52 protein-coding genes (2 of these 52 cut by a window edge) are annotated in these 57671 nt (G+C 62.9%); 18 read left to right on the forward strand and 34 right to left on the reverse strand.

Annotation, left to right across the window (positions count from 1 at the left end):
• On the reverse strand, positions 1-438 hold the 5' portion of the coding sequence (locus tag BMW89_RS00245) for a maltotransferase domain-containing protein (protein ID WP_092021479.1). It extends 1521 nt beyond the left edge of the window; 438 of the gene's 1959 nt are visible here — the first part of the coding sequence; its start codon is at positions 436-438; its stop codon lies beyond the left edge, outside the window.
• Positions 439-642: 204 nt separating this feature from the next.
• Between BMW89_RS00245 and malQ the strand changes: the two genes are divergently transcribed.
• Positions 643-2604, forward strand: a complete 1962-nt coding sequence (gene malQ, locus BMW89_RS00250) for a 4-alpha-glucanotransferase (RefSeq protein WP_092021481.1) — start codon at positions 643-645, stop codon at positions 2602-2604.
• Between the two features lie 30 nt (positions 2605-2634).
• The gene (locus BMW89_RS00255; protein ID WP_092021484.1) at positions 2635-4434 is read left to right on the forward strand and encodes a glycoside hydrolase family 15 protein; all 1800 of its coding nucleotides are present in this window, start codon (positions 2635-2637) and stop codon (positions 4432-4434) included.
• Between the two features lie 13 nt (positions 4435-4447).
• Here BMW89_RS00255 and BMW89_RS00260 read toward each other — a convergent pair whose 3' ends face one another.
• From BMW89_RS00260 to BMW89_RS00290, 7 genes are all read right to left on the reverse strand, one after another.
• A complete protein-coding gene (locus BMW89_RS00260) occupies positions 4448-4927 on the reverse strand; it encodes a phytanoyl-CoA dioxygenase family protein (RefSeq protein ID WP_244547472.1) in 480 nt (159 codons plus the stop codon).
• 219 nt (positions 4928-5146) lie between these two features.
• Positions 5147-5959 (reverse strand): HAD family hydrolase, encoded by an 813-nt coding sequence (locus BMW89_RS00265; RefSeq protein WP_092021488.1) that lies wholly within the window; start codon positions 5957-5959, stop codon positions 5147-5149.
• A gap of 24 nt (positions 5960-5983) precedes the next feature.
• Positions 5984-6514, reverse strand: a complete 531-nt coding sequence (locus tag BMW89_RS00270; RefSeq protein WP_092021490.1) for a gluconokinase — start codon at positions 6512-6514, stop codon at positions 5984-5986.
• On the reverse strand, positions 6501-7250 hold the full coding sequence (gene pgl / locus BMW89_RS00275) for a 6-phosphogluconolactonase (RefSeq protein ID WP_177195743.1): 750 nt from the start codon (positions 7248-7250) through the stop codon (positions 6501-6503). Before pgl ends, BMW89_RS00270 begins: the two co-directional genes overlap by 14 nt.
• A complete protein-coding gene (zwf, locus tag BMW89_RS00280; RefSeq protein WP_092021494.1) occupies positions 7250-8761 on the reverse strand; it encodes a glucose-6-phosphate dehydrogenase in 1512 nt (503 codons plus the stop codon). Before zwf ends, pgl begins: the two co-directional genes overlap by 1 nt.
• Positions 8762-8790: 29 nt before the next feature.
• On the reverse strand, positions 8791-9789 hold the full coding sequence (gene gnd / locus BMW89_RS00285; RefSeq protein WP_092021496.1) for a phosphogluconate dehydrogenase (NAD(+)-dependent, decarboxylating): 999 nt from the start codon (positions 9787-9789) through the stop codon (positions 8791-8793).
• Between the two features lie 13 nt (positions 9790-9802).
• The gene (locus tag BMW89_RS00290; protein WP_092021498.1) at positions 9803-12652 is read right to left on the reverse strand and encodes a bifunctional transaldolase/phosoglucose isomerase; all 2850 of its coding nucleotides are present in this window, start codon (positions 12650-12652) and stop codon (positions 9803-9805) included.
• Positions 12653-12889: 237 nt separating this feature from the next.
• Between BMW89_RS00290 and BMW89_RS00295 the strand changes: the two genes are divergently transcribed.
• The 4 genes from BMW89_RS00295 (at position 12890) to BMW89_RS00310 (ending at position 18667) form a co-directional block, all read left to right on the forward strand.
• Entirely contained in the window at positions 12890-13594 is a 705-nt protein-coding gene (locus tag BMW89_RS00295; protein ID WP_092021500.1) for an STM3941 family protein, read from the forward strand.
• A 300-nt stretch (positions 13595-13894) separates the two neighbouring features.
• Positions 13895-15838, forward strand: coding sequence for a PrkA family serine protein kinase (locus tag BMW89_RS00300; RefSeq protein WP_092021502.1), 1944 nt, complete (start codon positions 13895-13897; stop codon positions 15836-15838).
• Between the two features lie 19 nt (positions 15839-15857).
• The gene (locus BMW89_RS00305; protein WP_177195828.1) at positions 15858-17135 is read left to right on the forward strand and encodes a YeaH/YhbH family protein; all 1278 of its coding nucleotides are present in this window, start codon (positions 15858-15860) and stop codon (positions 17133-17135) included.
• On the forward strand, positions 17132-18667 hold the full coding sequence (locus BMW89_RS00310) for a SpoVR family protein (RefSeq protein ID WP_092021506.1): 1536 nt from the start codon (positions 17132-17134) through the stop codon (positions 18665-18667). Before BMW89_RS00305 ends, BMW89_RS00310 begins: the two co-directional genes overlap by 4 nt.
• A 9-nt stretch (positions 18668-18676) precedes the next feature.
• On the opposite strand, the gene BMW89_RS00315 is transcribed toward BMW89_RS00310, so the two are convergent.
• From BMW89_RS00315 to BMW89_RS00340, 6 genes are all read right to left on the reverse strand, one after another.
• Complete coding sequence (locus tag BMW89_RS00315; RefSeq protein ID WP_092021508.1) at positions 18677-19120, reverse strand: DUF1801 domain-containing protein; 444 nt, start codon at positions 19118-19120, stop codon at positions 18677-18679.
• Positions 19117-19329, reverse strand: a complete 213-nt coding sequence (locus BMW89_RS00320) for a hypothetical protein (RefSeq protein ID WP_092021510.1) — start codon at positions 19327-19329, stop codon at positions 19117-19119. Before BMW89_RS00320 ends, BMW89_RS00315 begins: the two co-directional genes overlap by 4 nt.
• 56 nt (positions 19330-19385) lie before the next feature.
• Positions 19386-19817 (reverse strand): SRPBCC family protein, encoded by a 432-nt coding sequence (locus tag BMW89_RS00325; protein WP_092021513.1) that lies wholly within the window; start codon positions 19815-19817, stop codon positions 19386-19388.
• Positions 19814-20137: an ArsR/SmtB family transcription factor gene (locus BMW89_RS00330; protein ID WP_092021516.1), complete on the reverse strand. Its 324-nt coding sequence runs from the start codon at positions 20135-20137 to the stop codon at positions 19814-19816. The genes BMW89_RS00325 and BMW89_RS00330 overlap by 4 nt, the downstream gene beginning before the upstream one ends.
• Positions 20138-20354: 217 nt before the next feature.
• Positions 20355-20804, reverse strand: a complete 450-nt coding sequence (locus BMW89_RS00335) for a DsrE family protein (protein ID WP_177195744.1) — start codon at positions 20802-20804, stop codon at positions 20355-20357.
• 35 nt (positions 20805-20839) lie between these two features.
• The gene (locus BMW89_RS00340) at positions 20840-21460 is read right to left on the reverse strand and encodes a hypothetical protein (RefSeq protein WP_092021521.1); all 621 of its coding nucleotides are present in this window, start codon (positions 21458-21460) and stop codon (positions 20840-20842) included.
• A gap of 227 nt (positions 21461-21687) precedes the next feature.
• On the opposite strand from BMW89_RS00340, the gene BMW89_RS00345 reads away from it, so the two are divergent.
• Complete coding sequence (locus BMW89_RS00345) at positions 21688-22242, forward strand: STM3941 family protein (RefSeq protein ID WP_244547473.1); 555 nt, start codon at positions 21688-21690, stop codon at positions 22240-22242.
• Positions 22243-22263: 21 nt separating this feature from the next.
• Here BMW89_RS00345 and BMW89_RS00350 read toward each other — a convergent pair whose 3' ends face one another.
• The 10 genes from BMW89_RS00350 to pqqA all read right to left on the reverse strand — a co-directional run bounded on the left by BMW89_RS00350 (position 22264) and on the right by pqqA (position 32503).
• A complete protein-coding gene (locus tag BMW89_RS00350; protein ID WP_092021526.1) occupies positions 22264-23319 on the reverse strand; it encodes a 2-oxoacid:ferredoxin oxidoreductase subunit beta in 1056 nt (351 codons plus the stop codon).
• Positions 23316-25163, reverse strand: a complete 1848-nt coding sequence (locus BMW89_RS00355; protein WP_177195746.1) for a 2-oxoacid:acceptor oxidoreductase subunit alpha — start codon at positions 25161-25163, stop codon at positions 23316-23318. The genes BMW89_RS00350 and BMW89_RS00355 overlap by 4 nt, the downstream gene beginning before the upstream one ends.
• Positions 25133-26932: an FAD-dependent oxidoreductase gene (locus tag BMW89_RS00360; RefSeq protein ID WP_092021530.1), complete on the reverse strand. Its 1800-nt coding sequence runs from the start codon at positions 26930-26932 to the stop codon at positions 25133-25135. The genes BMW89_RS00355 and BMW89_RS00360 overlap by 31 nt, the downstream gene beginning before the upstream one ends.
• 344 nt (positions 26933-27276) lie before the next feature.
• Positions 27277-27954, reverse strand: coding sequence for a DUF4286 family protein (locus BMW89_RS00365; RefSeq protein WP_092021532.1), 678 nt, complete (start codon positions 27952-27954; stop codon positions 27277-27279).
• 155 nt (positions 27955-28109) lie between these two features.
• A complete protein-coding gene (gene pip / locus BMW89_RS00370; RefSeq protein WP_092021534.1) occupies positions 28110-29096 on the reverse strand; it encodes a prolyl aminopeptidase in 987 nt (328 codons plus the stop codon).
• Positions 29086-30279 (reverse strand): pyrroloquinoline quinone biosynthesis protein PqqE, encoded by a 1194-nt coding sequence (gene pqqE / locus BMW89_RS00375; RefSeq protein WP_092021537.1) that lies wholly within the window; start codon positions 30277-30279, stop codon positions 29086-29088. Before pqqE ends, pip begins: the two co-directional genes overlap by 11 nt.
• Positions 30276-30587, reverse strand: coding sequence for a pyrroloquinoline quinone biosynthesis peptide chaperone PqqD (gene pqqD, locus BMW89_RS00380; protein WP_092021539.1), 312 nt, complete (start codon positions 30585-30587; stop codon positions 30276-30278). The genes pqqE and pqqD overlap by 4 nt, the downstream gene beginning before the upstream one ends.
• Before the next feature lie 11 nt (positions 30588-30598).
• The gene (gene pqqC, locus BMW89_RS00385; protein ID WP_092021541.1) at positions 30599-31378 is read right to left on the reverse strand and encodes a pyrroloquinoline-quinone synthase PqqC; all 780 of its coding nucleotides are present in this window, start codon (positions 31376-31378) and stop codon (positions 30599-30601) included.
• Complete coding sequence (gene pqqB, locus BMW89_RS00390; protein WP_092021544.1) at positions 31375-32304, reverse strand: pyrroloquinoline quinone biosynthesis protein PqqB; 930 nt, start codon at positions 32302-32304, stop codon at positions 31375-31377. The genes pqqC and pqqB overlap by 4 nt, the downstream gene beginning before the upstream one ends.
• A gap of 118 nt (positions 32305-32422) precedes the next feature.
• Positions 32423-32503 (reverse strand): pyrroloquinoline quinone precursor peptide PqqA, encoded by an 81-nt coding sequence (pqqA, locus tag BMW89_RS00395; protein ID WP_045002119.1) that lies wholly within the window; start codon positions 32501-32503, stop codon positions 32423-32425.
• Between the two features lie 248 nt (positions 32504-32751).
• Between pqqA and BMW89_RS00400 the strand changes: the two genes are divergently transcribed.
• The 5 genes from BMW89_RS00400 to tarD all read left to right on the forward strand — a co-directional run bounded on the left by BMW89_RS00400 (position 32752) and on the right by tarD (position 36585).
• On the forward strand, positions 32752-33009 hold the full coding sequence (locus BMW89_RS00400; RefSeq protein ID WP_177195747.1) for a DUF6894 family protein: 258 nt from the start codon (positions 32752-32754) through the stop codon (positions 33007-33009).
• Positions 33010-33121: 112 nt separating this feature from the next.
• Positions 33122-34522, forward strand: coding sequence for an amidase family protein (locus tag BMW89_RS00405; protein ID WP_092021548.1), 1401 nt, complete (start codon positions 33122-33124; stop codon positions 34520-34522).
• Between the two features lie 2 nt (positions 34523-34524).
• Positions 34525-35001 carry a glutathione peroxidase gene (locus BMW89_RS00410; RefSeq protein ID WP_092021550.1) on the forward strand — a complete coding sequence of 159 codons (477 nt, stop codon included), beginning with the start codon at positions 34525-34527 and terminating at the stop codon, positions 34999-35001.
• Complete coding sequence (locus tag BMW89_RS00415; RefSeq protein WP_092021552.1) at positions 34998-35255, forward strand: DUF3297 family protein; 258 nt, start codon at positions 34998-35000, stop codon at positions 35253-35255. The genes BMW89_RS00410 and BMW89_RS00415 overlap by 4 nt, the downstream gene beginning before the upstream one ends.
• 160 nt (positions 35256-35415) lie before the next feature.
• Entirely contained in the window at positions 35416-36585 is a 1170-nt protein-coding gene (gene tarD, locus BMW89_RS00420) for a D(-)-tartrate dehydratase (protein ID WP_092023270.1), read from the forward strand.
• Between the two features lies 1 nt (position 36586).
• On the opposite strand, the gene BMW89_RS00425 is transcribed toward tarD, so the two are convergent.
• From BMW89_RS00425 to BMW89_RS00435, 3 genes are all read right to left on the reverse strand, one after another.
• Positions 36587-37729, reverse strand: coding sequence for a DUF418 domain-containing protein (locus tag BMW89_RS00425; RefSeq protein ID WP_092021554.1), 1143 nt, complete (start codon positions 37727-37729; stop codon positions 36587-36589).
• 8 nt (positions 37730-37737) lie between these two features.
• Positions 37738-39186 carry an MmgE/PrpD family protein gene (locus tag BMW89_RS00430; RefSeq protein WP_092021556.1) on the reverse strand — a complete coding sequence of 483 codons (1449 nt, stop codon included), beginning with the start codon at positions 39184-39186 and terminating at the stop codon, positions 37738-37740.
• 152 nt (positions 39187-39338) lie between these two features.
• Positions 39339-40691, reverse strand: a complete 1353-nt coding sequence (locus BMW89_RS00435; protein ID WP_092023273.1) for a malonyl-CoA decarboxylase — start codon at positions 40689-40691, stop codon at positions 39339-39341.
• Between the two features lie 706 nt (positions 40692-41397).
• Here BMW89_RS00435 and BMW89_RS00445 point away from each other — a divergent pair.
• A complete protein-coding gene (locus BMW89_RS00445; protein ID WP_092021560.1) occupies positions 41398-42564 on the forward strand; it encodes a sensor histidine kinase in 1167 nt (388 codons plus the stop codon).
• A 239-nt stretch (positions 42565-42803) separates the two neighbouring features.
• Here BMW89_RS00445 and BMW89_RS00450 read toward each other — a convergent pair whose 3' ends face one another.
• The 5 genes from BMW89_RS00450 to BMW89_RS00475 all read right to left on the reverse strand — a co-directional run bounded on the left by BMW89_RS00450 (position 42804) and on the right by BMW89_RS00475 (position 49793).
• Positions 42804-44105: a glycoside hydrolase family 130 protein gene (locus BMW89_RS00450; RefSeq protein WP_092021562.1), complete on the reverse strand. Its 1302-nt coding sequence runs from the start codon at positions 44103-44105 to the stop codon at positions 42804-42806.
• A 47-nt stretch (positions 44106-44152) separates the two neighbouring features.
• Entirely contained in the window at positions 44153-46474 is a 2322-nt protein-coding gene (locus tag BMW89_RS00455) for a glycosyltransferase family 4 protein (protein ID WP_092021564.1), read from the reverse strand.
• Positions 46462-47379 carry a class I mannose-6-phosphate isomerase gene (locus BMW89_RS00460; protein WP_092021566.1) on the reverse strand — a complete coding sequence of 306 codons (918 nt, stop codon included), beginning with the start codon at positions 47377-47379 and terminating at the stop codon, positions 46462-46464. The genes BMW89_RS00455 and BMW89_RS00460 overlap by 13 nt, the downstream gene beginning before the upstream one ends.
• 275 nt (positions 47380-47654) lie before the next feature.
• A complete protein-coding gene (locus BMW89_RS00465; RefSeq protein WP_092023275.1) occupies positions 47655-48548 on the reverse strand; it encodes a transglutaminase family protein in 894 nt (297 codons plus the stop codon).
• A gap of 363 nt (positions 48549-48911) precedes the next feature.
• Positions 48912-49793 (reverse strand): adenylate/guanylate cyclase domain-containing protein, encoded by an 882-nt coding sequence (locus BMW89_RS00475; RefSeq protein ID WP_092021570.1) that lies wholly within the window; start codon positions 49791-49793, stop codon positions 48912-48914.
• A gap of 366 nt (positions 49794-50159) precedes the next feature.
• Between BMW89_RS00475 and BMW89_RS00480 the strand changes: the two genes are divergently transcribed.
• From BMW89_RS00480 to BMW89_RS00490, 3 genes are read left to right on the forward strand one after another with little or no spacing between them, the layout of a single operon-like run.
• Positions 50160-50885, forward strand: coding sequence for an HXXEE domain-containing protein (locus tag BMW89_RS00480; RefSeq protein WP_092021572.1), 726 nt, complete (start codon positions 50160-50162; stop codon positions 50883-50885).
• Positions 50886-50916: 31 nt separating this feature from the next.
• Entirely contained in the window at positions 50917-51858 is a 942-nt protein-coding gene (locus BMW89_RS00485; protein ID WP_092021574.1) for an SDR family NAD(P)-dependent oxidoreductase, read from the forward strand.
• 31 nt (positions 51859-51889) lie between these two features.
• On the forward strand, positions 51890-52498 hold the full coding sequence (locus BMW89_RS00490; protein ID WP_092021576.1) for an HXXEE domain-containing protein: 609 nt from the start codon (positions 51890-51892) through the stop codon (positions 52496-52498).
• A 137-nt stretch (positions 52499-52635) separates the two neighbouring features.
• Here BMW89_RS00490 and BMW89_RS00495 read toward each other — a convergent pair whose 3' ends face one another.
• Complete coding sequence (locus BMW89_RS00495) at positions 52636-53436, reverse strand: AraC family transcriptional regulator (protein ID WP_177195749.1); 801 nt, start codon at positions 53434-53436, stop codon at positions 52636-52638.
• A gap of 59 nt (positions 53437-53495) precedes the next feature.
• Between BMW89_RS00495 and BMW89_RS00500 the strand changes: the two genes are divergently transcribed.
• Entirely contained in the window at positions 53496-54668 is a 1173-nt protein-coding gene (locus BMW89_RS00500; RefSeq protein WP_092021580.1) for an MFS transporter, read from the forward strand.
• 510 nt (positions 54669-55178) lie between these two features.
• On the forward strand, positions 55179-57446 hold the full coding sequence (locus BMW89_RS00510) for a cation:proton antiporter domain-containing protein (RefSeq protein WP_092021584.1): 2268 nt from the start codon (positions 55179-55181) through the stop codon (positions 57444-57446).
• On the opposite strand, the gene BMW89_RS00515 is transcribed toward BMW89_RS00510, so the two are convergent.
• Positions 57443-57671, reverse strand: the 3' end of a protein-coding gene (locus tag BMW89_RS00515) for an efflux RND transporter permease subunit (protein WP_092021586.1). The gene runs 2930 nt beyond the window's last position; the window shows 229 of its 3159 coding nt (coding positions 2931-3159); its start codon lies off the right edge, out of view — the gene reads right to left on this strand; it ends in the stop codon at positions 57443-57445. The two genes, BMW89_RS00510 and BMW89_RS00515, sit on opposite strands and share 4 nt — an antisense overlap.

The raw sequence follows: 57671 nt of genomic DNA on the forward strand, positions 1-57671 counted from the left end.
GAGGGCTGCGGCGTCCTGCCGCGCGCCATGCGCCTTGGTCAGAAGGCCGGCACCCTCAATCGCATCGATCGTGACATCGGCGCCTGTCAGCTGCTTTCGCTCCATTCCATGACGCCAAGTGGCGAATTCGTCGGTCCAGGCTTCGATGGCGTAGACATATTGGCCGGGCTCGACCGGCGTGAACGCGCCGGACCAGCGGTCATTGCCGTGATGGATCATCGGCTCGCTCCGCCATTCCCGGTCCTGCTCGCGGCGCCAGATCAGCGCTGCACTGACCACGGCGTCGCCATCACGATAGATGTCGGCCCAGACTTCGACGCGCTCGCCCGCGATCCGCTTCACGGCGAAGCGGCCGCCGTCGACCAAGGGATAGACGTCCTCGATGATGAAAGTGCTGCCGGCTGCGGCACTCTCGACAGTTTGAATTGTCTTGTTCACGGTGATGCCATTGACAAGAGTGCAGGGGCCCGTTTCCCTTGTCGGGAACCTACGCTTGGTACCTATATAGAAAGCCGCTTGTATGTCATTGGTTCCCCAGGGAACAGCAGGCGCGGTTTGCGAGTTACCCCTGACTAACCTCTTCCGCGACCTCGTTAAAATCGATGCCCCCGGCCAGATATTGGCTTGCAAGCTGCGTGCCGAATGGATCTTTTAGCTCAAGCCCAGATCAAGGGCGTTCAGTCCGAATTCGTCGATGCCCTCGGAAAGTTGCGGGTCACCGCGCCCGAGGCGCTCAAATCCATCCTCGACGCCCTCCCGGAGAAGCGGGTCTATCGTTTCGTCAACGGGCCCGTCGTGGTGCGCGCCTTGCGACATGCGCGCACCGAATTGGCGGCCATCGGCGCGCCGCCGCTGAAATGGACAATCGCCGGCAACGCAAAGGTGATCGCGGAAGGCGAGACGCGCGAGCCCGTGATCGCTTGGCCCGCCGACCTGCCGCTCGGTTATCACCGGTTGACACTCACCGATGCCGAAGGTGCGACGGAAGATGTGCCCATGATCGTGGCACCCGAGCGCGCCTTTGGCGGCGATTTCGACCGTGGCTGGCTGCTCGCCGTGCAGCTCTACAGCATCCGCTCGGACCGCAATTGGGGCATCGGCGATTTCACCGATCTCGCCGGCCTCGTTCGGCTCGCCAAGCAGTTGGGCGCCGACGGCGTCGGGCTCAATCCGCTGCACGTGTTGTTCGATAATCACCCGGCCGATTGCAGCCCTTATTCGCCGAACAGCCGGCTGTTTCTCAATCCGCTCTATATCGATGTCGAGGCAATCCCGGAATATTCCACCGATCTCGTGCCTGATGCCACCGCGACCGCCGCACGGTTGCGCGAAGGCGACCGCGTCCCCTATGCCGACATGGCGGCGTTGAAATGGCTGGGCCTGCGTGCCGCCTTTGACAGCTTTGTGAAAAGCGCGAGCGGTGTCCGCCGCAACGAGTTCGACGCCTTCCGCGCCGACCGCGCACCGTTGTTGTCCCGGTTCGCCTGCTTCGAGGTGCTGCGCCATCGCTTCACGGTGCCGTGGTGGGAATGGCCGCAGGAATGGCAGCAGCCGGATGAGGCCAAATGCGCGGAATTGCGCAACGGTCCCGACAAGCACGAGGTCGAGTTCGTCGAATTCGTGCAATGGACGGCCGATAGCCAATTGCAGGCCGCCAAGGAGTTGGCCGGCCAGCTCGGCATGCGCGTCGGGCTCTATCTCGACGTCGCGGTCGGCGTGCAGTCCAACGGCTTCGATGCCTGGAACGAGCAGACGGCGATTTCCCGCCATCTCGCCGTCGGCGCGCCGCCAGACGTGCTCAACACCGCGGGCCAGGACTGGGGGCTCGCCGGCTTCAATGCCGGCGGCCTCGAAGCGCAGTCCTTCGTTCCGTTTGCGGACATGCTGGCGTCCTCGATGCGCCATGCCGGAGCGATCCGGATCGATCACGTCCTCGGGCTGAAGCGACTTTATCTCGTGCCGCGCGGCTTCAAGCCTGATAACGGCGCCTATGTGCAAATGCCATTCGAGGCACTGCTCGGCGCGATCGCGCGCGAGAGCACGGCGCATAAGTGCATCGTGATCGGCGAGGACCTCGGCACCGTGCCGGAAGGTTTCCGCGAGACCATGCAGGATTTCGGCATCTGGTCCTACCTCGTCATGATGTTCGAGCGCGATGATGCCGGCCGTTTCCGCAACAGCGACTTCTACCGGCCCAACGCGCTGGTCACGCTGAACACGCATGATCTCTGCACTTATGCGGGCTGGCGCTCCTTCAGCGATCTCAGGGTCAAGCGTTCGCTCGGGCTCGATCCCGGCGAGAACGAACAGGATCGATGGGATGCGCTGGGACAGCTCGACGAAGTCCTGCGCGAGAACGGTATCACCGCCAACGACCTCTATTCGGTCCTCGCCTTCCTCTCGCGCACGCCGTCGCGCCTGCTGGCAGTGTCGCTGGAGGATCTGCTGGGCGTGCTCGACCAGCCCAACATCCCCGGCACGATCGACGAGCATCCGAACTGGCGCCAGCGCCTGCCTGTTTCGCTCGACAAGATCGCTTCGAAGGTCGATCTCGCGGCTTTGAAGGCCGCGACGCGGGAACGTTCCTTGATCGGCGGGCGTTGATACGCGGGGATTTTTCAGGCTCGCAAAACATTGTCCCAGAAGATCGAAGATTATGCGCTGATCGGCGACTGCGAGACCGCGGCGCTGGTCGGACGCAACGGCTCGATCGACTGGCTGTGCTGGCCGGCTTTCGATTCCGACGCCTGCTTTGCCGCCATCCTCGGCACGCCCAAGAACGGCCGCTGGCTGATCGCGCCGGCCGACGACGTCAGCGGCATCTCGCGCCGCTATCTCGGCGACACCCTCATCCTCGAGACGCGCTTCGAGACTGAGAATGGCACGGTCGCACTGATCGACTTCATGCCGCCGCGTGGCAAAGCCTCCGACATCGTGCGGCTTGTGCGCGGCCTCACGGGCACGGTGAAGATGCGGATGGAGCTCGTCATCCGCTTCGGCTTCGGCGTCGATATTCCCTGGGTGCGCCGGATCGACCATTCCCTGCTGGCGATCGCCGGTCAGGACATGACGGTGCTGCGCACGCCGGCCACGACTCGCGGCGAGGACATGACCACGGTCTCCGATTTCGAGGTGAAGGCCGGCGAGACCGTGCCCTTCGTGCTGACCTACGGCCCCTCGCATCTCGATCCGCCTGAAGCGATCGATCCGGAGATCGCACTTCAGGAGACCGAAAAATACTGGCAGGAGTGGAGCGGCCGCTCGACACATGACGGCGAGTATCGCGATCTCGTCATGCGCTCGCTGATCACGCTGAAGGCGCTGACCTTCGCTCCCACCGGCGGCATTGTCGCCGCGCCGACCACGTCGCTGCCGGAAAAGCTCGGCGGCGCGAGGAATTGGGACTATCGCTTTTGCTGGCTGCGCGATGCCACCTTCACGCTGCTGGCCCTGATGAACTCGGGTTACACCGAGGAAGCCCTGGCCTGGCACAATTGGTTGCTGCGTGCAGCCGCCGGATCGCCGGCCAACATGCAGATCATGTACGGCATCTGGGGCCAGCGGCGATTGCTGGAATGGGAGGCGGGCTGGCTCGACGGCTATGAGGGCTCTCAGCCGGTGCGCGTCGGCAATGCCGCGCATGCGCAGCTCCAGCTCGACGTCTATGGCGAGTTGATCGACGCCTTCCATCAGTCGCGCATGGCCAAGCTCCAACTCGATGATGAGACCTGGTCGCTGGAATGCGCGGTACTCCAGCATCTCGCCGAGGTCTGGGACCAGCCCGATCACGGCATCTGGGAGCGGCGGGGACAGCCCAGGCACTATGTCTTCTCAAAAGTGATGACCTGGGTCGCGTTCGACCGCGGCATCAAGAGCGCTGAGACCTTTGGCTTCAAGGCGCCATTGTTGCATTGGCGCGCGCTGCGCGAGGCCATTCATCGCGATGTCTGCAACAAGGGCTTTGACGCCGAGGAAAACGCCTTCGTCGAGTCCTATGGCTCAAAGCTGCTCGACGCCAGCGTGCTGCTGCTCCCGGCCGTCGGCTTCCTGCCGGCGGGCGACCCGCGCATCCGCGGCACCATCGCGGCCGTCGAGAAGCACATGATGCGCGACGGTTTTGTCCTGCGGCACGATCCGCGCGAGGTGTCCGAGGAGACGCAGCCGATCGAGGGCGCTTTCCTGGCCTGCACGCTGTGGCTGGCCGATGCGCATGTCTTGGCGGGCGATCTCGAAAAGGCGCAAATCCTGCTCGACCGCGTCGTCGGCATCGCCAACGACGTCGGTCTCCTAGCCGAGGAATATGATTCAGGCGCCCGGCGCCAGACCGGAAACTTCCCGCAGGCGCTGACGCATATCGCACTGATCAACACCGCGCATAATCTGTCGGCTGCACGGCAGGAGTGCGACAAGCCGGCGGTGCAGCGGTCGAAGTAGTGACGGCCCTTTTCTAGACCCCAAGCCACTCCAGGCCGCCGGGGAGCTCGCCGACGGCAAAGTCCACCTGCAGGACGCGGCGATGCATCGGAACGGTCGCGGCATCCGATGCATGGAGAATTGGCGTGGCGTAGAGCCAGATGTCGCCGGGATCGGCCAGACACGCGATCGTGCCGCAACGGCGGACAACGTCCTTCAAATTCTCCTCGGCAATTCGGCCAAGTTCGTGCGATCCGGGCGCGATCAACAGCGGCGCATTGCCGGCCGGAACAGGATCGATATGGACCCGCAACGTCACCATGCCCGACAACAGCGCAAAGGGCGGCTCGACATGCTGCATGCCGCTCTTGACGCTCCAGGTCTCGAAACCATCGACGGAGATGCGTTCCTTCACGGCGATGGTGCGATCCTGGTGCCAGCCCAGCGCCCAGTTCGTCGCGGCGGTTTTGTCGAACAGGATGGCCCTGACCGGACGACAAGCCTCGCCAAGCACCGACGCGGCGCAGCTTCCGATATGTCCGCTCGCGGCTAGGAAGGGTACGAGCCCCTGGACGCCTCGTAGCCTCAGTCCAGCATGATCCGGCGGCAGATGGGACAGGATTGCCCTGAGCTGGTGCAATTGATCGGATGGCAGCGCCTGCCTGAATAGCTGCGCGCCATCGCCCAGAAAAGTTAGCTGCTCAATTCCCAAGGTCGCGCACTGATGGGCGGTCTATCCCACCCCATTCCGCTTCAAAATCATCTCCATTGCCTCCGCAAAGCCATCCTGCTCGTTGGTCGCGGTGACGTGCGTCGCCTGGTCCTTGACGCTGTCGGTGGCGTTGCCCATCGCGATCGAGGTGCCGCTGACGCGGAACATCGCGAGGTCGTTCTGCATGTCACCGATGGTGGCGACGGCGTCGGTGGCAATGCCGAGGCGTTTGGCCATCGCCTGCACGAAGGTGCCCTTGTCGAAGCCGGGCGGGGTGATATCGAGGTAGTAGGTCTGCGACCGTACCGCGGTCGCGTCGCCACCGAGCGCCTCCTGCATCGCCTTCTCGCAACGCTCGAGCCCGGCCGCATCGGCGCTGGCGCCGACGATCTTGCAGGCGCTGGCGAGGTAGGGCGTAAAATCCGTCACGATGGTCGGCTCGGAGCGGATCGTATGCTGCTCGTGGGGCACGTATTTGCCGTTCGAATTGTCGATCAGCCATTTGTCGGTGGTGAACAGCCAGATGTCGGCGCCGAATTCGCGGAGGATCTGCAGGGACCGTTCGGCCGCGCTCGCCGGGATCAGATGCTGCTCGACCGGGTTCATCTCGGGATCGACGATCGAGGAGCCGTTGAACGGGCCGACCGGCAGCCACAGCGCCAGCGGCTCGATCAGGAAGCGCATGCCGATGGCGGGGCGGCTGGAGGTAATGGTGAAGCCGATGCCGGCCTGGTGCAGCCGTTGCACCGCGGACCTCGCGCGCTCGGTCAGCGTCTTGTCCTTGGTCAGCAGCGTGCCGTCGACGTCGGAGACGACCAGTGATATTTTCGTCATGGCAGGACCTTAGGTTTCTTGGTCTCAGCGTTTGTCGCCGCCCAGTTTCAATTGCCTGATGACGCCGTCCACGATCGCCTCGACGGATTCGTCGATCGAGACGGTGATGACGTGCTCGCTTGCCTCGGGCGGCTCCAGCGTCGTGAACTGGCTCGTCAGCAGCCCGGTCGGCATGAAGTGTCCCTTGCGCTGCGCGAGCCGTTCGGCGATCAGCTCCTTGGTGCCTTTCAGGAAGACGAAGCGAACGTCGTCGCGTCCACGCAACAGCACGTCACGATAGGTGTGCTTCAGCGCCGAGCAGGCGATGATGATATGCCCGCCCTTGTCGCAAACCCCGGCGATCTCGTCGGCGATGGCGTTGAGCCAGGGCCAGCGGTCCTCGTCGGTGAGGGGATGGCCGGCCCGCATCTTCTCGACATTGCTGGCGGGGTGGAAGCTGTCGCCGTCCTCGAACCGCCAGCCGAGACGTTTGCCGAGCAATTCCGCAACCGTGCTCTTGCCCGAGCCCGACACGCCCATCACGATCAATGCACAAGGTGCTTCAACGCCCGCCACGTATTTCCTCCGGAAGCGCGGCCTGGTCGACCAGCCAGACGGTCTCACCATTCGAGCGCGCGCGTACAGCCGGCAGAGTCTCGCCATTGAGCAGGCGCGTCAAGATCGGCTGCTTGTCATGCCCTGCAATCTCGAACAGCATTTCGTGGCAGGACGCCAGCGCGGGCAGGGTGAGCGAGACCCGCGGCACGAACGGCGCGACATTGGCCTTGGCGACGCCCACGACCCAGCGCTGGGTCTCCTCGACCGCGGGATAGCCCGGAAAGAGCGAGGCGGTGTGGCCGTCCGGTCCCGCGCCCATCAGGACGAGATCGAACAGCGGACGGCCCGGATCAAGGCTTTCGGCACCGTAGAAGGCCTGCAGCTCGCGCGCATAGGCCTCAGCGCTGCGATCGGGATTTTCGGCCGTCGTCGGGATCGAATGGATATGGCCGGACGGCGCATTGCGGTCGAGAAAGGTCGCGCGAGCGACCGCCATGTTGTTGAGCGGATCGCTCTCGGGCACAAAGCGTTCATCGCCGATGAACCAGTGCACGCGGTCCCACGGAATCCTGCCGCGCCAGGCATCGCTGCCGAGCAATTGATAGAGCTTCTGCGGACTCGAGCCGCCGGTGAGGCAGATCGCGATCCGCCCGGGATTGGCGCCAATGCGCGCCATCACTCGCTCGGCCGCAGCCTGCGCCAGCGCCTCGGCGTCGGCGACGACGATCAGCTTCGGCTGGTCGGCCGCCGCCATCACGAAAATTTCCGCCAGCTTCGTCCGTCGCGCCGCAGCAGTTCGTCGGCGCAGGCCGGGCCGTCGCTGCCGGCTTCATAGGTCTCGATGCCATTGGCGCCCTCGCTCTTCCAGGCGTCGAGGAACGGCTGCACCGCCTGCCAACCGGCCTCGATGCCGTCGGCGCGCTGGAACAGGATGTTGTCGCCGATCATGCAGTCGTAGATCAGCGTCTCGTAGCCGGTCGAGGGATCGACACGGAAATAGTCGCCGTAGCGGAATTTCATCTCGACGCCGTCGATGGTGATGCTCGGCCCCGGAATCTTGGCGTTGAACTGCAGCTCGATGGTCTCGGTCGGCGCAATGCCGATGGTGAGGAAGTTCTGCGACAGGCGGTCGATGTCCGTGCCCGAGAACATCGACAGCGGCGCCTGCTTGAACTTGATCGCCACTTCCGTCCGCTTGTGGCCGAGCGCCTTGCCGGTGCGCAAGTAGAACGGCACGCCGGCCCAGCGCCAATTGTCGATCATCAGCTTGAGCGCGACGAAGGTTTCCGTGGTGCTGCCGGGCTTGACCTCCTCGGTCTTGCGATAGTCCGTGATTTCGTCCTCGCCGATCTGGCCTGCCAGATATTGTGCGCGCACCGAGTTTCTCAGCGCCTCGTCCCGGCTTGGCTGCTGGATCGAGGTGAGCACCTCGGCCTTCTCGGAGCGCACGGAATGCGCGTCGAACCGTGCCGGGGGCTCCATCGCGACCAGCGACATCAACTGGAACAGATGGTTCGGCACCATGTCGCGCAGTGCGCCGGTGGCATCGTAGAAGCCACCGCGATGGCCGACGCCGAGCTTCTCCGCCACCGTGATCTGGACGTGGTCGATGTGGTTGCGATTCCAGATCGGCTCGAACATGCCGTTTGCGAAGCGTAGCACCAGGATGTTCTGCACCGTCTCCTTGCCGAGATAGTGATCGATCCGGTAGATCTGGTGCTCGGTCATGATGTTCAGGAGTTCGGCGTTCAGCGCTTTGGCCGACGCGAGGTCGGTGCCGAACGGCTTCTCGATCACGAGGCGCCGCCAGGCGCCGTTCTCCTTCATCATGCCGGTGCGTCCGAGCTCGCGCGCGGTGGGCGCGAACGCGGCGGGCGGCGTTGCCAGATAGAACAGCCGGTTGCCGCCGGTGTCCTGCGCGCATTCGAGCGTATCGAGGTGCTCGCGCAGGCGGTCGAACGAGGGAGGATCCTTCGGATCAGCCTCAACGAAGGTCACACATTGCAGCAGCCTCGTGGCGATGTCGTCGTCTACTGGACGTGTCGCGAACTCGCGCAGGCCTTTCATCAGACTGCTGCGCAGCTCTTCGTCCGACTGGCTCTTGCGTGCCACGCCGACGACGCAGAACTTTTCCGGCAGCAGGTGCTCGGCGGCGAGATTGTAGAGCGACGGCATCACGAGGCGGTGAGTGAGATCGCCGGTGACGCCAAAGATGACGAAGGCGCAATTTTCCGGCTTGCGCTTGGCTTGCGGGTCTTTTGTCACGAATTATTTGGCCTTCGCTTTGTTGTATACTACTTGGGCTTCGAAGCGTCCGGCTGCTTCGGCTCCTTGTGGCCGCCGAACCCCGCACGCATCGCGGAGAGAATTTTTTCGGCGAAGGTGTGTTCCTTGCGGGAACGGAAACGTGTGTAGAGCGCCGCGGTCAAGACTTCGGCCGGCACAGCCTCGTCGATTGCCGCATTCACGGTCCAGCGTCCTTCGCCGGAATCCTCCACGAAGCCGGAATATTCTTCCAGGGCAGGGCTGTCGGCGAGCGCGGTCGAGGTGAGGTCGAGCAACCAGGACGGGATCACACTGCCGCGCCGCCAGACTTCGGCGATGTCGGCGAGATCGAAATCGTAGCGGTGATCCGAAGGCAGCGCATCGATGTTGGCGTTCTTGAGAATGTCAAAGCCTTCCGCATAGGCCTGCATCAGGCCGTATTCGATGCCGTTATGGATCATCTTGACGAAGTGGCCGGCGCCGACGGGACCGGCATGGATGTAGCCCTGCTCGATGCGGGGATCGCGGCCGTCACGTCCGCCCGTGCGCGGAATGTCGCCGGCGCCGGGTGCGAGCGCGGCGAAGATCGGATCGAGACGGTCGACCACCTGCTTCTCGCCGCCGATCATCATGCAATAGCCGCGGTCGAGACCCCAGACGCCGCCGGAAGTGCCGACGTCGACATAGTGGATGCCGCGCGCCTTCAGCGCCTTGCCACGGCGGACGTCGTCCTGCCAAAACGTGTTGCCGCCGTCGATGATGACGTCGCCGTCCTGCATCACGCCCGCGATCGTCTCGATCGTTTGCTCGGTGATGCGGCCCGCAGGCAGCATCACCCAGGCCGTGCGCGGCCGCTCCAGTTTCGAGATGAACTCTTCCAGCGTCGCCGAGCCCACGGCGCCGTCGGCGGCAAGGCCCGCGACGGCCTTGGCGTCCTTGTCATAGACCACGGTCGTATGGCCGTGGCGCATCAGGCGGCGAACGATGTTGCCGCCCATCCGGCCGAGGCCGATCATGCCGAGTTGCATTTGAGAGATTCCCTTAGTTCAAAGCGTCGTTAAGCGCGGCGTTGAGCGCCGCAAGACCCTTCTTGAGCGGTCCCTTGAGGTGCACGCGCAACGCGCGACGGCCGCGCTCGGTGAGCACGTCGAAATCGCCGCGCGCCTGCGCCGCCTTGATCACGCCAAAGCTCGCCTTCTGACCCGGCACCTGAAGATCCCGGGCATCATCGGCGGTGATCTGGAGGAACACGCCACTGTCGGGCCCGCCCTTGTAGGCCTGCCCCGTGGAGTGCAGGAAGCGCGGTCCGAACTCGGCGCAGGTCGCGACGTGACGTTTTTCGCGCACCTCCAGCCGCATCGCCTGGAGTGCGTCGATCGTGGCCTTGTCGCGCGCGATGTAGCCGAGCAGGGCGACATAGTCGCCATGGCCCGAGCGCGACAGATGTGCCTTCAGCCAGGAGGTCAGATCGCCGTTGGCGCCGGCGGCGCGCAGCGCCGTGGCGTTGGCATCGTCGGTGTAGAGATCGGCTTCATCGGTGCTGACCACCGGCTGCTCGGCCGGCAGTGCGCCGGTCTTCTCGAACGACGCGGTGAGCTCGCGGGTCTTGATCTTGGCCGCCTCCACGTCCGGCTGGTCGAACGGGTTGATGCCGAGGATTGAGCCTGCCACCGCCGTTGCCATCTCGAAGCGGAAGAACTCCTGGCCGAGATGATCGACCGACTTCATCACGATGCGCACGATGGGATGGCCGGCCGCCTCGATCGCAGCAAGCTTGGAGTCATGCGCGGCGTCCGCTTCGCCCTCGGTGCGGATGTCGATGAAGAAGCGGTCGTTGCCGTAGAGCGAGGATTCGCCCAGCGGTTCGCCGGCAATCGGGATCAGGCCCTTGCCCTCCTTGCCGGTCGATTCCGCGATCAGCTGTTCGGCCCAGGCGCCGAAATCGGCGATCTTCTTCGACGACAGGATCGTCACCTTGTCGCGGCCTTCGAGACCGGCGAGGCCCATGGCGAGCCCAAGCTGCACGCCCGGGTTCTCACTCGGCGGCACGTCCGGTCCGCAGGAGCGGGCCATTGCCAGCGCATGCTTGAGGAAGGTCTTGACGTCGACGCCCGCGGTTGCCGCCGGCACCAGGCCGAAGGGCGAGAGCACCGAATAGCGCCCACCGATCGACGGCTCGCCATGGAAGATGCGGGCGTAGTTCAGCTTCTTGGCGGCCTTTTCCAGCGACGAGCCGGGATCGGTCACCGCGATGAAGCGGAAGCCGGTCTTGGCCTTGGGGCCGAGGGCTTGCGCGACGCGTTCATGGAAGTAATCCTTCATCGCGTTCGGCTCGGTGGTGCCACCGGATTTGCTGGAGACGATGAACACGGTGTTGGCGATGTCGATCTTCGCCTCCATCGCCCGCACCTGCGCCGGATCGGTGGAATCCAGCACGTGCAGTTTCGGGAAGCCCGGCTTCCGCGCAAAGGTCTCGGCCAGCACCTCCGGTCCGAGGCTCGATCCGCCCATGCCGAGCACGACGGCGTCGGAGAACTTTTGGCCCTTCACGCGATTGGCGTAGTCCTCGTAATCGGCAATGTCGGCCTTGGCCGCGCTGTCGAGCCAGCCAAGCCATTTGTTCTCGTCCGCGCCGGTCCAGACTGATTTGTCGCGCTGCCACAGCCTGCGGATCTTTGCCGACGCGCGCCATTCCTCGGTGCTTTTCGCCACAGCCTTGCCGAGCCCGTCGCCGAGCGAGAACTGCTGGCGGTCGATCGCGGGCCCGAGCACGGTCGCGCGCTTGTGGGCGACCGCGCCGTAGAGCTTGTCGGCGGCATCCGCGAACTGCTTGACGCCGTCCTTGACGAGCTCCTCGGTGATCGCGTCGAGCGAAACGCCGGAGCGCTCCAGATCTTCCAGCACGCGGGTGGCGTCCTCGACGTTCTCCTCGAGGCTGTCGCGCGGCGTGCCGTGGTCTCGGAATGCGTCGAGCGTTGCCGGCGGCACGGTGTTGATGGTGTTGGGGCCGATCAGCTCCTCGACATAGAGGACGTCGCTGTAATCCTTGTTCTTGGTGCCGGTCGAGGCCCACAACATGCGCTGCGGCCTGGCGCCCTTGGCGGCGAGCTTGTCCCAGCGCGGACCTGAGAACAGCCGCTTGTAATCCTGATAGGCGATCTTGGCGTTGGCGATCGCGACCTTGCCCTTCAGCGCGGCGAGCCGCTCCTTCTCTGATGGATCGTTGGCGCGTGCGATCTTCTCGTCGAGCTGCTTGTCGACCACCGCGTCGATGCGGCTGACGAAGAAGCTCGCCACGCTTGCGACATGCGAGGGATCACCGCCGCCCGCGACGTATTTCTCGAGGCCGGCGAGATAGGCTTCGGCGACCTGGAGATAGACCGCCTTCGAGAACAGCAGCGTGATGTTGATGCTGATGCCGTCGCCGATCAGCGTCTCGATCGCCGGCAGGCCCTCCGGCGTCGCCGGCACCTTCACCATCAGGTTCTTGCGATTGACGTCCTTCCAGAGCCGGCGCGCCTCGGCGACCGTGCCGGCGGTGTCCATGGCCAGATAGGGCGAGACCTCCAGGCTGACATAGCCGTCGCCGCCTTTGAGGCGGTCATAGACCGGGCGCAGCACGTCGGCGGCGTTCTGGATGTCCTCGACCGCGACCGCCTCGAACAGATCGGCCACGGTCCGGTCGCCGCGCTTCAGCGCCTTGCCGATCGGGGCGTCGTATTCATCGGAGCTGCCGATCGCCTTCTCGAAGATCGAGGGGTTGGAGGTGACGCCCTTGACGCCGTCGGTGTCGATCAGCCGCTTCAGATCGCCTTTGGCGATGAAGCCACGGGCCAGGAAGTCCAGCCAGACGGCTTGTCCGTGCTTTTCCAGTTCTTTGACGGGATTCATGATGCTTATTTATCTCCAAGCCTGCGGGCGAGGGGTTTCCGCGCCGGTCCTGACGCGCTATCCTCTAGCCTACATGCTCCCGCGAGGGAACCAATCAAGGGTACGAGCGTCATACTCTCAGTCTAACTCTACCGCGGTCATGTCGATCCAGGTGGAAGTGGCGGTGTTGCGTAAAATAGTCGTTGGCCGGGAGTGGCCAAGGTCTCGTTGCGTAACGTCATCGTGGCTCGGTCGCGAATGGCCATGCTGGGGGAAAGCATGCACGCACATCCTGACGGCCCGATGCGGGCCGTGCCTGACAGTCCGCAATCGGTCGCGCCGGCCGTGTGCATCGATGCGGCCCACGATCTCGAAATCAATCAATGCGCGACGCACCTGCGGCTGCTGGTCGCGGTGGGCTTCGCCATGACCCTGCTCAGCGCGAGCCTTGCGTTTAACTGGTGGAATGGCCTCAGCGACTACGACACGACGGTCGGCTATGCCGGCGTCGCGGTGTTCGGCCTGATCACCGGCCGGCTGATCTGGATGCTCCCTGCCGAACGGGGCCCGGTGGTGATCGTGACGCCCTATGGCATCCGCGACCTCCGTATCGGCAATGAATTTCTGCTGTGGGAGTCGATTGCGGAGGTTTCGACCGAGCAGCTCCGCGGTCGCAGGATGATCGTGCTGACGCCGACGCCGGGCTTGCAGCGGCAGCTCCGCTGTATCCGAGCCAAAATCGGCTACATGAGCGGTGACAAGTCCCTCGGCGTGCAGGACGATCGCATCGTCATTCGCCCGGATGGGTTGGCGACCGATTTTGAGACATTGCTGTGCGCGTGCCGTGATTGCCATGCCGCCAGCGATTCACGTACTGCATTGCGGCGAGACAGCGATCAAGGCAGCCAGGACTTGGTCGCGCTGGGCTCCGGCGCACAAGGCTTGGCCGTACAAGCGTCATAAAGCCGCCTCCGGCGAACGCCTATGCTGCACCGCCGGATAGGCCGATACCCCGGTAACGCCCGGATGTTGCGGCCGAGTGACATTTTCTGGAAATGAGCGAAGATACACATAGATTCGCATAAATAACAGGCAGGTGCCTGTTCGTAACTCAACGAGTGCCTACGTTGTGCGTTGCGTCGAGTTGGCAGCCGGGTGTCCAATGATTGTCATGTGCTCACGCTGATTCGAGAAGCGGCCTGAGGAACGGTCCAGTAACTGCTTTCGTTTCAGCTTGTAGCGGAAATCACGCGGAGAGGGATCATGTACAACGATTCTCTATTCAACGCTTTCGCTCGGTCGTTCGAGGCGAGAAGCCAGCACGACATGTCGATGGCGGAATATCTGGAATCGTGTCGAAGCGATCCCATGAAATACGCCAACGCGGCCGAACGACTGCTAGCAGCGATCGGTGAGCCCCAGATGATTGACACGGCCAAGGACCCACGCCTTGGCCGTATTTTTTTGAACCGCACCATCCGTACCTATCCGGCCTTCGCCGGCTTCTACGGCATGGAAGAAACCATCGAGCGCATCGTCGGCTTCTTCCGGCATGCGGCGCAGGGCCTGGAGGAGCGCAAGCAGATCCTCTATCTGCTCGGCCCGGTCGGCGGCGGCAAGTCCTCGCTCGCCGAGCGGCTCAAGTCGCTGATGGAAGTGCATCCGATCTACGTGCTGAAGGCCGGCGATGAACTCTCGCCGGTGTTCGAGAGCCCGCTCAGCCTGTTCGACCCAGATAACCTCGGGCCGATGCTGGAAGAGAAGTACGGCATTCCGCGCCGGCGCCTCTCCGGCTTGATGAGCCCGTGGTGCTACAAGCGGCTCGAAGCCTTTGGCGGCGACATCTCGCAATTCCGCGTCGCCAAGATTCAGCCGTCGCGGCTACGCCAGATCGCAGTCTCCAAGACCGAGCCCGGCGACGAGAACAATCAGGACATCTCCTCGCTGGTCGGCAAGGTCGATATCCGCAAGCTCGAGACCTACGCGCAGAACGACCCCGACGCCTACAGCTATTCCGGCGGCCTCAATCGCGCCAACCAGGGCGTGCTCGAGTTCGTCGAGATGTTCAAGGCACCGATCAAGATGCTGCACCCCCTGCTCACCGCGACGCAGGAAGGCAACTACATCGGGACCGAGAACATCGGTGCGATCCCGTTCACCGGCGTCATCCTCGCGCACTCCAACGAAGCCGAGTGGTCGAGCTTCAAGGCCAACAAGAACAACGAAGCCTTCATCGACCGCATCTGCGTGATCAAGGTGCCTTATTGCCTGCGGATCACCGAAGAGCAGAAGATCTACGAGAAGCTGATCCAGGGCTCCGAGCTCGCGGCCGCGCCATGCGCGCCCTCGACGCTGGAGACGCTGGCGCGGTTCTCGGTGATGTCGCGCCTGCGCAAGCACGAGAATTCCACGGTGTTTGCCAAGATGCGGGTTTATGACGGCGAAAGCCTGAAGGAATCCGATCCGAAGGCACGCAGCGTCCAGGAATATCGCGATGCCGCCGGCGTCGACGAAGGCATGGACGGCGTTTCCACCCGCTTTGCCTTCAAGATCATGGCTGCGACCTTCAACCACGATCCGCAGGAAGTCGCCGCCGACGCCGTCCATCTGATGTACGCGCTGGAGCAGTCGATCCGTCGCGAGCAGCTGCCCGAGGAAATCGAGAAGCGTTACCTCGAATTCATCAAGGCGGATCTGGCACCGCGCTACGCCGAGTTCATCGGCAACGAGATCCAGAAGGCTTATCTCGAATCCTACTCGGATTACGGCCAGAACCTGTTCGACCGCTACGTCGACTATGCCGACGCCTGGATCGAGGATCAGGACTTCAAGGATGCCGACACCGGCCAGCTGCTCGATCGCGAACTTTTGAACCAGGAACTGACGAAAATCGAGAAGCCGGCGGGCATCGCCAACCCCAAGGACTTCCGCAACGAGGTGGTCAAATTCTCGTTACGGTCGCGGGCCCAGAACGGCGGCAAGAATCCGACCTGGATCTCCTACGAGAAGATTCGCGAGGTGATCGAAAAGCGGATATTCTCTCAGGTCGAGGACTTGCTTCCGGTCATCTCCTTCGGGTCGAAGAAGGACGGCGAGACGGAGAAGAAGCACGGCGAGTTCGTCGCACGCATGGTGGAGCGCGGCTACACCGAGCGTCAGGTTCGCCGGCTCGTCGAATGGTACATGCGCGTGAAGCAGGCCGGTTGAGGCGGATGGAAAAGTGCCGATTCACATTATTGACAGGCGCCTGAATCCAGGCGGCAAGAGTCTCGAGAACCGTCAGCGGTTCTTGCGTCGGGCCAAATCCCTGGTGCAGGGCGCCGTCAAGAAGACCTCGCAGGAACGCGACATCAAGGACGTCCTGGAGGGTGGTGAGGTCACCATACCGCTCGACGGCATGCGTGAGCCGCGTTTCCGCCGCGAGGGCGGAACGCGCGACATGGTGCTGCCCGGCAACAAGAAGTTCATCGAGGGCGACTATCTCCAGCGCTCCGGCCAGGGCAGCGCCAAGGATTCAGGCCCCGGCGAAGGTGACGGCGAGGACGCCTTCCGCTTCGTCCTGAGCCGCGACGAGTTCGTCGATCTCTTCCTCGACGACCTCGAACTGCCCGATCTCGCCAAGCGCAAGGTCGCGCAGACCGAAAGCGAGGGCATCCAGCGCGCCGGCTATACCACTTCGGGCTCGCCGTCCAACATCTCGATCGGCAGAACGGTACGACGTGCGCTTGCGCGCCGTATCGCGCTCAAGCGTCCCAGCAAGGACGAACTCGAAGAGCTGGAAGCCGCGATCGCCGCATGCACGGATGAGGACGAGCGCGTCGAGCTTGTCGCTCAGCTCGAAAAGCTGAAGGTGAAGTCGAAGCGCATTCCCTTCATCGATCCCTTGGACATCCGCTACCGGCGTTTCGAGACGGTGCCAAAACCGGTCGCGCAGGCCGTGATGTTCTGCCTGATGGACGTCTCGGGCTCGATGTCCGAGCACATGAAGGATCTCGCCAAGCGCTTCTACATGCTGCTCTACGTGTTCCTGAAACGCCGTTACAAGCATGTCGAGATCGTCTTCATCCGCCACACCGATCGCGCCGAGGAGGTCGACGAGCAGACCTTCTTCTACGGCCCGGCCTCGGGCGGCACGCTGGTCTCCAGCGCGCTCCAGGCGATGCACGAGATCGTGCGCGAGCGCTTCAACCCGTCGGACTGGAATATCTACGCCGCGCAGGCGTCCGACGGCGACAATTCCTATTCCGACGGCGAGCTCACGGGCATGCTGCTGACCGACAAGATTTTGCCGGTCTGCCAGTTCTTTGCCTATCTTGAGGTCGGGGAATCCGGCGGCAGCGCCTTCGACCTCTCCGATTCATCGCTGTGGACCCTCTACGACCGCCTGCGCAACAGCGGGGCGCCACTCTCGATGCGCAAGGTCAGTGAGCGCGGCGAGATCTTTCCGGTGTTCCACGATCTGTTCCAGCGCCGCGAAACTGCCCAGGAGAAAGCCGCTCCATGACGGAAAGATTGTTCGAAGGCGCGGATTGGGATTTCCACACCTTGCAGCGCATCACCGATGCCTGCGAGGAGGTGGCGCTGAAAGATCTTGGTCTCGACGTCTATCCGAACCAGATCGAAGTCATCACCGCCGAGCAGATGCTGGATGCCTATTCGTCGGTCGGTATGCCCTTGTTCTACAAGCACTGGTCGTTCGGCAAGCAGTTCGCGTACCATGAAGCGTCCTACCGCAAGGGCTTGATGGGGCTGGCCTATGAGATCGTGATCAACTCCTCGCCGTGTATCTCCTATCTGATGGAGGAGAACACGGCGACGATGCAGACGCTGGTGATCGCGCACGCCGCCTTCGGCCACAACCACTTCTTCAAGAACAATTATCTGTTCAAGCAGTGGACCGATGCCGACGGCATCCTGGACTATCTCGATTTCGCCAAGAAATACGTCATGCAGTGCGAGGAGCGCTACGGCCGCACCGAAGTCGAGCGCACGCTGGACGCCGCGCATGCGCTGATGTCGCACGGCATCGATCGCTATCCCGGCAAGAAGAAGCTGGATTTGCGCGAAGAAGAGAAGCGTGCCGGCCGTCGCCGCCAGCACGAAGAGGAAGTCTTCAACGATCTCTGGCGCACCGTGCCCAAGGGGGCGTCGAAGACCCGGTCAGCGATCTCCCTCGAACGCCGCCGCAAGCTGCTCGGCCTGCCGCAGGAAAATTTGCTGTATTTCCTGGAGAAGAGCGCGCCGCGGCTGGCGCCGTGGCAGCGCGAGCTCTTGCGCATCGTCCGCCACATCGCGCAATATTTCTACCCGCAGAGCCAGACCAAGGTGATGAACGAGGGGACGGCGACCTACGTCCACTATCGCATCATGACCAAGCTGCATGAGCAGGGCCGCATCACCGACGGCAATTTCCTCGAATTTTTGGGATCGCACACCAACGTGGTGTTCCAGCCCGAATTCGACGATCCACGCTTCTCGGGCTTCAACCCCTACGCGCTCGGCTTCGCAATGATGCAGGACATCGAGCGCATCGTCACCAGGCCCGAAGACGAGGACCGCGAGTGGTTCCCCGACATCGCCGGCAAGAACGACGTGATGGGCGTGCTGCGCGACGTCTGGGCCAATTACCGCGACGAAAGCTTCATCGCCCAGTTCCTCAGTCCGAAACTGATGCGCCAACTCCGCATGTTCCATCTGCACGACGATCCCGAGGAGCGGGCGGGCATAAGGGTCGACGCCATTCACGACGATCGCGGCTTCCGCCGCGTCCGTCGCGAATTGGCGCGGCAGCATGATGTCGGCTACATCGACGCCAATATCGAGGTGGTGGACGTCGATCTCTCCGGCGACCGCCGGCTGATCCTGCACCACCACGTCATCAAGGGCTCGCAGCTCAACGAGACCGACACCAAGCGCGTGCTCCAGCATCTGGCCGATCTCTGGACCTACGACGTCTCGCTGATCGAGGTCGATGCCAACGACAAGGTCCTGCGCGAATATGTCGTGAGCCCGCGCCCGATCACGGCGGCGGCCTGAGGCCGCCGCTTACGCCGAGCGCTTTGCAGGCTTCTTCTTGGCCTTGGACGCGTTCAAGTCCACCGCCGCGCGGATCAGCGCCTTCAGCGCCTTCTCGTTGATCTTCTCGCCTTCGCGAATATCGATCGCGCGCCGCAAATTGCCGTCGAGGCTGGAATTGAACAGGGCCGCGGGATCGGCGAGCGCCGCGCCCTTGGCAAAGGTCAGCTTCACGACGGCCTTGTAGGTCTCGCCGGTGCAGATGATGCCGTCGTGCTCCCACACTGGAACGCCGCGCCACTTCCATTCCTCGACGATTTCAGGGTCGGCCTCCCTGATCAGGCCGCGAATCCGCGCCAGCATTTCGCCGCGCCAGTCGCCGAGCTCCTTGATCCTGCCGTCGATCAGCTTGGCGGGCGAAGGGCCGTTCGCGTCCTTCGCGGTGGTCTTCTTTGCGGTCACGGCTTTCTTCATGACCTCGCCTCGCGTCGCGTGTCGTCGCGTCGACCGAGATAGGGCAGCGCGAACAGATAGAGCCCGGTGATGAGCATTGGAATCAGCGGGACGAGCGCCAGGAAGCCGATCCACGCGGCCTGGACCTGCTGCGTCATGACGACGATGTTGGCGATGACGGCAAGCGTGAAAGCAATCGACAGCCAGCGATGGATCTGCCGAACCCACATAGTCCCGGTCAATGAAGCCTCCTCTTGAGATGATCGAATGAATGCCGGCAGCCGGGCTAGTCCGCCCGCGCCAGCACTTCGTCCAGCTTGTTGAAAAACTGCTTCCAGCCGGCATGCGCGCCGCCAAAGGCCTGCTTCTGCGTCGGGCTGAAGCCGGCCTGCTCGACGCGCAAATGCGTGCCCGTGCCCGTCGGCGTCAGCGTGAATGTCACCACGCTCTTGAGGTCGAACGCGGCGTCCTGATGCGAGAAATTCCAGGTGTAGGCGAGCGTCTTCTGCGGCTCGATGGTGAGCACCTCGCAGTCCAGCACACCGCCCCACTCGCCGCGAAGGTTGAAGCGATGGCCAACCGATGGCTTGAAGTCGTTCTTCATCAGCCATTCCTCGATCAGATGCGGCTGCGTCAGCGCGCGCCAGATCCGTTCGGCCGGAAAGCCAAATTCTCGTTCGACGACCACGGAGCGTGTTTCAGCAGAATCTTCGGTCATTGGTCCATCCTCTTCAGCAGATCGTCGAGCGCATCGAGCCGGTTCTGCCAGAAGCCGGCCATCTGGCTGGTCCAGTCGATCAGCGGATTGAGCGCGCCGGGCTGCGCGCTGTAATGGGTTTGGCGTCCCTCATGCCGGTCGCGCACGAGGCCCGCCTGCTTCAGCGCGCCGAGATGTTTTGAGACCGCCGGCTGCGAAACGCCTGATGTCGCCGTCAGCGCCCCGACCGTCTGCTCGCCCTCGCGGCACAGCCGCTCGAAGATCGCCCGCCGGGTGGGGTCGGCGAGCGTCCTGAACAGGAGATCGGGTGCGGTCGACATAGATAATCCATAACCGATAAGTTATGGATCAATTCATAACCTTGGAGTTATGGATAAGTCAAGCGGGATAGCGGGATATGGCGCTCGCCCGAGCAACCCCCTCCGCCGTCATTGCGAGCGTAGCGAAGCAATCCAGAATCTCTCCTCGGAGACAGTCTGGATTGCTTCGTCGCGAGGGCTCCTCGCAATGACGGAGAATGTGGCGGCTCCGCGCGCCTCAAGGCCGCAGATAAAGATACCCCTGCGACTGCAGCTCGGCCAAACGAACCACGCCGCCCTTTTCCGCGCTGACGAAGCCCGGCAAGAGATCCGTCAGAGTGACGTTCTGCGCCTTCATCGTGTTGCCGCACGCGGCGAGCTCGACGCCGTCCTTGGAAAAATCGCCGACGCGCTTGCTCACATCAGGGTTGGCCTGCGCCCAGTGAAACGCCTTCAGTGCCGGCCCGTGGATCACCAGCGCGATCGTGACGTGATCGGGGCCGCCGACGCCGTCGATATGGTTCTGGATGTTGCCGAGCACGAAATTGACCTTCTCGGCATCGCTCAGGTGATAAACGACCCTAAGCTTGTTCGACGGCGGTGCCTCGGTCGCGGCCTTTGCGCTGGAGGCGCCAAACGCAGCGCCCAAAGCCGTGACGGCAGTCCACAAGATGTTCCGGCGGTTCATGGCGATCTCCCTGACCTGACTTTGCCGGAGACATATCATTTGTGGCGGAGCGCGGCGAGTTCCTTGCGGTCGGTCACCAGAGAGGCGCATTTGCTGGTGTCGGTGCGATCGAGCCGGAAAATCCCGTCGTCGTTGCCTGCGACCAGCGATAGTTCGGCCTCGTCGTCCGGCTTGTCGTTCCGCCAGACCCTGACTCGCGCCAGCCGCACGATGGCCGATTTGTCGTCTTTCGCGAGCGCCACGCCGATGCTGCCGCCTTCGCAGTCGACGCCGCAGCCGAGGCGAATCTCGTTGCCGTCTTTCGCGAACACCACGTGGCTACAGGAGCCGCCGGACGCGAAATCGCCGGAGCGGTGGCGATATTTGAACCCGAGCCGGAATGAATTGTGGAGCTGCTTGTCCTCGGTGTCGAATTCCGCGGAGACCAGCAGTTTCATCGCGGCCACTTTCTGCTTCGGATGCCGCGCCAAATGTTCGGCATCGTAGCGGCGGACGAAGCAGGCATAGGCCCTGACGTCGGGCGTTCCGGCATAGATGCGCGCGTTGAATGTCTCGGCCTCAGCCTTGGTGGCTTCGCGGATGTCGTCGGCCTCCTCGGCCCGGGCGGTGCCGAGGAACGCGGCAAGAGCAAGCGGAAGAACCAGGGCAAGCTTCATGATCGCACCACACGCGTAAGCGGTTAGCGGCCCGCATGTTGGGGGCGCGGGGGCCGGTCGGCGGTTAGTCGCAAGCCGGCCGCCGCGCGTTCAAGTGCTCTTGCCTCGCAGTCCCATGGGCAGCCTCGCGCAAGGTTCCAGCCTTAACACTGTGGAAGGAGGGGCGTTGATAAACCCCTGGTTGTTGCAGATGGCTGGTGGCGCTGAAAATGTCCGAAGGTCACAACTTGCCCAACCTTACGATCGGCTATTCAGTGCCGCGGCTGCTCACGCTCGTCGGGGCTGGCCTGGTGCTGACATTGCTCTGCGCCGCGCTCGCATTCAGCTGGCAGTACGTCAAGGACATCACCACGTTCCAGATCGCGCTCTGCTATTTCGGCATCGTGTTTTTCGGCCTGATCACCTGCAAGATGCTCTGGACCTTGATCTCGTCCGGTGAGCCGGTCGTCTCCATCACCCGTATCGGCATTCGGGACACCAGGATCGCCGATGACACCATCTCCTGGAGATCGGTGCGGGACGTCTCGATCTTTCGGTATCGCAGCCAGAAAGTAGTGGTGCTCCAGCTCGATCCTCTCCTCGCCGAGCGGTTCGACGGGGGCTTTCTGAAGCGCGTCTTGTTGCTGCTGAACAAGCCAATTGGTGCGGACGGCGTGCTCGTCAATGCGGGCGGCCTGACCATGGACGGCGAAACGCTGTTCGACACCTGTAAGCAATATTGGGCGGCCGGCCGATTGACATATTCGGGTCGCGCCGCAGCCGAGCCCGAACCCGTCAGCTAGTCTAGATCGCAGGGCGGCGCGTCAGCGCAGGCTGGCGTTGAACTTGTCCAGCGCCGCTGAGCCCGGGCACAGCGTGTCCGCTTCCAGCGTGTTCAGCGGCGTCTCGACCGTGTCGAGATGCGCGTGCAGATCTTCCGCGTCGGGATCGACATACAGAAGACCGGTGACGATCTGGCCCTTGGCGGCGTGCCTTGCGAGGAAGGTCTGCGCGCCGAGCCGGTCATGCGGATCGTAGTCGGCGTCGATCTTGCGCAGCGCGATTCTGCTGCCGTCGTGCTGCTCGACCATTTGCACCGTGCCCGGGGCATAGTCCACCGCGATGGGATCGCGGCCGACCAGCACGTCGAGCCGGTTCACCGCGTCATTGTGCTCGCGGACGTAGTCAAAACTCTTGGTCGAGCCGGCGTGGTTGTTGAAGGCGATGCAGGGGCTGATGACGTCGATGAAGGACGCGCCCTTGTGGCCGATCGCGGCCGCGATCAGCGGCACCAGCTGGGTCTTGTCGCCTGAGAACGAACGCGCCACGAAGGTGGCGCCGAGTTGCAGCGCGATGGCGACAAGATCGATGGCGTTGTCGGTGTTGGTGACGCCCTTCTTGGACTTCGAGCCGCGGTCGGCGGTCGCCGAGAACTGCCCTTTGGTCAGGCCGTAGACGCCGTTGTTCTCGACGATATAGGTCATGTTGACGCCGCGCCGGATCGAATGCGCGAACTGGCCGAAGCCGATCGAGGCACTGTCGCCGTCGCCGGAGACGCCGAGATAGATCAAATCGCGGTTGGCGAGATTGGCGCCGGTCAAGACCGACGGCATGCGGCCGTGCACGGTGTTGAAGCCGTGTGAATTGCCGAGGAAATAGTCCGGCGTCTTCGACGAGCAGCCGATGCCCGAGATCTTTGCCACCCGGTGCGGCTCGATCGAGAGCTCGTAGCAGGCCTCGATGATCGAGGCCGTGATCGAATCATGGCCGCAGCCCGCGCACAACGTCGAGATTTTGCCCTCGTAGTCGCGATGGGTGTAGCCGAGCTCGTTCTTCTTGAGGCCCGGATGATGGAATTTCGGCTTGGCAATATAGGTCATGACACGGCCTTGCGGAGCGGGGTCACCTTGAGGTGATCCTGGTGGTCGCCAATGGCTTTTGCGATGAAGCGGGCGGTGATCGGGGTGCCATCGTAATGGACGATCGGCACCAGGCGGACCGGGTCGATGCCGTTCTCGTTGACGATGAGCTGACGGAGCTGGGCGTCGCGGTTCTGCTCGACGACGTAGACGAAATCGTGCTCGGCGAGGAAGCTCGCCACGCTCGAATGGAACGGGAAGGCGCGGATGCGCAGGCGGTCGAGCTGATGCCCGCGCGTTTCCAATAGTCCGATCGCCTCGTCCATGGCCGGCGAGGTCGAGCCGAAATAGATCACGCCATATTTGGTCGGCCGTTCCGCATTGGCTTGGAGCGGCCGCGGGACCAGGTCTTGCGCCGTCTCGAACTTGCGGACGAGGCGTTGCATGTTGTCGGCATAGACTGAACCTTCCTCGGAATAGCGCGCATAGCGGTCACGCGAGGTGCCGCGGGTAAAATACGAGCCCTTGGTCGGATGCGTGCCGGGATAGGTGCGGTAGGGGATGCCGTCGCCGTCGACGTCGAGATAGCGGCCGAAGTCGCGGCCCTCGTCCAGCATCTCGGCAGTCATCACCTTGCCGCGGTCGTATTGCTTGGAATCGTCCCACTTTAGCGGACGGCAGAGCCGGTGGTTCATGCCGATGTCGAGATCGAGCATCAGGAAGATCGTGGTCTGCAGCCGCTCCGCGAGATCGAAGGCCGCCGCCGCGAACTCGAAAGCTTCGGCCGGGTCTTCGGGAAACAGCAGCACATGCTTGGTGTCGCCATGCGAAGCATAGGCGCAGGCGATGATGTCGCATTGCTGGGTGCGGGTCGGCATGCCCGTGGAGGGGCCGGCGCGCTGGATGTTCATGATCACGGCCGGGATCTCGGCGAAATATGAGAGGCCGATGAACTCCGTCATCAGGGAGACGCCGGGGCCGGAGGTTGCGGTAAAGGCGCGGGCGCCATTCCAGGAGGCGCCAATGACGATACCGATTGAAGCCAGCTCGTCCTCGCCTTGCACGATGGCATATTTTGCCTTGCCGGTCTCGGCATCGTGCCGGTACTTCTTGCAATGGGCGGTGAAGGCCTCCGCCACCGACGAGGACGGCGTGATCGGATACCACGCGCACACCGTAGCGCCGCCATAGACGGCGCCGAGCGCGGCGGCGCTGTTGCCCTCGATGAAGATGCGGTCGCCGACCTTGTCGGACTTCTTGATGCGCAAGCCCAGCGGGCATTTCAAATTCTGCAGCGCCCAGTCGCGGCCGAGATGCAGCGCATGGACGTTGGAGGAGAGCAGCTTCTCCTTGCCCTTGTACTGTTCGCCAATCAGCTGTTCGATCAGCTTCGGATCCATGTCGAGCAGTGCCGAGAGCGCTCCGAGATAGATGATGTTCTTGAACAGCTGGCGCTGGCGCGGGTCGGTATAGGTCGAGTTGGTGATCGCGGTGAGCGGCACGCCGATCACGGTGATGTCGTCGCGGAATTTGGTTGACGGCATCGGCTTGGTGGAATCGTAGAACAGATAGCCGCCGGGCTCGATGCCGGCGACGTCCTTGTCCCAGGTCTGCGGGTTCATCGCCACCATCATGTCGACGCCGCCGCGGGCGCCGAGATGGCCGGCTTCGGTGACGCGCACCTCGTACCAGGTCGGCAGGCCCTGGATGTTGGAGGGGAAGATGTTGCGCGGGGACACCGGCACGCCATGGCGCAGGATCGCGCGCGCGAACATCTCGTTGGCGCTGGCCGAGCCCGAGCCGTTGACGTTGGCGAAGCGGACGACGAAGTCGTTTACGCTGCTGATCGGCTTTTTGTCGGGCATTTCGAACCTGCGTGAGTCATATTGATCAAGTATTTCTGCATGTCCCAGGCACCGGTAGGACAACGCTCGGCGCACAGCCCGCAATGCAGGCAGACATCCTCGTCCTTCACCATCACGCGCCCGGTCTTGAGGTCAGACGACACGTAGAGGTCCTGGTCTGGATGCGGCGAGGGCGCCTTCAGCCGATGGCGCAGATCGTCTTCCTCGCCATTATCAGTGAAGGTGATGCAATCCATCGGGCAGATGTCGACGCAGGCATCGCACTCGATGCAGAGCGAGGTCGAGAACACCGTCTGAACGTCGCAGTTCAGGCAGCGCTCGGCTTCGCCCAGCGCCAGCTTGACGTCGTAGCCGAGCTCGACCTCGGTGCGGATGTCCTTCAGCGCGATCACCTTGTCGCGATGCGGCACCTTGTAGCGCTTGTCGTTGGAGATGTCGTTGTCATAGCTCCATTCGTGGATGCCCATCTTCTGCGACGAGACATGCACCTCCGGCAGCGGCCGCTCGGTGATGTCCTCGCCCGAGAGCAGCTTGTGGATCGACAGCGCGGCGTCGTGGCCCTGCGCCACCGCCCAGATGATGTTCTTTGGGCCGAATGCGGCGTCGCCGCCGAAGAACACCTTTGGGTTGGTCGAGACGAAGGTCTTCGGATCGACCTTCGGCATGTGCCATTTGTCGAACTCGATGCCGCAATCCTGCTCGATCCAGGGGAAGGCGTTCTCCTGGCCGACCGCGACCAGCACGTCGTCACATTCGATGGTCTGGTCGGGCTCGCCCGAAGGCACCAGGTTGCGGCGGCCCTTGGCATCGTATTCGGCCTTCACCTTCTGGAAGGTGATGCCGGTGAGCTTGCCGTTGTCGTGGACAAAGGAAACGGGGACGAGGAAGTTGAGGATCGGAATATCCTCGTGGAGCGCGTCTTCCTTCTCCCAGGGCGAGGCCTTCATCTCCTCGAAGCCGGAGCGAACGACGACCTTCACATCCTCGCCGCCGAGCCGGCGCGCGGTGCGGCAGCAATCCATCGCGGTGTTGCCGCCGCCGAGCACGATGACGCGCTTGCCGATCTTGTCGGTGTGGCCGAATGAGACAGACGACAACCAGTCGATGCCGATATGAACGTGGCTTGCGGCTTCCTTGCGGCCGGGAATGTCGAGCTCACGTCCGCGCGGCGCGCCGGAGCCGACGAAGATTGCGTCATACTTCTCCGCGAGCAGCGCCTTCATGCTCTCGATGCGGTGACCGCCTTTGAAGTCAACGCCGAGATCGAGGATGTAGCCGGTCTCCTCGTCAATGACCGAATTGGGCAGACGGAATTTCGGGATCTGCGTCCGCATCATGCCGCCGGCCTGGGGGTCACCGTCGAATACGGTGCAGTGATAACCAAGCGGCGCGAGATCGCGCGCCACCGTCAGCGAAGCGGGACCGCCGCCGACGAATGCAACACGCTTGCCGTTCTTCGCAGTCGGATGCGGCAGGCGATGCTTGATGTCGTCCTTGAAATCGGCGGCGACGCGCTTGAGGCGGCAGATCGCAACCGGTGTTTCCTCGACACGACCACGCCGGCACGCCGGCTCGCATGGACGATCGCAGGTGCGTCCCAGAATTCCGGGAAACACGTTCGATTTCCAATTGATCATGTAGGCGTCGCTGTAGCGGCCTTGTGCGATCAGTCGGATGTATTCGGGAACCGGAGTGTGTGCTGGACAGGCCCACTGGCAATCGACCACTTTATGAAAGTAGTCGGGGGCCGCGATATCGGTCGGTTTCATTCCTACCCTGTCCGCGCAGGCTCAAGGACCCGGCGGCCTCTTGTTGAGCTTGTCGGACGCTTAACGTGCGTCGATCTGGTTTCTGAATGACGTCATTGGGTTAGCTTATTAGAACCGTTCCGAAGTACAACGGCAAATTTTCGCGATCGACTGCTTTCATGGGAGCTGCGCGCGCACAGCATTAACGGCGCGCGCAAGATGCGTGCGGTGCAACATCACTCTCGCCGTCATTGCGAGGAGCGGAGCGACGAAGCAATCCAGAGTGGCGCAGCGGACGCAGTCTGGATTGCTTCGCTGCGCTCGCAATGACGAGGATAGATCACGCAGCGCAGCAATCTCCTACGTCAGCTGTGCGCGATGTCGCTTTTCGCGAGATCCCACATCAGGCTGTAAGTGCCGACGGAGACGGGCAGCGGGAAGGGCGCGGCAGCAGGGCCGGTGAAGCGTTCGGCGATGACGGCCGAGACCGCGCCGACATGCGTGCCGTCGATCAGCACGAACCAGTCGCGCGCGCCTTCGTTGCGCACCGCCGGAATATCCGCCGTTGCACCCGACAATTCCGGCTCGCTCTCGAGCAGATGCATCGAGATGATGCCTTCGCGGTCCCCGGGCGCCAGCTTTTCTTGCAGTGCATCACGCCATGGTGCGGCATTGTCAGGCGTTGGCCGCAGCCGCACCACGCCGAGCGCAGCGCCGCGGCCGGTGCCCTTGCTGATGGTGATGCGCGCGACCACGCGCAGCATGTTCTTGAAATGCGCCATGCTCCGCCTGGACCATTCGGTCTGGTTGGCGAGCCGCGCCCGGTAGGCGGGACTGTCGAGCACGTCGAGCGTCGCGGTCGAGTACAGCGAGAGATATTTGGGATTGGCGGCATGCGCGATATAGCGCCGCGCCTCCAAAAATCCCTCGATCGCGACGCGCTCTTCCAGATGCTCGCGATCGTACCAGCGGTTGAAATCGGCTTCGTCTGCCGCGTCGATGTTCATCGACGTCAGCAGCATGCCTGTCCCGGCGAGCGGCATTTTCTTGTTGTCCTTCCCATGCGAACCCAGACCCTCATGGTGAGGAGCGCGTCTTCGCGCGTCTCGAACCATGAAGGCCCCGCTGCAGCACCTCGGCCCTTCATCCTTCGAGACGCGCGCGTAGGGCGCGCTCCTCAGGATGAGGGGATAGATCCTTATCGCGAAATCTTAGTCGCGAGGTCGGCGATCGACTTCATGACCGCGTCCCGCACGCCGGCATCATAGAGCGAATGGCCGGCTTCTTCCACGATCCTGACCTCGGAACCGGGCCAAACCTTCGCGAGGCCCTCGGATGTCTCAGGAGGGCACAACAGATCGTAGCGGCCCTGCACGATGATGCCGGGGATGCCGGCGAGCCGGCCCACATTCCGCAGCAACTGATCTTCGCTCATGAAGGAATTGTTGACGAAATAGTGTGCCTCCATGAACGGCGTGGCAGGCAGCGTGCGCCAGACGTTCAGCGACGCCAGGTCGATCCGCGTCTTGGCTGGCTTGTGCTCCGACAGAGCACGCTCGGTATCGTGCCAGGCGCGCGAGGCCGCACCATGCACCGCCGGATCGGCATCGAGGATGCGGCGATAATAGGATTCCACCGGCTGCGCACGCTCCTCGGGCGTCAGCACGCTGAGAAAATCCTCGTACAGCGCGGGATAGAATTGCGACAGGCGCGAGGTGAAAGCGGTCACGACTTCTGCCCGCGTGCCGAGAAAGGTCGCACGCAGAGCAATGCCGGAGACGCGCTCGGGATGGGCCTGCGCATAAGCCAGCGCCAGCGTCGCGCCCCAGGAGCCGCCGACCACCATCCAGCGGTCGAAGCCGAACTTTTCGCGGATCTTCTCCATGTCGGCAATCAGATGCGCCGTGGTGTTGTGCTGGCGCGATCCCTTGGGACGGCTGCGGCCGCAGCCGCGCTGGTCGAACATTACGGCGCAGAAACGATCGGGGTCGAACAGCCGGCGATGGTCGGGCTGGCAGCCGGACCCCGGCCCGCCATGCAGATAGATCGCGGGAATGCCGTCAGCGCGGCCGACGCTCTCGACATAGAGCTCGTGGCCGTCGCCGACATCCAGCATGTCGGAGGTCAGCGGTGCAAAGGAATCGGCGCGGTTAGCCGATGCGGCCGCGTCGGCGTCAGGCACCATTCTCGGATTCCAGAGTGCCGCCGGCGAAATTGCGATAGAGGAAGCGGTTGGTCTCGCCCTCGGCCTCGCGCTCGGCCTGCTTGAAGATGGTCTCGTGCAGCGGCGACAGCGCACAGGCCGGATCGGTGTTGGCGGCATCGCCGGTCAGCGCAAAGGCCTGGCAGCGGCAGCCGCCGAAATCGATCTCGCGGAATTCGCAGGACTTGCACGGCTCCTTCATCCAGCCGGTGCCGCGATAGCGGTTGAAGGCGTCGGAGTTCTGCCAGATCCAGGCGATCGAATGATTGGAGCGCACGGATTCGAAATCGAGCCCGGTGATGCTTTCGGCGGCGTGGCAGGGCAGCACCTTGCCGGCCGGCGAGATGTTGAAGAACTGCCGGCCCCAGCCGCCCATGCATTTCTTCGGCCGCAGCGCGTAATAATCCGGCACGACGTAGTCGATGGTCAGCCGGCCCTTCAGCCGCTCGCGCGCCTCCTCGACGATGCCAGTGCATTCGTCGAGCTGCGCCACCGTCGGCATCAGCGCGGCGCGGTTCTTCAGCGCCCAGCCGTAATATTGGACATTGGCGACCTCGAGCCGGTCGGCGTCGAGATCGATCGACATCTGGATGATGTCGGGGAGCTGGTGCAAATTCTGCCGGTGCATCACCGCGTTCACGGTGAGCGGCAAATCGAGCTCGCGCGTCCATTTCGCGACCTCGAGCTTCTTGCGGTGACCGCCTTTATAGCCGGCGACGCGATCGGCGAGGCCTTCTTCGATGCCTTGGAAGCTGATCTGCACATGGCAGAGCCCGGCATCGGCCAGCTCGCTGAGCCGCTCGCGCGTCAGCAGCACGGCCGAGGTGATGAGGTTGGTGTAGAGGCCGACATCGCTGGCGTGCTTCACCAGCTCGACGAGGTCTTTCCGTGCCGTCGGCTCGCCGCCGGAGAAATGCACCTGGAGCACGCCGATCTCGGCAAGCTCGCTCAAGACCTTCTTCCACTCGTCCGTGGTCAGCTCCTTGCCGGAACGATCGAGCTCGACCGGGTTCGAGCAATACGGGCATTGCAGCGGGCAGCGATGGGTGATCTCGAGCAGCACGGCGAGCGGGATGCCAAAATTCTCCGCCGTCGAGCGGCTTTTCTCCAGCACCGCGAGGCTGTCGCTGCTATCCGGCGGGATGATCGGGAGCACATCGCTCATGACGTCTTCTCCCTGATCTCGGTGAGAAAACCCTTGTCGGCGAGATCCTGCAGCATGACGATGACGTCGGCGAGGATCGACTCGCGCGGCGCGGCGTATTTCGCGGCCAGCTGATCGGAGACGTCGCCGACACTGCGCTGGCCGTCGCAGAGCTGCAAGACCTCGACCGCGATCTCGTCGGGCGCCAGCACCCGCTCCGGCGCCAGGATCACCCAGACTTTTCGCGTCTCGTCATATTTCAGCTTGGCGTGCCGCGGCAGCACCGGGCGGCTTGCCTCGCTGACGCTGATGTTCCGCGGCCCGGCCATTGTTCTTGTCCTTAACCCGCTTTGGGCACAAAGGCGCCCGGCGGAATGTTCCCCTCGACATAGGCGTGCTGAAGCGCATCCAGCTGCACCCATAGCACGTTGGTCTTGAAAATCAGCGCGTTGCAGACCTGCGCGCGCTGCTCCGGTGTCGTGGCGTGCGCCTTGACGTAGTCGAGCGCAAACCCGGCATCGCGCGGCGCCTGCGCCAGACGCCGCTTGAAGTAGCTCATGATATCAGGATTGACGAAGTCGTAATGCTCCAGCATGCCGGCAATGCGCTCTTCATGCAGGTTCGGCGCGAACAGTTCGGTGAGGGAGGAGGCGATCGCCTCCAGCGGCGACTTCTCGCGGCAGTAATGCACGTAGGCCTCCACCGCAAAGCGCGTCGCCGGCAAGATGCCCTCGGTGGATTCCACATAGGCCGCATCGAGGCCGAGGCCGCTGGTCAGCTTCAACCAGCGCTCGATGCCGCCCTCGGAGCCGACGTCGCCATCATGGTCCTCGATGCGGTGGCGCCATTCCAGCCGCGTGGCGCGGTCGCGGAAGCGCGAGATCACCACCGCGTCCTTGATCGGGATCGTGCTCTGGTAATAGTAGCGGTTCAGTGCCCAGGCCTGCACCTGGCCTTTGTTCAGCTTGCCGCCGTGCAGCAGCTTATGGAACGGATGCAGGCTGTGATAGCGCGTCGCCCCGATGTGGCGCAGCGTCGCCTCCAGCTCCTCGGCCGAGTTGAGCCTGATATCCTTGCCAACAGAGAGCGCAGTCATTCCAGTCAGTGACGCGGCATTCACAGCACGATCTCCGTTCCGTCGGCGGGAATCTGCCAGCCCGCTTCTTCAAGCGCTTTACGCTCGGGGGAAGAGGGCAGCAGCGCCGGGTTCGAGTTATTGATATGCAGAAACATCTTCCTGTCGAGTGTCAGATCGGCGAGCCGCGCAATCGCGCCATCGTGACCGGACATCGCGACATGGCCCATGCTCTTGCCGGTCTTGTGGCCGAGCCCGGCCCGGATCATCTCGTCGTCCTGCCAGACCGTGCCGTCGAAGAACACCAGCGAAGCGCCGTCGATCTCGGCCTTGAGCGCATCGGTGACCTCGGCGCAGGCGGCGATGAAGTAGAAGCACTTGCCGGTCGCCTTGTCGGTGATCTTCAGGCCCAGCGTATCGCCGTCGCCGCTCTCGCCGCCCGGATGGGCCTTGCCTTCCAGATACCAGGCCGACTTGCCCGGCACCGCGAAGGGCAGCACCTCCAGCCCCGAGCGCGTGCCGTCTACCAGCCGCGGCTCGAAGGGCTCGCTGATGCCGATCGGCTGGCGCTTGACGTTCTTCTCGTTCAGCACGTTGAAGATGCTGTTGCTGGCCAGGATCGCCAGCACCTTCTCATGCGCGTAGACCGTGAAGGGCGAGCCCTCGCGCATCGACAGCAGGCCCGCGACCGCATCCACTTCGCTGTTGGTCAGGATCACGCCTGCAACAGGCGTATGGCGCAACGCGCCCGGCTTGGGGTGCAGCTGCGGCGTGGCATTCAATTGCTGGCGCAGATCGGGGGAGGCGTTGATCAGAAACCAATGCTCGCCGTCGCCACTGAAGGCGACCGAGGCCTGGGTCCTCTGGAGGTCATGCCCGCTGGCACGGGCCGCCCGGCAGCCCTGACACCCGCAATTCCATTGCGGGACTCCGCCGCCGGCCCCGGCGCCCAGGACGACGACGCGAAGCATGATACGTCTCCTGGAGGCAACGTCGCCAGGTGGATATCAGGCCGACACAGTTTCCGTCGTCCGGAAACGGTTCGTGACCGAAATACCCACCTGCGCAGAACGCAAACTCACCAACCGCTTACTTGCGGGTGGCGCTCACATACATGTTGATTTCCATGCCGCAGGGCACTTCGACGATCTTCGGGGTTTTCCAGGCCATTTCGGCTCTCCATATTCGCGAATTCGGACGTATCCGCCCAAGGGATAAAGTAATGCGGGCAGAAAAGTTCGCCAGTGAAATTTTCCCGAGAAGTCCATGTTGCGCCGCGAAAATCGATGGGGGAACATCACTTCTGGTGACGCTGCCTTGCGCCTGGCGCATTCGGTCGCGAACCCTGTCCTGATAAAGCAGTTGTGAGTGCAGTGCAGCTTTCAATCCGGTACAGGCGACCCAAGTGGAATTCGGTGATGCCCAAATATTTCTTCAATACCCGTATCGGCGACGAATTGATCGTGGATCCTGACGGCGAGGATTTGCGCAATCCCGACCGCGCCTGGGAGGTCGCCCGCCAGATGATCCTGGAAGTCCTGAAATCAGAGGGGACCCAGCCGGCCCTGATGGAGGCGGTGATCGAGGTGACCGACGACGACGGGGAGGTCGTGCTCGAATTCCCCTTCACCGAGGCCCTGCTGGATGTCCCGGACCAGTCCGCGACCCGGCATTGAGGCCCCCAGCCATCGCCCACGCTTCGCTCGCAATGACGAAGTACCCCTGCGAAATCCGCATGGCTTTGCTGCGTTCCCGGCGCTAAAAGACGCCGGTCATACGGAGCAAGCCATGCAAGACCTCTGGCGCCTGTCGGCCGCCGACCTCGTTACCCTCGTCAAAGCCAAAAAGGTCTCCGCCAGGGAGGCCGCCAAGGCCGGTCTGGCCCGCCTGGATGCCGTCAATCCCCAGCTCAACGCGGTGATCGACCACCGTCCCGAGGACGTGCTCAAGCAGGCCGACGCCGTCGATGCCGCCATCGCGCGGGGGGAAGACCCCGGGGTTCTCGCCGGCGTCCCCGTGACCATCAAGGCCAATGTCGACCAGGAGGGCTTTGCCACCACCAACGGCCTGAAGCTCCAGCGCGATCTGATCGCGCGCGAGGACAATCCAGTGGTCGCCAATTTCCGCAAATCCGGTGCCATTCTCCTTGGGCGCACCAATTGCCCGGCTTTCTCCTACCGCTGGTTCACCACCAATCTGGTCCACGGCGACACCAAAAACCCCCGCGACGCCTCGCTGACCCCGGGCGGCTCGTCCGGCGGCGCCGGCTCGGCGGTCGCGGCCGGCATCGGCCACATCGCCCACGGCACCGATATCGCTGGCTCGATCCGCTATCCCGCCTATGCCTGCGGCGTGCATGGCCTGCGCCCGACGCTGGGCCGCATCCCCGCCTTCAACGCGGCGCTGCCGGAGCGCCCGATCGGGCCGCAGATCATGGCGGTGTCGGGACCCCTGGCGCGCACCGTGAATGATCTCAGGATTTCGCTCGCTGCGATGTCGGCCCGCGACATCCGCGACCCCTGGTTCGTGCCGGCGCCGCTGGAAGGCCCGGCGAGGCCCAAGCGCGCCGCGCTCTGCCTCAACCCGGACGGCCTTGCGACCACGCCGGAGGTGAAGGCCGCGGTGATCGACGCCGGCAAGCGCCTCGAGCGCGCCGGCTGGACCGTCGAGACGATCGAGAACACCCCGCCGATGCGTGAAGCCGTCGAGTGGCAGATCAAACTCTGGCTTGGTGACGGCTATGAGGCGCAGCTGGAAATGGCCGAGCGCGAGGGCGATCCCGGCGCGCTGGCGTGCCTGCACGGCAATCGCAGCAGAGTTACGCCGATGGACCAGGCCAACTACGCCCAGGCGCTGACGCGCCGCGCCACGCTGACCCGCGACTGGATGCTGTTCTTCGAGCAATACGCGGTGGTGCTGACGCCGGTGTCCGGCGAATTGCCGTTCCCGGATCATCTCGACCGCAAGGACGCGGCATCGTTCGAGCGCGTCTGGGAGGCGCAGATGCCGCAGATCGCGACCCCCTTCATGGGATTGCCCGGCCTCGTGGTCTCCACCGGCCTCGTCGGCAAGGCACCGGTCGGCGTGCACATCGTCTCTGGCCGCTATCGCGAGGATCTCTGTCTCCTCGCAGGCGAAGCGATCGAGGCGGGCGGCGTGCCGCCGTCGCCGATCGACCCAGTGGGTTAGCGATGTCGGCGATCTACGACTTCAAAGCCAACTCGCTTGTGGGCGAGGAAGTGTCCATGCGTCACTTCGAGGGACGGGTGCTGCTGATCGTCAACACCGCGAGCAAATGCGGTTTTACGCCGCAATATCGCGGGCTGGAGGATCTGTATCGCGATCTCTCGCCGCGCGGCTTCTCGGTGCTCGGCTTTCCCTGCAACCAGTTCGGCGCGCAGGAGCCGGGGCCGGCGAGTGAGATCCAGGCGTTCTGCTCCACCAATTACGACGTCACCTTCCCCCTGTTCGAGAAGATCGACGTCAACGGCGTCCACGCGCATCCCTTGTATGAGTACCTGAAGCATCAGCAATCCGGACTTTTGGGCGCCTCCATCAAATGGAATTTCACCAAATTCCTGGTGGACCGTGCAGGCCGAGTGGTCGCGCGACACGCGCCGACCGCGCGGCCTGAAGGACTGCGGAATCAAATCGAGACCCTGTTATGAGCGAGACAATCATGAGCGACGAATTTCCGGACCGCCTGTCGGTCGACCCCAACAGCCCGCATTACAACGCGGACATCCTGGCGCGCGACGTCGGCATCCGCTTCAAGGGCGTCGAGAAGACCAATGTCGAGGAATACTGCATCAGCGAAGGCTGGGTCCGCGTCACCGCCGGCAATGCCAAAGACCGCCACGGCAACCCGCTGACCATCAAGGTGCACGGGCCGGTGGAGCCGTACTTTCGAGACAAGACGTAATCTGGACGCGCCTCTCTCCTGGTCATTGCGAGAAGCCCACACTCTCTCCTCGTCATTGCGAGCGAAGCGAAGCAATCCAGAATCTTTCCGCAGAGGCAGTCTGGATTGCTTCGTCGCTTCGCTCCTCGCAATGACGACGACAACCACCGAGGCCAAGCCCATGTCCGTCCGCATCGTCGACGTCCGCGAGATCACCAAGCCGATCTCTTCGCCGATCCGCAACGCCTATATCGACTTCACCAAGATGACGACGAGCCTCGTTGCCGTCGTCACCGACGTGGTGCGCGACGGCAAGCGCGTCGTCGGCTACGGCTTCAACTCCAACGGCCGCTACGGGCAGGGCGGCCTGATCCGCGAGCGCTTTGCCTCGCGCATCACGGAAGCCGACCCGAAGTCGCTGTTGAATGCGGCCGGTGACAATCTCGACCCCGACAAGGTCTGGGGCGCGATGATGACCAACGAGAAGCCCGGCGGCCACGGCGAGCGCTCGGTCGCGGTCGGCACCATCGACATGGCGGTGTGGGACGCGGTGGCGAAGATCGCAGGTCTGCCGCTGTTTCGCTTGCTGGCCGAACGACACGGCGTGACGGCCAATCCGCGCGTCTTCGTCTACGCCGCCGGCGGCTATTACTATCCCGGCAAGGATCTCTCGATGCTGCGCGGTGAAATGCGCGGCTATCTCGATCGCGGCTACAACGTCGTGAAGATGAAGATCGGCGGCGCGTCGATCGACGACGACCGCATCCGCATCGAGGCCGTGCTGAAGGAGATCGGCAAGGATGCGCAGCTCGCCGTCGACGCCAACGGCCGCTTCAATCTCGAAACCGGCATCGCCTACGCAAAAATGCTGCGCGACTATCCGCTGTTTTGGTACGAGGAAGTCGGCGATCCCCTCGACTACGCGCTGCAGGCAGCGCTCGCCGAATTCTATCCGGGCCCGATGGCCACAGGCGAAAACCTCTTCAGCCACCAGGACGCCCGCAATCTGATCCGCTACGGCGGCATGCGCCCCGATCGCGACTGGCTGCAATTCGACTGCGCGTTGTCCTATGGCCTGTGCGAATACCAGCGCACGCTGGAAGTGCTGAAAACCCATGGCTGGTCGCCCAGCCGCTGCATCCCCCACGGCGGCCACCAGATGTCGCTGAACATCGCAGCCGGCCTGGGCTTGGGCGGCAATGAGAGCTATCCCGACCTGTTCCAGCCCTACGGCGGCTTCCCGGACGGCGTCCGCGTCGAGAACGGCCACATCACCATGCCTGATCTTCCCGGCATCGGCTTCGAAGGCAAGTCGGATCTCTACAAGGAAATGAAGGCGCTGGCGGAGTAGTTCACTCTGCGACGGCGACCCGCGCCGCCACCATCGGCTGCCGCACACCATACATTAACGTCCGCCACAGCCATTCGAGCGGGCCGTAGCGGTAATGGCGCAGCCACCAGGTGCTGAACAGCACCTGTGCGATGTAGACCGCGATGCCGATGGTGAGAGCCTCCGTGATGCCGAGCCGGCCGAACAGGCCAAGGCCGTAGCCGTAGAAGATCCAGCCGAAGATGACGGATTGTGCGACGTAGTTGGTGAAGGCCATCCGCCCCAGCGGTGCAGCCCAGCCGAGCAGCCGCTTGCCGCGCTCGAAACGGGCGATGCCGAGGATGGCGGCGCCATAGCCCAGCGCCAGCGCGATCGTGCCGAGCGGCTCGGTGCCGCCAAAAAAGCCAGCGCCGAGAGCGATCGCGGGAAGCGCGATAGCGAACAGGCCGCGGACGTTTTGCACAATGCCGCTGCGCCAGGCGAGCGCACCGACAAGAAACAGCCCGATCGTGCGCGGGAAGACGAATGCGTGCAGGGGCGCGATGAGGGCAAGTTCGCGCAGGCGGAACGCCAGCACGTCGAGGTAGCCGCCGGTCGCATAGATCCGATTGGCATCCATCACGTCGCGCCAGATCGCGGCCCGGCTGGGAAACAATCCCGCTGGCGCAAAGTCCTGCATGGCCAGATACAGCGCCAGAAACACCAGCGACGCGAGAGCGAGCAGCCAGCGCGGACCAAACAGGAACGGCAGCACGATGAACCCCGCCAGCGCATATTCGGTGAGGATGTCGCCGTTCCAGATCAGGCACAGATGAATGACGCCGAACACCAGCAGCACGGCGAGCCGGCGGACGAGCAGCACGGTGCGGCGTTCGCTCGTCGCGAGCCTGTCGAATTGAATGGCAAGGCCCGCGCCGAACAGCAGCGAAAACAGTGCAAATGCCTTGAGTTCGATGGCCTGGCTCAGGATTGCGTCGATGGCGCGATTGATCGGCGATGCGAGCGTCCTGGGGCCAAGAAATTGTTCGAAGATCGAAACGCGAAATTCCATGACGACGTTGATGGCCATGACGCCGAACAGGGCGAGCCCTCGCAGCGCGTCGATGGCGTCGATCCGCTCTGCGGAGGTCGTTGGGCTGGGGAGTGCGGCGCGATTGGACGTCATGGACGAATTCAGGGGCGTTGCAGCAACGGTCGCAAGCTCCTGATGTCCGTCAGCCCCTCGATCTCATAGACCGACTTCACCAGCTGCTCGGCCTTCTCCGCCCCTACCACCGGCGCGATCAGATCACGCGCCTTGTCGATGACCTCGTCGCGCGTCATCGGGTTGCGCGGCGTGCCACGCACGGCGGTGATGCGTTCGGAGAGGCGGCTACCGTCGGCCAATTCGATCTCGACAATGGCGACGCGCACCGGCAACAGTTTTGCCAGCTCCTCGTCGCGCACCAGATTGACCTTGGCGCGCTCCTTCAGCACCGTGGCGTCCTGCATGCGCGGCTTGTCATGTGCGGCGTGGAACGAGGCGGTGTTGTCGAGCAGCATCACCGCGACCATGTGCTGAAGGCAGATGTCGGGAATGTCGCGATTGTCCACGACCTCGGCGACCGACGGCGCAAGCCGCACCGTCACACGCTTCACTTGCTCGGCCTCGAACGCCTGCTTGCTGCGGATCGCATAGATCGCGTCGAGCGGTCCCTGGATCGGCGAGCCCACGGTCCATTTCTTGATGTCGGTGCCCGCGATTTCGTAGCGCTCGCCGAGCTTGTCCACGAGCTTTGCGGTCACAGCCTTCGGCGCATAGGCGAGGAAGTAATTGTCCGGCCCTGAGAAAACGTCGTCGACGCCGTTCCAGTCCGCGCGCACCAGCAGCGCTGCCGTGACGCCGTTGCGGGCCGGCATGCCGGCGAACACAAACCCTTTCTCGATATGTTCAACGTCGCGCCGCCATACGATGAATCCGGAGGATTGCTGCGCGGCATAGTCAAGCGCCCAGCGCATCCGCTGTGCATCGAAGCCGGCGACGCAAGCCGCCGCCGCGGAAGCGCAGAACGTGCCGGCTATGCTGTGTGTGCTCAGCGTGCTCTCATAGCTGAAATCGGCCCCGCCCATCGCCATCACCACGCGCGTGCCGACGTCGTAGCCGAGCGTCACCGCGCGCAGGAAATGCGCGCCGTCGATCCCGAGATGTTCGCCAAGCGCGAGCGCGGCGGGAACGGTCGAGGATCCCGGATGTGAACGTGACGGGCTGTGCGAATCATCGGTCTCGTCGGCATGCGCCATGACGCCGTTGGCAAGCGCGGCCTCGATCGGCGATGCCGTGAGCGCCGTGCCGGCGACGGTCGTCGTCCCCTGCGAGGCATTGGCGCGGATGTAGCGCTGCGCAGCCTGGCCTGGCGGCAGCTCCGATCCGGAGAGCATCGCGGCCAGTGTGTCGAGGATGTGGTGTTTGGCGTGTTCGACAACATCCGGCGGCAGCGCGCGGGCTTTGGCTGCACTCATGTAGTCGCACAGCGCGGTCATCTCCGGCCCTGAACCTGGGCCTTCCGCGAAACTGCGTACGGACGATAGCGAGAGGCTGCTGGCAGCCGCGGCGGTCAGGCCGAGAAAGTCGCGTCGTTTCATGGTGTCCCGTCTTTGGTGCAGGAGCTGATGAAACGTCTAGCGTATATTCTCCGTCATTGCGAGCGCAACGAAGCAATCCAGTCTGTCACCGCGGAAAGATTCTGGATTGCTTCGCTACGCTCGCAATGAGGACGTGGTGGGAGTTGTCTTCCCTAAGACAGCCGCATATCCAGTAGCCGCCGTCCTTCGCCCTTCAGCAGCTTCTTCACCGCGCTCGACGCCACGACCTCGCCGTCATTGGCGTAGGCTTCGTGGTTCTTCTCGATGTCGTCGAGGCGGTAGAGGTAGTTGACCATGACGCCGGCGGACTCGCGGACGCCCTTCGGCGAGAGATCGCCGAGCCAGTTGATACGCTCGAGCCTCGCGCCGTTGCCGAGATGGAAACGGGCGACGGAGTCGATCAGCTTGCCCTTCGGCGTGCGCGCCTTGAGGAAGTAGTGCGCCGCGAGCGGCTCGATCACGCCGCGCAGCAGCGTGGTCGTCTCGGGATTCTCGAACCACTTTGAATCGTCGAGGCGCTTGAGCACCTCGCGGTCCTCGTCCGTCAGCGGCAAATCCTTGTCCTGCTTGATCCATGGCATGAAGCCCGGCACCGGCGACAGCGTCACGAACGTATCGAGCTTCGGCGTTTCGCGGCGCAGCTCCTCGACCACCTGCTTGATCAGGAAGCTGCCGAAGGAAATGCCGCCCAGCCCGCGCTGCGTGTTGGAGATCGAATAGAACACGGCGGTGCGCGCCTTCTCGATCGGAAGGTACTGGCGATCGACCGCAAGCAGCGGCGCGATCGCGCCCGGGATGGTCTCGGTCAGCGCGACCTCGACGAAAATCAACGGCTCATCGACCATCGCCGGATGGAAGAAGGCGTAGCAGCGGCGGTCGACCGGATCGATGCGGCGGCGCAGATCGTCCCAGTCGGAGATCTCATGCACGGCTTCGTAGCGGATGATCTTTTCGAGGATGTTGGCCGGGGTCGACCAGTCAATCCGGCGCAGCACGAGAAACCCCCTGTTGAACCACGACGAGAGAAGATGGGAGACGTCGCGGTCGAGCGCGGCGAGATCGGTGTGTCCGTTCATCATGTCGAGCAGGTCGGCGCGCATGCTGACGAGATCGCCGGTGCCGCCCGGCGCGCGGTTGAGCCGGCGGATCAGCTCCTGCCGCCGCGGTTCCGAGGCGAAATGCAGCGAGCTCGCATCCTCGTCGCTGGGCTTGGCGCGCCATTTTTCAATCGCCCTGGACAGGCGCTCCCGGTCCGGGCCGAAATCGCGCACCAATCCTTCGAAGAAAGCGCGGCGTCCTGCCGCATCCAACTCCTGGTAGATGTCGAGCACCTCGCGCGCCAGGGCGGTGCCGGACGCTTCGCCGCGGCCCGACAGCAGCGCGCCGCAGAGCTCGATCAGCCCGTCGGCGTCCTGTTTGGTATCCGATCCGTCGCCGCGGCGAAGCAGCGTGCGGCCGCGCTCGGAGATGGTGGCGAGCAGGTCGGAGAAGAAGGCGTTCGCCATCGGGGCCTTTCGAAACATGGTTGTGCGGTGCGGGAAGCTTACACAAAATTTAGGCGGAAGCCGATCACAATCAAGCAGGTGAATTCCGCATCTTTAGCCGTGCCATGTGTTACTCGAAACACTGTCATGCCCCACGAGGGCGAGGCGTTCGGTACGCCGCAGTGCCCGCCTCCGACAGCGACCTCGGTCTTTGGCCCAAGGGCGGCATGGCGTGGCAGTAATGGCCGCTCAAATATAAGTTGTGAGGCGGGAACAATCCATCATTTTGGTTGTTGTCATGTGTCCCCAAGCGTAGCGGGATCGGCGACCAGCCAAAGTAAACAACCTCAAATGATCAAATCTCTCACGGCCTTCGCGGTATTGGCGGTGTTGGGCGCAGCGGTGATGGCGATACCCGGTTTTGCGCCTCAAGCGAACGCGGACGAAGCGGTTGCCCTGGCGAAGGCGGACCGGCTTCCCATTCGCCTTATCGGCGGAAACTGCTCAAGCCAGATTTGGCCGCGCCTCGAGGCATCCTGCCTGCACAATGTCCGGTCAGGGATGCCGGTGCCAGAAGCTCGCCAGATATCGCAGCGCGGATAAGGCGTTTCGCGCGAACGTCCAAAGCTGCTTTGCGCCTCCGACAGGCGCGGGGCGTGGTCTAGCCTGACGCCACTGAGCAATTGGCGTGGGCCATCATTTTTGGCTCCTTTCCAGGAGCGCCCTTATGTCATCGGAATTAACCGGTTCTCCAGCCAACGTCCTCGTCGTCGAAGATGAGATGGTCCTGCGCATGCGCGCGGTGGACATCGTGGAGGATGCAGGATTCACCGCTGTCGAAGCCGTCAATGCCGACGAGGCGATTTCCATTCTCGAAACACGCTCGGATATCTCGTTGCTGTTTACCGATATCCAGATGCCAGGCAGCATGGACGGCCTGAAACTTGCCCACGCAGTCCACGACCGCTGGCCGGCCATCAAGATCATTCTGGTTTCCGGCCAGGTGAACCCATCGGAAGCCGAAAGGCCAACGGACAGCCGTTTCTTCGGAAAGCCGCTGGGCGTCGAGGAAATGACTGCCCAACTGCAAGTGATGATTGGTGCGGGGGCATTAAAGATCGTCCCGAACACGGCGATGGCGGCTGCGGACGAGACGCCTCACCCCTCAGCGCATGAGGCGGTTTTGTCGGCTGAGAACGACAGCCTCCGGTTATTGCTGGAACAAGCTGGAATAGATGCCAAAACCTTGCTTGCACAAGCCGGCATAGACGCCAAGGAGCGCGAGGCAGCCGACAAGCTGCAGAAGCTTATCCTTGGCGAACTGCATCATCGCGTCAAGAACACCCTTGCCACGGTGAGCGCAATCGCATCGCAAAGTTTCCGGGCCGCGACGAGTGTCGAGCACGGACAAAAGGCCATGGAGGGCCGATTGATCGCGTTGGGACGCGCCCACGATCTGCTCATGCAGGTCAGCTGGGCGAATGCGAGTCTCACGCACACCTTAAGCGCGGCAACCGATCCCTACGACAGTAACGGCGGCAGGCGGTTTCATTTCAACGGGCCTGACGTTCGAATTACCTCCGGTGCCGTCATTGCGCTGGCGATGACCTTCAATGAACTGTGCACCAACACCACAAAATTCGGCGCTCTTTCCAAGCCGGCAGGCCGCGTAGAGGTTGCATGGACGATTGACGAGATGAAGCAGCGCCTTCGGCTGACCTGGACCGAAAGCGGCGGTCCCGTGGTCGAGGTGCCGACACGACGAAGTTTCGGTACCCGGATGATGGAATCTCTCGGACAGCAGCTGAGTGGCCAGGTTCATCTCGCTTATGAGCCATCCGGGTTCGTCTATCTGTTGGATGTACCGCTCAACTCAGTCATCGCGGCTGTGTGATGCGCCAAAATGGTCCCCATCACAGCGCAGCAAGGAGTAAACCGTTGCTCATCGATGACAGAAAGCCATTTTCCTGCATGGATCAGTTCGATCGCCTCGCCGAGAGTGAGCCCATGAAAGACGGCTGGATCGAGAAGCTGGGTGTCCGTCTATTGGCACTCATGAATCGCGCAGCCCGCAGATTGTAGTTCGCCAGTTCAGATTCTGCTCGTTTTCACGGAAATATATCAACGAACCAATTATCGGTCCATGGCGTTCATCAGGCTGGCGATGTTGATCGTCGCGAAATTGGAGAATGTATCCGAGACGGCATAAGGGAAGATGATCTTGTCGTGATGCCGCAATGCGCCGCAGGTGTAGACGACGTTGGGGACATATCCCTCGCGTTCGGACGGATCGGGCCGAAGCAAGGGCTCACGCAGGCGCGCAAGCACTTTCGAGGGATCGTTCTTGTCCAGCAACGCTGCCCCGATCGAATATTTTCGAACCGGCCCGACACCGTGGGTTAGCAATAGCCAGCCCTCATCCAGTTCGATCGGCGATCCGCAATTGCCGATCTGCACGAACTCCCACGGGAATTCGGGTTTCAGAATCGCCTGGCCGCCATCGTCCCATGTGTGGAGATCGTCGGAATAGATGAGATAGAGATTTTCATTGTCTTGCCGGGCGATCATGGCATATCGGCCGCCGATTTTCTTCGGAAACAGCGCCATGCCCTTGTTGCGCGCGGCGCTGCCCTTCAGGGTGGACAGCCTGAAGGACACGAAATCGGACGTCTCGATCAGCTCCGACCTGATCGCCCTGCCGCTATAGGCGGTGAAGGTCGCGTAGTAGATCTGCCGTTCGCCATCGCTGAACTGCACGAAGCGCGCATCCTCGATGCCATTGGACTGAGATGCGGTAATGGGAAAGATGACCCGTTCGCTGATATCTTCGCCGCTTTGGAAGGCGACCTCGACATCCTCTCCGGCTGCTCCCTGCGTCTGCGCGAGAACGGTAGGGCTCGAGGCCAGGCGCGTCGTCGGATCGACGCTCACCGTTCCGTCTGCCGCGACCATTCCGGACCGAAAGGTCAGCGACGAGATGTGGCCTTCGCCGACGGCACGAAGGCTCAGGATGAAGCGTAACCCACCGGGAGGCGCGCCGGACTGATCGGGATGCGCTACGATACTGGGGTTGAACAAGGCGGACGCTTCGAACGAATATTCGTTGAGAAAATAGGCGCCGACCAATTGGCGTTGCGCTTGCGTGAACGAGGCGTGGACGGCGAACGCATCTTCCATTTCGTCGGCGCGTGCCTCGAACGCCCGCAGTAAATTGCGGTGCCGGCCGAGGAAATTCTCAAGAACATCGTCGAGTTGGTGGGCTGCCGCATCGGCATCGAGTGCCAGAACCCGATCGACGATGTGGTTCGCGCGGGTCTTGTCCGTGGGGTTGAGATCGCGCGGCTCGGTCGCCGGCTTGAAGGGGCGCACGATGACCCGTGTTGGATCGGGCCGCAAATAAAGCGCCTGACGATTCAGGAATGGAGATTGCGACAAAGCGTCCTCGGATTGTTTTCAAGGGGAGGGAAAGAGATCAAAGGCCGTCAAGCAACCAGCGGCGCGGGCTGCACGCGGCTTTCACTGAGGCGGGCGAGTTGCCTGATTTCGCAGAGGCCGAGCAGATACGACACGACCGATTCCCCGCCGCGGTTCTCATTCGGACGGTCCGGATGCAGGCCGTCCCGGCAACTCCCGGTTTCCAGATCGACCAGGGACGTCGAAAGGTCGTTGCTGCCGAGGAACCATGCGAACACGCGCGCGGCTTCGGCCTTCCACTCGACATCATGGTCGGCACGCCATGCCGCGAGACAGGCGGCGATGGTGGCCGCAGCCTCGAGCGGCTGTTGATCGAACGGCCTCGGCTTCCGGCGCGTCTCGCCAAAACCTGCGGTGCCGACGGGCCGGAATTGACCGCTCGCGGCAGTCTGCTGTTTCACCAGCCAGCGCAGCGATTTCAAGCCGGCGTCCAGATAGACGGCACTCTTGGTCGCCATACCCTTGGTCGCCATATCCTTGGTCGCCATATCCTTGGTCGCAATGCCGGTCAGGATGAGGGCTTGCGACAAACGGGCGTTATCGTAGGCAAGGCCTTGTTCGAACCAGGTCCAGTCCTGCGTCTCGACCGCATTGAAGATCGCGATCAATCGATCCGCCAGGCGAAGCCGGAGATCCGCAGCGTCCGCATCGCCGGGGACGGCGGCACAATAGCCGTCGAGTCCGAGCAGGACGAAAGCCCAGGCACGCGGCGAGCGAAAGACTTCCACATTCCGCGCAGCCTCGGCGAACAGCGCCGCAGCCCATTTCCGCCGTGACAGGCTCGCGTCGGTCAATGCGCACACGCCGAGAGCCCATAAGGTCCGGCCGTGGCTGTCTTCCGAGCCGCTATCCTCAAGCCAGCAGCGGTTAAAGCCCATGAAATTGCGAAACCGCTTTGTGTCGGGATTCCAGGCGTGCTGGACAAAGCCGGCAAACCGCGCCGTCAATACCTCCGGCAATCGCTCCTCGCCGGGAATGTTGAGCGCGCAGGCCAGCAGCAGCGCGCGAGCGTTATCGTCGACACAATAGCCATGGGAGCGATCGGGCACGCAATGTACGGCGTGTTGGAACAATCCGGTGTCGTCGCACATCGACAGGAAATGACCGATGCGCATTTCCGGTGGCGCGCGGCTATCGCGCAGCAGCGTGCTGGTGTCCGAGCGCGCGATTGCCTTTAGACGATGCCTGCGACCGGCATGATCGAACGTCGACACGTAACGTTCGGCCGTCCGCTCCCACGTCATGGGACGACTGCTCGAATAGGCGCGCTTGCGCATCGCCTGCCGCAACACCGCATTGGTCAGCAGCTTCGCGATTTCATGGCCAATGGCCGCGGCGTCTCCAAACGGAACCAGGATGCCGCGGCCGTCGGCCAGCAATTCGCGCGCGTGCCAGTACGGTGTGGAGACGACCGCCTTTCCCAAGCCAAAACTGTAGGCCAGCGTGCCCGAGGTCATCTGGGCTTCGTTGAGATACGGCGTAACATAGACATCGCACATCGAAATGAAATCGAGCAGCGTCGGCTGGTCGACGAACTGGTCAAGGAATACGACGTGCTTGTCGATGCCGAGCTTTCGAACACGCGCCACGAGGCTGTCGCGATAGGCCTCGCCCTGGTCGCGTATCAGGTTCGGATGGGTCGCGCCGAGCACGACATAGACCGCATCCGGACGGCTTCTCAGGATCGCGGGCATGGCGTCGATCATGACTTCGATGCCCTTGTTGTGCGACAGAAGGCCGAAGGTCAGAATGACCGCCCGGTCGCTGAAACCTCGCCTGGCTTTGGCCTCGTCCGGTTCAACGAACGCAAATTCCGGAATTCCGTGCGCGATGACCTCGATCTTTTCGTCGGCCACCTGATAGACGGTTCGGAGCAACTCGCGGCCCTTTTCGGCCATCACCACGATCTTGGACGATATCTCGGAAATCCGGACGATGACTTCGCGTTGCACCTTCGTCGGCTCGGCAAGCACGGTATGCAGCGTGGTCACGACCGGCATATTCAGGCGCGACAGCAGGGCCAGGATGTGACTGCCGGCGTCGCCGCCGAAAATGCCGAATTCATGCTGAAGAGAAACAACCTCGAACCGGCCGTCGTTCAAGAACTCTGCCGCACGAATATAGTCCTCCGGCTGATCGTCGTTGATCTGAAATCCAACCGTAGAAGGATAGTCATAGACCTGGCCGTGGTCGGTCATCGCGACGACGACCGTCTCCAGATCAGGCCGCGAGGCAGCGACAGCGTGCTGAAGATCCGTCGTGAAGGTCGCTATGCCGCACCGGCGAGGCAGCGAATTGCCGATGAATGCGACCCGATTTAGCGCGACCACGTTTGCACCTCCTGCGTTTTCGGCCGGGGATGCCCGGGCATGTCTGGGTATTGCTCGACGAGTGCAACCGAATCTGCGTGTGGGCCGGGATAGGCGAGGAGTGCCCTCAAGCCTTCGGGGCCGACCTCGATCCTAAGCTGATCTGCCTCGAGAAAGACGGCCTGACCGGCGGACATTGTCGCTGCCGCCATCTGGCCTTGTCCTTTGATCAAGACGATCCACGCCTCATTTTGGGCGTCGAGCGTCCAGACCGAGCCGGCGGCAAGATCGATTTGTTCAAGGAAAAAATGGGCACTGGTGACGAGGGCCGTTCGCGTCTCATTTAGTCTTCGCGAAGGCGATTGACGCGGTGCCGGCGCCGCCTTTGCAGCGGCAACGGCATTTTCGAGATGCAGCTCACGCTGCCGTCCGTAGTCGAAAAGGCGGAACGTGGCGTCGCTGTGCTGCTGGATTTCGGCAAGAACGATCCCCGCGCCGATCGCATGAATAGTGCCGGCGGGAACGAAAATAGCATCACCGCAGCGAACCGGACGCCACTGGACAAGGTCGACGATCGAGCCATCGGAAATGGCGGTTCGCAGCTCCGTCGACGAGAGCGAACGCTTCAATCCGATCGCAACCCGCGCATCAGGCACAGCCGAAAGAATGTACCACGCCTCGGTCTTGCCATTGGCCAGGCCGATCGATCGGGCGAAAATATCGTCGGGATGAACCTGAATGGACAGCGGCTCGGTCGTGAAGAGCAGCTTGAGCAGCAGCACACTCTCCGGAGACGTCGTGTCCGCGCGCCGAAACCATAATTCGCCGATCGGATCGTCACTGGCTGCGATGTCGCTCCAGGGAAGCAAGTTGCGGCTTCCCCACGGCTTGCGTCGGGCCTCTACAATGGCGCGCTCGATCGACACTCGTTCTCCCTGGCCTCTGCGGCGCAAGCCGTGCCATTCGCGATTCAACCGACGCTCTCTCTTCGATAAGAGAGCGGTGCGGTCTTGGTTTGGTGATGTGGTTGCGCTAGTGGCGTTCGGCGCCGGCAGCGTTTTACGGCGACCCGGATGGCTGCTCAGTTCCGCAAGCCAATTCTGCGAAGAATGACGCCCGGATTGGCATCATCGTTCGACGGGCGACGAAATCGTCACCGACTGTGCGCTCTTTCCGCTTGGATAGATATGACTATCTTCGGTCATGCCGTCGACGGTTCGGCATGTTCTGATGATGAGGTGACCGATACCGCGACATCCATGCTCAGAAAGCTGTCACTGCTGCCAAAGAAGCTCCCTGATACCGGCGTGCACTGGCTGATATCGCGCGCGACCGCAACGGGGATCAGATTGCTGCCTCCGACGCTGCGGTTGGTCGGGTCGAAGGTGATCCAGCCCGCTCCGGGGACAAAAACCTCTGCCCATGCGTGGGTCGAGCCCGCTTCGGCCGAACCCAGCCGGTCGTGGTTCGGATCGTGCAGATAACCCGACACGATGCGCGTACCGAAGCCGAGCTTGCGGGCAGCTTCCGCGAACAACACCGCGAAGTCGCGGCACGAGCCCCAGCCACGGTCGAGCGTCTCGTTGGGCGATTGGGTGCCCTCGACTTCGCGGCTCTGATACTGGATGCGCTGCGCGACACCTGCATTCAGGTCCTTGAGCAGCGAAAGCGTATCGGTCGGACTGCCGCGGACGAAACCTCTTGCCCATTTTTGCAGCCGGTCGGCTGGATCAGGATATTGCGCGATCGTCAGTGCTCCCAAGTCGGTCCATTCGTCGGCGGAATAGCGAAATGGGTAGGAGATAGCCGACGCAGCGATGGCGAAAATGGGCCAATCAGCCGTGTCGAGCGATATATTCACCACGCTGTCGATAACGAGCATATCGGTCATGGTCGTGAAATTAGCCACAGCGACTGCATTACCGAAGACGTCATGTGCCCATTCCGGCACCGCTGCCGGCGTTATCGTCAAGTTCTGCGATGCGAGACGAAGTTCGCGACTTTCGCGTGGACGAAGCATCAAGCGGTGTGGTGAAAGGCTCACCAATCCGCGGAAACGATAGGTCGTTTTATGTTGAATCCGAAGCGTAACCAACAGGAGCTCCAACGTTCCACCCGACAAGCCGTTCGAGACAGACTATGCGATCCCGGCGCACGGCGCACTTGTAACTGCGGATCTCAGGCTCATATTGCTGGTATGGCCAAATCCCCAGTTCGCCTGCTCGACGTCGCCGTGTCGCAATCCGGTCAGGGACGTTGGAAGTGGAACGTTTCGGACGGCGCAACAGAGATTGCGTCGGGGTTTGAAATTACGCGGGAGGCCGCTCAAATTCAGGGCGATTCTGCCCTGTTCGCGCTGCTGTCCATCAACCGGCAATAACATCAACCGGCAATAACAACGGCTCGGTGTAGCTATCGCCTGGCTCGGTGCCAGCCTTCAAAGACCCCGTGCGTCGTCTCAGTCTCGCCCCGTTCGGCGCTCCCCGTTGCTGTCCGACGCAGGCCTGTGCCCGAGCGCAGTCCGCAGGATGGCACCGAAGAGCAACGCCGCGACTGGCCAGTGGAACCAGATCTTGTGCATGCCCGTGAAGACATTGATCAGAATCAGAAAGCCCGAGACCGTGAGGGCCGCAGCAACCGGCCGCGGCAGGTTCGCCAGCCAACCCGAGACGAAGTGCATCCAGGTAGATGGCTCGTGCCTGGCCTGACTCCGTAGAGCGTCAGTTTCCGAGGCTGCGACTGCTTCCCCGTGGGTCGCGCGGTTCGTGTCGACCGCGAAGCTCCGTCCTTGGGTGGCTGGGCCGCCCACGGTCACGCGATAGCTGGTCACGGGGGCGACGTTCTTCATAGGGCGCTGGCCGAGACAGTCGAAGCCGACAGATAATTTGTTGCGCACCTGATCGTAGACTGAAGCGGAAATCACGACGCCGCCGGGTTCGGCAAGTTCTTGCAGGCGAGCCGCGATATTGACCCCGTCGCCATAGATGTCGGTCCCGTCCACCATCACATCCCCAAGATTGATGCCGATGCGAAACCGCATCGGGGGCGCGTTGAGCGGGTTCGAATCCTGGTTGGAAACTTCCTGCTGAATCTCGACCGCACATTGCACCGCTTCGACGACGCTGGCGAACTCGGCGATCACGGCATCGCCCCAGGTATTCACGATCCGGCCGTCATGGCGCTCCACCAATCCTGCAATGGCAGCGCGGTAGCGACGCAGCGCCTCCAGCGTGCTCGTCTCGTCGGCTTCCATGAGACGAGAGTAACCGTACGCATCAGCGCACAGGACGGTGGTCAGCCGTCGTTTCACCTTGTTGTCGGTCGTCTTGTCGTCGGTCATGGTCCATATGGTAGCCTCCCTGACCGGCAAATGCATCAGGCATCGCGCCTGGCGCCACGGTGGTTTGACGTCCGGTCGTTGTTTCCGGAAACCGTCATCAGCGTGCAGCGAATTGCGGTGAGCCAAGTGCCGGAAAACGATTGTAGCGTGAGGCCGCCGTTCCACCTGCCGAAGAGCGCGCGCGCCGGCCAACACGGTGTCGGCTGTCGGTGACGATCCGGAAGCTAATCGGCGCTTGCCCCGATCTCTGCTTTTGACCCATTCCGGACATCGGTTGATATAGGTCAACGAGGACCAACTCGGCATAGGGGCGATTTGGCAACCTCAAGCTTGTAGTGTGGCATCAACTTCTTCAGTGTATTTCGTATGAAACCGACGCATTGGACCTGGCTCGATCTTGCTTGGCCGTGGATTGGCCTTTGCGCAGCCGCCATCCTGCTTTTTCTTCTATTCGCTACCGACAGGCTTCGAACGAAAGCCTGCGCGTCGCGATGGCATGATCCGGGCTGGCTGTCGTGGCTGGCTCCGGCCACCTATATGATCCATCAGCTCGAGGAATATGGGATCGACGCGCTGGGTGTCAGATTTGCCTTTCCCGATCTGCTCTGCACCTCCGTGGGAATGCCGCCCTATCCGGGATGCTCGTTGCCGGAAGCACTTTTCATCTCAATCAACATCCCGGCAATTTGGATCGCGGGCTTGATCTGCGCTCTTCTCAGCAGACGGCACCCTTTTGTCGGGTTGGGCCTCTATGCCATCCACTTCACCAACAGTCTTTCGCATTTGGGCGTTGCAGTCAGGAGCGGCTCTTACAATCCGGGAGCGCTGACCGCCGCTCTAATCCTGCTGCCTGTCTCTCTTTGGGTCGCACATGCTTGTTTTGTTCGAGGCAGCATGCGCCCGCGCGGAATAGCAATCCTTATCCTTGCGGGGACATTGCTTAGCGTCATCCTGCTCGGGAGCGTCAACTTGTTCGCCAAGGGCTATCTTTCGGCGACCGCGCTCCTGATCATTCAGATCCTCAATCCGCTTTGCGTCATCCTGATGCCGTGGTTCTTTGAAAAGAGCGTGCTCCGGCCGAGCGTCAACTGAAGTATCTATCGTGGAAGCAAGGAGTCTCGTTATGGCGACGCAAACTGTTTCGATTCCCGAAGCTCAGTCGTTCGACAGCCTTCTATCGCTCAAGGGCCGTTGCGCAGTGGTCACCGGCGGAAGCCGCGGTTTAGGTGAGGCGATCGTCCGGCGCCTGGCGCAGGCTGGCGCGTCGGTCGTGCTCACCGGGCGTGGGATCGCGGCGCTCCAGCGGGTCGAGGCGGTGGTCAACGAGACCGGAGGGCAAGCGCTCGGCGTGCAGGCCGATCTGGTAAATCTGAAAGACTCCCAAAGGGTGATCGACCAAGCAGTCGAGCGGTTCGGGCACGTGGATATCCTGGTTAACAACGCTGCCGTCTTTCCAATGAGCCTGTTCATCGAGATAAGCGAACAGACGTGGGACGAAACGGTCGATACCGATCTCAAGGGCGCGTTCTTCCTCGCCCAGTTCGCCGCCAAGGCGATGATTGCGAGAGGAAATGGCGGTCGCATCATCAATTTGCTGTCCACCGACGCGTTGAAGCCCACCGGCGTTCTGGCGGCCTACGGCGCGGCCAAGCTCGGGTTGTGGTCCGCCACGCAGGCCATGGCAAAGGAACTGGCTGAGCATCAGATCCTCGTCAACGCTGTCACGCCCGGCGCCACGATGACCGAAGACCGTCTCGACAAGTTGAAGAACGGCACGTTTGGTGCCGGCGAGATACCGAGCGAGGCGGTCTTGACGCGCAAGAAAATGCAGAAATTTTTCAAAGCCGGGGCGTTCGTGCACATGCTTGCCTCATGGCTGCCGGAGAAGATGGAAGAGGGCGTGAAGGATTTCGCGATCGGGCAACTGATGTCCACAATGATGCCCCTGGGACGTACCGGTTATCCGGACGACATCGCCAAGGCGGTGTTATTCCTCGCGTCCGATATGGCGAGCTACATCAGCGGCACCAATATCGTCGTCGATGGCGGGCAGACGTTGAAATAGTTCAAGCCACGCCGTATTCTAAGGACGTGGCATGACCGAATTCCTCTTGGGAAACGTGCTCAATCTTCTGGGCGTGGCATCCGTTGCGACGCTGATCTATGTGCTCGCCAACTGGCGCCGGCTGCCGGTTCTCCAGCGCCTGGTCGGGTTGCAGTTCTTCTTCGTATTCCTGCACATCATGGAAGAGCAGCGCTTCCCCGGCGGTTTCCTGGAGATGCTTCAGGCGAAGCTCAACTTCACTGCAACCGATCCACATTTCGGCGACCTCGTGTTGTCGGCCGCCGTGGTCGTGATGTTCGTTCCGGCGCTTCTCTTTCCCCGCCGCACCTTCCTGGCAATGGTGCCGATGGTTCTCGGCATTTTCGAGTTGGTCGCGCATACAGCGGGCATCTGGATGTTCGACCGTACGACCCCCTATACGCCCGGTCTCGCGACCGCGGCCGGTCTGCTGTTTCCCACCGGGGCTTACTCGATCTACTACGCGGTGACGAACAGACTGATGCGTCCGAGAGATTGGCTTTTCGTCCTTCTCTACATGCTGTTCATCGTGGGAGTCGGCCAGCAGATCGTCGTTCGATCGAGCGGCATGAGCTATTTCGAGTTCCTAGCGAACGTGCGCAGGTCGCTATTCGGTCGTTAAGCAGATGTCGCCTACTGGGCCCTTAGCGGAACTGCAAGTCGTTGCCACTGACGTCCGCTTTCGGGGGACGCGGACATGGCCCGTCTTAACCGAAGCCGCATCTGACATGTTGCGAACATTGTCGGCGCGCAATAGCGCTACACTTTCCCCGCAAACTCCGTCGGTGTCCGCCCCGTCACCTGCCGAAACGCCGCCGAGAACGCCGGCACGCTGGCATAGCCGAGCTGGGTCGCGAGCTGCTTCACCGACACGTTCGCATCGGTCGACAATCGCCGGATCGCCGCTGCGATCCGCGCGCGCTGGCACCAGCTCTTGAAGCTCAATTGCGTTTCCGTCGAAAACAGCCGCGACAGCGTGCGCGCGGAGGTCCCGACCTCGCGCGCCAGCGTGTCGATGTCGTGCAGGCCGGTGGGATCGTCGAGCACGATCATCGCTGCGCGCCGGCAGCGCGGCTCGTGCGGCAGTGGCACGAAGGTTGCGGAGTCCTCGGCCTGGTGCAATTCCAGCATCACCAGGCGCACCAGCAGCTCGGTGCGTTCTTCGGTGTTGCGGGCATCGAACAGCGCCAGGATCGCCTGGTTGAGCAGCGGCGATACCCGCACCACGAATTCCCTGGTCAGTCCCTCATAGCGCTTTTCGCGCTTGAGCCAAGACAGGTCGAAATACAGCGTGCGCATCTCGATGTCGGCGAGGAGGTCGATGGCATGCTCCAGCCCGGCCGGGACCCAGACCGCGCGGTCCGGCGGCACCAGCCAGCGTCCCCCGGGCGTCGTCACCTGCATGGTGCCCTTGGCCGCATAGACCAGCTGCGCCTCGCGGTGCAGGTGCGGGTCGAGCCGCATGCCCTTGGGATAGTCACGCGCGACCAGGTGCACGCCCGCGGGGGAGCGATGGTTGCTCCGGACCTCCCGGAGGATTGGCGTTTCCAAGACAGTCATTGGCAGCATCCCGTAATGCGCCCGACATATAACTCATTTCGGAGCAGGAGAGGATTCCTATGAACAGCCCCAGCCGGGTCATCAGTTTCGTCAACGCAGGCCATTTCATCGACCATTATGCGATGCTGATTTTTGCCGCCGCGGTGATCATCATGGGGCCGGCGCTCGGCATGGCCTATTCGGAACTTCTGCCTTACGCGACGCCGGGATTCGTTGCCTTCGGTGCCGGCTCGCTGATCACCGGCTGGCTCGGGGACCGCTGGAGCCGCCGCCACATGATGCTGATCTTCTTCGTCGGCATCGGTCTCTCCATGATCTCGGTCGGCTTCGTCCAGACCCCGGCCCAGCTCGGCGCGGCGCTGTTCGCGATTGGCATCTTCGCCTCGATCTACCACCCCGTCGGCACTGCGATGATCGTGTCCTATGCCGATAGTCTCGGCCGCGCGATGGGCATCAACGGCGTCTGGGGCAATCTCGGCGTTGCCTCCTCCGCGCTGGTCACCGGCGTGATCGGGCAATATTTCGGTTGGCGTTTCGCTTTCATCGTCCCCGGCATCGTCACCATCCTGATCGGCATCGCTTTCGCGATGATGGTCGTGCATGAGGACCGCAAGGGCTCGAAGCAGGCGGCGGCGCAAGCGCGGGTGGCGAAGAAAGACATGTGGCGCGTGATCCTGTCGCTGCTGATCGTCGTGATCGCGATCTCGACAACCTTCAATGCCGTCACCGTGGCGCTGCCAAAGCTGTTCGCCGAGCGGCTCGCCGATCTCACCAAGAGCCCGGCGCTGCTCGGCGTAATCGCGGCCTGCGTCTACGTGTTTGGCGCGATGACGCAGTACACGATCGGGCGGCTGCTCGACCGCTACTCACTGAAGACAGTGGCGCTGCCGCTGTCCTTCATGCTGGCGCCGTTCCTCTATCTGGCGGCGAGCCTGTCCAATCTGCCGCTGATACTTGTGTCGATCGGCATCGTCATGGGCGCGTTCGGGCAGGTCACGGTGAACGACGCCATGGTCGGCAAATACACCAGCGAGGAATGGCGCTCGCGCGCCTATGCGGTGCGCTACTTCATAGGCTTCACCGCGGCCGGCGCCTCGGTCGGCCTGGTCGCCTGGCTCTACGAGCAAGGCGGTTTTGTCACCATGCTGCACGCCTTCGCCGCGCTCTGCCTGCTCGCAATCGCCGCCGCGATCATCCTGCCCCGCGAGATCCGGACGCCGGCGGCGGTTTGAGTTTTCGTGTCCCGGACAAGCTGCAACGCGCGAGCGTTGCGGCGCAGAGCCGGGACCCAGAGGGCCAAGAATTCCCGCGTCGCATGGGCCCCGGCTCTGCAGCGCATCGCCGAAGTGGCGCTGCGCTGCGTCCGGGGCACAAGCGGGGGTGAGGCCGGGCCTCTCTCCACTCGTCATTGCGAGCGCAGCGAAGCAATCCAGAATCTTTCCACGGAGGGACTCTGGATTGCTTCGCTGCGCTCGCAATGACGGGGATGTGGTGGCGGCTCGGGCACCTCGCCCAACGCCTGCCGATGATGCCACTCTACCCCTGTTTTGCCCGACGGAGCAAGGCATTTCGGTAAGGCCGAAATTTTATGAGATTTTTCAACGCCAGCGCTACTGTGCATGGGGTTGTTTTCGGATTTCTTGTTTCGACCCGCCGAGTAGGCCTGGAACCCGCTCCACCTCCTGCGGGTTCTATCCGCTGTGGCCCCGGCATGGAGCTGGGTGAAGGGGGAAGACTTCTGCATGCAATGGAGCCTGCTCCGGCCGGCCGGGCTCGTCCCCGCGGCGCTCGTTCTCACGACCGTCGCGGCGAGTGCCGAGGGCGGCAAATCGGCCGGTCCGTCCGAGTTCCTGCTGGTGGCGCAGATCGTGCTGCTGATCGCGGTCGGGCGCGGCCTCGGCGAGATCATGCAGCGCATCGGACAGCCTTCCGTGATCGGCGAGCTGCTTGCGGGCATCATTCTCGGGCCCTCGCTGTTCGGCTGGGTCTGGCCAGAGGCGCAGCACGCGATCTTCCCGAAGACCCCCGAGCAGAAGGCGATGCTCGATGGCATCGCCCAATTCGGCATCCTGCTGCTGCTCCTGCTGACGGGTATGGAGACCGACCTCAAGCTGGTGAAGAAGGTCGGCAAGGCCGCCATCACAATCTCGATCGCAGGCATCCTGGTGCCCTTCGCCTGCGGCTTCGCGCTCGGCGAGTTTCTGCCCGATGCGCTGCTGCCGAACCCGCAAGCCCGTCTTGTCGCCTCGCTGTTCATGGGCACGGCGCTGTCGATTTCGTCGGTGAAGATCGTCGCCGTGGTCGTCCGCGAGATGAACTTCATGCGCCGCAACGTCGGCCAGATCATAGTCGCGACCGCCGTCATCGACGACACCATCGGCTGGATCATCATCGCCGTCATCTTCAGCCTGGCGTCGCAGGGGACGCTGGACATCGCCTCGGTGGCGAAGGCCGTGTTGGGCACGCTCGCCTTCCTCGCCGTCAGTTTCACCATCGGCCGCCGGCTGGTGTTTCAACTGATCCGCTGGGCCAACGACAATCTCGTCAGCGCGGCGGCGGTCATCACCGTCATTCTGCTGCTGATGTGCGGAATGGCGATGATCACGCATCTGATCGGCGTCCACACCGTGCTCGGCGCTTTCGTCGCCGGCATCCTGGTTGGGGAGTCGCCGATTTTGACGCGGCAGATCGACGAGCGCCTGCGCGGCCTGATCTCGAGCTTCTTCATGCCGGTGTTCTTCGGCCTCGCGGGCCTGACCGCAGACCTGTCGGTGCTGCGCGATCCCAATCTCCTGATGCTCACCGGCCTGCTGGTCGTGATCGCCAGCGTCGGCAAGTTCGGCGGCGCCTTTGCCGGCGGCACCGTGGGCGGCCTGAGCACGCGGGAATCCCTGGCGCTGGCCAGTGGAATGAACGCGCGCGGCTCGACCGAGGTGATCATCGCCACCATCGGCCTGTCCATCGGCGTGCTCAGCCAGAACCTTTTCACGATGATCGTCACCATGGCGATCGTGACCACGATGGCGATGCCGCCGATGCTGCGCGCGGCGCTGGCAAAGCTGCCGATGAGCAAGGAGGAGAAGGAGCGGCTGGAGCGGGAGGAATTCGAGAAGCGCGGCTTCGTCGCCAATCTCGAACGCCCTTTGTTGGCGGTCGACGAAAGCGTCAATGCCACCTTCGCTGCCCATATCGCGGGCCTGATCGCCGGCATGCGCGGCCTGCCGGTCACCGTGCTGCATATCGGCAAAAAGGCCAAGGATCAGGAGAAGGGCCGCCACGAGGACGAGAGCCACGAGGCGGTGGTGAAGAAGGCGGCTGACGCGGTCGCGGCGAATGGCGATGAGGATATCGGCGACGTCGATGTCACGACGCGGATCCGTAAATCCGGGCTTGGCGAGACCATCGGCGATGAAGCGAAGAAAGGCTTCGATCTGCTCGTCGTCGGCGTCGACAACGTCGTCGCCACCAAGGACCGCTTCGATCGGAAGATCGAGGACATCGCCGGGCAGTTCGAAGGTCCGCTCGCGATCGTGGCAGCCAAGGGCAAGCATTTGAAGCAAGCGGCCCCCGACGGCCTCAATATCCTTGTCCCGGTCTCCGGCAGCAGCGTCTCCAAGCGCGGTGCCGAGGTTGCGGTGGCGCTGGCCCAGGCGGGATCAGGCTCACTCCGCGTGATCTATGTGGCGACAACGCGGGACAAGGGCGCTCAGCGTGGTGCCTCCCGTGGCCTCAGCCAGGAAGAGAGCATCCTGAAGGACACCAGCGATCTCGCCGCCCGCTATGAAGTCGACATCACCACCACGTTGCGGGTCAATCGCGCCCCCGAGGCGGCGATCCTGCGCGAGATCGACACCACCGATGTCGATCTCGTCGTGATGGGCGTCGACCGCATCCAGGGCGATCATCTCTCCTTCGGCGGCGTCGCCGACGCGGTGCTCAGGCAGTCGAAGGTCTCGGTGTTGCTGGTGTCGAGCGGCGAGGTACGGCAGGCTCCGGCGGAGAAAGCTTAAGACTTCTCCGCCGCGACCGCCACCGCCTTCGGCGCCTTCTTCGACGCACGCCAGTTCTCGAACCGCTGCACCACCACGAAGAAGGCCGGCACGAACAGCACCGCGAGGCAGGTCGAGGCCAGCATGCCCGAGAACACCGTGATGCCGATCGACTTGCGCGCGCTGGCGCCGGCGCCGGTCGCGATCACCAGCGGTACCACGCCGAGGATGAAGGCGAACGACGTC

It is taken from the genome of Bradyrhizobium sp. OK095, assembly GCF_900109945.1.
Taxonomy (GTDB): domain Bacteria; phylum Pseudomonadota; class Alphaproteobacteria; order Rhizobiales; family Xanthobacteraceae; genus Bradyrhizobium.

What these genes read in the sequence shown, in the direction of transcription:
- malQ (WP_092021481.1), top strand. Translation starts at nt 643, where the DNA reads ATGGATCTTTTAGCTCAAGCCCAGATCAAGGGCGTTCAGTCCGAATTC.
- BMW89_RS00265 (WP_092021488.1), bottom strand. Translation starts at nt 5,959, where the DNA reads ATGACGAAAATATCACTGGTCGTCTCCGACGTCGACGGCACGCTGCTG.
- pgl (WP_177195743.1), bottom strand. Translation starts at nt 7,250, where the DNA reads ATGGCGGCGGCCGACCAGCCGAAGCTGATCGTCGTCGCCGACGCCGAG.
- gnd (WP_092021496.1), bottom strand. Translation starts at nt 9,789, where the DNA reads ATGCAACTCGGCATGATCGGCCTCGGCCGGATGGGCGGCAACATCGTT.
- BMW89_RS00290 (WP_092021498.1), bottom strand. Translation starts at nt 12,652, where the DNA reads ATGAATCCCGTCAAAGAACTGGAAAAGCACGGACAAGCCGTCTGGCTG.
- BMW89_RS00295 (WP_092021500.1), top strand. Translation starts at nt 12,890, where the DNA reads ATGGCCATGCTGGGGGAAAGCATGCACGCACATCCTGACGGCCCGATG.
- BMW89_RS00300 (WP_092021502.1), top strand. Translation starts at nt 13,895, where the DNA reads ATGTACAACGATTCTCTATTCAACGCTTTCGCTCGGTCGTTCGAGGCG.
- BMW89_RS00310 (WP_092021506.1), top strand. Translation starts at nt 17,132, where the DNA reads ATGACGGAAAGATTGTTCGAAGGCGCGGATTGGGATTTCCACACCTTG.
- BMW89_RS00315 (WP_092021508.1), bottom strand. Translation starts at nt 19,120, where the DNA reads ATGAAGAAAGCCGTGACCGCAAAGAAGACCACCGCGAAGGACGCGAAC.
- BMW89_RS00320 (WP_092021510.1), bottom strand. Translation starts at nt 19,329, where the DNA reads ATGTGGGTTCGGCAGATCCATCGCTGGCTGTCGATTGCTTTCACGCTT.
- BMW89_RS00325 (WP_092021513.1), bottom strand. Translation starts at nt 19,817, where the DNA reads ATGACCGAAGATTCTGCTGAAACACGCTCCGTGGTCGTCGAACGAGAA.
- BMW89_RS00330 (WP_092021516.1), bottom strand. Translation starts at nt 20,137, where the DNA reads ATGTCGACCGCACCCGATCTCCTGTTCAGGACGCTCGCCGACCCCACC.
- BMW89_RS00335 (WP_177195744.1), bottom strand. Translation starts at nt 20,804, where the DNA reads ATGAACCGCCGGAACATCTTGTGGACTGCCGTCACGGCTTTGGGCGCT.
- BMW89_RS00340 (WP_092021521.1), bottom strand. Translation starts at nt 21,460, where the DNA reads ATGAAGCTTGCCCTGGTTCTTCCGCTTGCTCTTGCCGCGTTCCTCGGC.
- BMW89_RS00350 (WP_092021526.1), bottom strand. Translation starts at nt 23,319, where the DNA reads ATGACCTATATTGCCAAGCCGAAATTCCATCATCCGGGCCTCAAGAAG.
- BMW89_RS00355 (WP_177195746.1), bottom strand. Translation starts at nt 25,163, where the DNA reads ATGCCCGACAAAAAGCCGATCAGCAGCGTAAACGACTTCGTCGTCCGC.
- BMW89_RS00360 (WP_092021530.1), bottom strand. Translation starts at nt 26,932, where the DNA reads ATGAAACCGACCGATATCGCGGCCCCCGACTACTTTCATAAAGTGGTC.
- BMW89_RS00365 (WP_092021532.1), bottom strand. Translation starts at nt 27,954, where the DNA reads ATGCCGCTCGCCGGGACAGGCATGCTGCTGACGTCGATGAACATCGAC.
- pip (WP_092021534.1), bottom strand. Translation starts at nt 29,096, where the DNA reads ATGGTGCCTGACGCCGACGCGGCCGCATCGGCTAACCGCGCCGATTCC.
- pqqE (WP_092021537.1), bottom strand. Translation starts at nt 30,279, where the DNA reads ATGAGCGATGTGCTCCCGATCATCCCGCCGGATAGCAGCGACAGCCTC.
- pqqD (WP_092021539.1), bottom strand. Translation starts at nt 30,587, where the DNA reads ATGGCCGGGCCGCGGAACATCAGCGTCAGCGAGGCAAGCCGCCCGGTG.
- pqqB (WP_092021544.1), bottom strand. Translation starts at nt 32,304, where the DNA reads ATGCTTCGCGTCGTCGTCCTGGGCGCCGGGGCCGGCGGCGGAGTCCCG.
- pqqA (WP_045002119.1), bottom strand. Translation starts at nt 32,503, where the DNA reads ATGGCCTGGAAAACCCCGAAGATCGTCGAAGTGCCCTGCGGCATGGAA.
- BMW89_RS00400 (WP_177195747.1), top strand. Translation starts at nt 32,752, where the DNA reads ATGCCCAAATATTTCTTCAATACCCGTATCGGCGACGAATTGATCGTG.
- BMW89_RS00405 (WP_092021548.1), top strand. Translation starts at nt 33,122, where the DNA reads ATGCAAGACCTCTGGCGCCTGTCGGCCGCCGACCTCGTTACCCTCGTC.
- BMW89_RS00410 (WP_092021550.1), top strand. Translation starts at nt 34,525, where the DNA reads ATGTCGGCGATCTACGACTTCAAAGCCAACTCGCTTGTGGGCGAGGAA.
- BMW89_RS00415 (WP_092021552.1), top strand. Translation starts at nt 34,998, where the DNA reads ATGAGCGAGACAATCATGAGCGACGAATTTCCGGACCGCCTGTCGGTC.
- tarD (WP_092023270.1), top strand. Translation starts at nt 35,416, where the DNA reads ATGTCCGTCCGCATCGTCGACGTCCGCGAGATCACCAAGCCGATCTCT.
- BMW89_RS00425 (WP_092021554.1), bottom strand. Translation starts at nt 37,729, where the DNA reads ATGACGTCCAATCGCGCCGCACTCCCCAGCCCAACGACCTCCGCAGAG.
- BMW89_RS00430 (WP_092021556.1), bottom strand. Translation starts at nt 39,186, where the DNA reads ATGAAACGACGCGACTTTCTCGGCCTGACCGCCGCGGCTGCCAGCAGC.
- BMW89_RS00435 (WP_092023273.1), bottom strand. Translation starts at nt 40,691, where the DNA reads ATGGCGAACGCCTTCTTCTCCGACCTGCTCGCCACCATCTCCGAGCGC.
- BMW89_RS00445 (WP_092021560.1), top strand. Translation starts at nt 41,398, where the DNA reads ATGTCATCGGAATTAACCGGTTCTCCAGCCAACGTCCTCGTCGTCGAA.
- BMW89_RS00475 (WP_092021570.1), bottom strand. Translation starts at nt 49,793, where the DNA reads ATGACCGACGACAAGACGACCGACAACAAGGTGAAACGACGGCTGACC.
- BMW89_RS00480 (WP_092021572.1), top strand. Translation starts at nt 50,160, where the DNA reads ATGAAACCGACGCATTGGACCTGGCTCGATCTTGCTTGGCCGTGGATT.
- BMW89_RS00485 (WP_092021574.1), top strand. Translation starts at nt 50,917, where the DNA reads ATGGCGACGCAAACTGTTTCGATTCCCGAAGCTCAGTCGTTCGACAGC.
- BMW89_RS00490 (WP_092021576.1), top strand. Translation starts at nt 51,890, where the DNA reads ATGACCGAATTCCTCTTGGGAAACGTGCTCAATCTTCTGGGCGTGGCA.
- BMW89_RS00495 (WP_177195749.1), bottom strand. Translation starts at nt 53,436, where the DNA reads ATGACTGTCTTGGAAACGCCAATCCTCCGGGAGGTCCGGAGCAACCAT.
- BMW89_RS00500 (WP_092021580.1), top strand. Translation starts at nt 53,496, where the DNA reads ATGAACAGCCCCAGCCGGGTCATCAGTTTCGTCAACGCAGGCCATTTC.
- BMW89_RS00510 (WP_092021584.1), top strand. Translation starts at nt 55,179, where the DNA reads ATGCAATGGAGCCTGCTCCGGCCGGCCGGGCTCGTCCCCGCGGCGCTC.